The 54694-nt window shown below is 66.9% G+C and carries 62 protein-coding genes and 1 tRNA gene (2 of these 63 cut by a window edge); 38 read left to right on the top strand and 25 right to left on the bottom strand.

The genetic code is table 11. The annotated features are described in order from the left end of the window. Both larE and GT355_RS11215 read left to right on the top strand, forming a co-directional pair. Window positions 1-465: the 3' portion of an ATP-dependent sacrificial sulfur transferase LarE gene (gene larE / locus GT355_RS11220; protein ID WP_120073311.1), read on the top strand. 384 nt of this gene lie to the left of the window's left edge; only the last 465 of its 849 coding nucleotides appear in the window; its start codon lies beyond the left edge, outside the window; the stop codon is at window positions 463-465. 59 nt (window positions 466-524) lie between these two features. Then, entirely contained in the window at window positions 525-1196 is a 672-nt protein-coding gene (locus GT355_RS11215) for an HAD family hydrolase (protein WP_160134713.1), read from the top strand. Between the two features lie 4 nt (window positions 1197-1200). Here the strand turns inward: GT355_RS11215 and GT355_RS11210 are convergent, their stop codons facing one another. After that, window positions 1201-1821, bottom strand: a complete 621-nt coding sequence (locus GT355_RS11210; protein ID WP_160134712.1) for a histidine phosphatase family protein — start codon at window positions 1819-1821, stop codon at window positions 1201-1203. A 391-nt stretch (window positions 1822-2212) separates the two neighbouring features. On the opposite strand from GT355_RS11210, the gene GT355_RS11205 reads away from it, so the two are divergent. The 4 genes from GT355_RS11205 (at window position 2213) to GT355_RS11190 (ending at window position 5810) form a co-directional block, all read left to right on the top strand. Then, the gene (locus GT355_RS11205) at window positions 2213-2458 is read left to right on the top strand and encodes a hypothetical protein (protein ID WP_240145783.1); all 246 of its coding nucleotides are present in this window, start codon (window positions 2213-2215) and stop codon (window positions 2456-2458) included. Next, window positions 2459-3910, top strand: a complete 1452-nt coding sequence (locus GT355_RS11200; RefSeq protein WP_160134711.1) for a sodium:solute symporter family protein — start codon at window positions 2459-2461, stop codon at window positions 3908-3910. 74 nt (window positions 3911-3984) lie between these two features. Beyond that, a complete protein-coding gene (locus GT355_RS11195; RefSeq protein WP_160134710.1) occupies window positions 3985-4374 on the top strand; it encodes a tRNA-binding protein in 390 nt (129 codons plus the stop codon). 110 nt (window positions 4375-4484) lie between these two features. Further along, window positions 4485-5810, top strand: a complete 1326-nt coding sequence (locus GT355_RS11190) for a pentapeptide repeat-containing protein (RefSeq protein WP_160134709.1) — start codon at window positions 4485-4487, stop codon at window positions 5808-5810. A gap of 52 nt (window positions 5811-5862) precedes the next feature. On the opposite strand, the gene GT355_RS11185 is transcribed toward GT355_RS11190, so the two are convergent. After that, window positions 5863-7251, bottom strand: coding sequence for an MFS transporter (locus tag GT355_RS11185; protein ID WP_160134708.1), 1389 nt, complete (start codon window positions 7249-7251; stop codon window positions 5863-5865). A gap of 142 nt (window positions 7252-7393) precedes the next feature. Between GT355_RS11185 and GT355_RS11180 the strand changes: the two genes are divergently transcribed. Beyond that, a complete protein-coding gene (locus GT355_RS11180; RefSeq protein ID WP_160134707.1) occupies window positions 7394-8296 on the top strand; it encodes an HFX_2341 family transcriptional regulator in 903 nt (300 codons plus the stop codon). Window positions 8297-8329: 33 nt separating this feature from the next. On the opposite strand, the gene GT355_RS11175 is transcribed toward GT355_RS11180, so the two are convergent. Both GT355_RS11175 and GT355_RS11170 read right to left on the bottom strand, forming a co-directional pair. After that, the gene (locus GT355_RS11175) at window positions 8330-9604 is read right to left on the bottom strand and encodes a tRNA (N(6)-L-threonylcarbamoyladenosine(37)-C(2))-methylthiotransferase (RefSeq protein WP_160134706.1); all 1275 of its coding nucleotides are present in this window, start codon (window positions 9602-9604) and stop codon (window positions 8330-8332) included. A 53-nt stretch (window positions 9605-9657) separates the two neighbouring features. Then, window positions 9658-10137, bottom strand: coding sequence for a protein-tyrosine phosphatase family protein (locus GT355_RS11170; protein WP_240145782.1), 480 nt, complete (start codon window positions 10135-10137; stop codon window positions 9658-9660). Window positions 10138-10245: 108 nt separating this feature from the next. On the opposite strand from GT355_RS11170, the gene GT355_RS11165 reads away from it, so the two are divergent. Next, window positions 10246-11112: an ArsR/SmtB family transcription factor gene (locus GT355_RS11165; protein ID WP_160134705.1), complete on the top strand. Its 867-nt coding sequence runs from the start codon at window positions 10246-10248 to the stop codon at window positions 11110-11112. Between the two features lie 121 nt (window positions 11113-11233). Continuing rightward, window positions 11234-11518, top strand: coding sequence for a hypothetical protein (locus tag GT355_RS11160; RefSeq protein ID WP_160134704.1), 285 nt, complete (start codon window positions 11234-11236; stop codon window positions 11516-11518). A 1-nt stretch (window position 11519) separates the two neighbouring features. Here the strand turns inward: GT355_RS11160 and deoC are convergent, their stop codons facing one another. Then, complete coding sequence (gene deoC, locus GT355_RS11155) at window positions 11520-12164, bottom strand: deoxyribose-phosphate aldolase (protein ID WP_160134703.1); 645 nt, start codon at window positions 12162-12164, stop codon at window positions 11520-11522. Window positions 12165-12245: 81 nt separating this feature from the next. On the opposite strand from deoC, the gene GT355_RS11150 reads away from it, so the two are divergent. Together GT355_RS11150 and GT355_RS11145 are read left to right on the top strand one after the other, a co-directional pair. Further along, a complete protein-coding gene (locus GT355_RS11150; RefSeq protein ID WP_160134702.1) occupies window positions 12246-13088 on the top strand; it encodes a DUF63 family protein in 843 nt (280 codons plus the stop codon). Window positions 13089-13235: 147 nt separating this feature from the next. Beyond that, a complete protein-coding gene (locus GT355_RS11145) occupies window positions 13236-14078 on the top strand; it encodes an NAD+ synthase (protein ID WP_160134701.1) in 843 nt (280 codons plus the stop codon). 9 nt (window positions 14079-14087) lie between these two features. On the opposite strand, the gene GT355_RS11140 is transcribed toward GT355_RS11145, so the two are convergent. Beyond that, window positions 14088-14771, bottom strand: coding sequence for an enoyl-CoA hydratase/isomerase family protein (locus tag GT355_RS11140; protein WP_160134700.1), 684 nt, complete (start codon window positions 14769-14771; stop codon window positions 14088-14090). A 59-nt stretch (window positions 14772-14830) separates the two neighbouring features. On the opposite strand from GT355_RS11140, the gene GT355_RS11135 reads away from it, so the two are divergent. Beyond that, window positions 14831-15478 (top strand): DUF7114 family protein, encoded by a 648-nt coding sequence (locus tag GT355_RS11135; protein ID WP_160134699.1) that lies wholly within the window; start codon window positions 14831-14833, stop codon window positions 15476-15478. A gap of 42 nt (window positions 15479-15520) precedes the next feature. Further along, window positions 15521-15592, top strand: a tRNA-Thr gene (locus GT355_RS11130). Window positions 15593-15785: 193 nt separating this feature from the next. Here GT355_RS11130 and GT355_RS11125 read toward each other — a convergent pair. The 4 genes from GT355_RS11125 to GT355_RS11110 all read right to left on the bottom strand — a co-directional run bounded on the left by GT355_RS11125 (window position 15786) and on the right by GT355_RS11110 (window position 17724). Beyond that, window positions 15786-15935, bottom strand: a complete 150-nt coding sequence (locus GT355_RS11125) for a hypothetical protein (protein ID WP_158589392.1) — start codon at window positions 15933-15935, stop codon at window positions 15786-15788. 190 nt (window positions 15936-16125) lie between these two features. Beyond that, the gene (locus GT355_RS11120) at window positions 16126-16767 is read right to left on the bottom strand and encodes a hypothetical protein (RefSeq protein WP_160134698.1); all 642 of its coding nucleotides are present in this window, start codon (window positions 16765-16767) and stop codon (window positions 16126-16128) included. A 193-nt stretch (window positions 16768-16960) separates the two neighbouring features. Next, window positions 16961-17170, bottom strand: a complete 210-nt coding sequence (locus tag GT355_RS11115) for a hypothetical protein (protein WP_240145781.1) — start codon at window positions 17168-17170, stop codon at window positions 16961-16963. Window positions 17171-17526: 356 nt separating this feature from the next. Further along, the gene (locus GT355_RS11110) at window positions 17527-17724 is read right to left on the bottom strand and encodes a hypothetical protein (RefSeq protein WP_160134696.1); all 198 of its coding nucleotides are present in this window, start codon (window positions 17722-17724) and stop codon (window positions 17527-17529) included. Between the two features lie 322 nt (window positions 17725-18046). Here GT355_RS11110 and GT355_RS18465 point away from each other — a divergent pair, with 322 nt between their 5' ends. The 5 genes from GT355_RS18465 (at window position 18047) to GT355_RS11090 (ending at window position 20588) form a co-directional block, all read left to right on the top strand. Then, window positions 18047-18175 (top strand): hypothetical protein, encoded by a 129-nt coding sequence (locus GT355_RS18465; protein ID WP_275690150.1) that lies wholly within the window; start codon window positions 18047-18049, stop codon window positions 18173-18175. A 167-nt stretch (window positions 18176-18342) separates the two neighbouring features. Then, window positions 18343-18519, top strand: coding sequence for a ribbon-helix-helix domain-containing protein (locus tag GT355_RS11105; RefSeq protein ID WP_120073274.1), 177 nt, complete (start codon window positions 18343-18345; stop codon window positions 18517-18519). A 53-nt stretch (window positions 18520-18572) separates the two neighbouring features. Further along, entirely contained in the window at window positions 18573-19061 is a 489-nt protein-coding gene (locus GT355_RS11100; RefSeq protein WP_160134695.1) for a 6-pyruvoyl trahydropterin synthase family protein, read from the top strand. A gap of 1 nt (window position 19062) precedes the next feature. Continuing rightward, window positions 19063-19848, top strand: a complete 786-nt coding sequence (locus GT355_RS11095; RefSeq protein WP_160134694.1) for a 7-carboxy-7-deazaguanine synthase QueE — start codon at window positions 19063-19065, stop codon at window positions 19846-19848. A gap of 53 nt (window positions 19849-19901) precedes the next feature. Continuing rightward, window positions 19902-20588, top strand: a complete 687-nt coding sequence (locus GT355_RS11090) for a 7-cyano-7-deazaguanine synthase (protein WP_160134693.1) — start codon at window positions 19902-19904, stop codon at window positions 20586-20588. A 224-nt stretch (window positions 20589-20812) separates the two neighbouring features. Here the strand turns inward: GT355_RS11090 and GT355_RS11085 are convergent, their stop codons facing one another. After that, complete coding sequence (locus GT355_RS11085) at window positions 20813-21277, bottom strand: Hsp20/alpha crystallin family protein (RefSeq protein ID WP_240145780.1); 465 nt, start codon at window positions 21275-21277, stop codon at window positions 20813-20815. Between the two features lie 159 nt (window positions 21278-21436). On the opposite strand from GT355_RS11085, the gene GT355_RS11080 reads away from it, so the two are divergent. Further along, window positions 21437-22249 carry a DUF7839 domain-containing protein gene (locus GT355_RS11080; protein ID WP_160134692.1) on the top strand — a complete coding sequence of 271 codons (813 nt, stop codon included), beginning with the start codon at window positions 21437-21439 and terminating at the stop codon, window positions 22247-22249. Here the strand turns inward: GT355_RS11080 and GT355_RS11075 are convergent. Beyond that, window positions 22222-23472 (bottom strand): glycosyltransferase family 4 protein, encoded by a 1251-nt coding sequence (locus GT355_RS11075; protein WP_160134691.1) that lies wholly within the window; start codon window positions 23470-23472, stop codon window positions 22222-22224. The genes GT355_RS11080 and GT355_RS11075 overlap by 28 nt on opposite strands. 237 nt (window positions 23473-23709) lie before the next feature. After that, window positions 23710-24948, bottom strand: coding sequence for an O-antigen ligase family protein (locus GT355_RS11070; RefSeq protein ID WP_160134690.1), 1239 nt, complete (start codon window positions 24946-24948; stop codon window positions 23710-23712). 209 nt (window positions 24949-25157) lie between these two features. On the opposite strand from GT355_RS11070, the gene GT355_RS11065 reads away from it, so the two are divergent. Further along, window positions 25158-26303, top strand: a complete 1146-nt coding sequence (locus GT355_RS11065) for a glycosyltransferase (protein ID WP_160134689.1) — start codon at window positions 25158-25160, stop codon at window positions 26301-26303. A 44-nt stretch (window positions 26304-26347) separates the two neighbouring features. Beyond that, complete coding sequence (locus GT355_RS11060; RefSeq protein ID WP_160134688.1) at window positions 26348-27814, top strand: sulfatase; 1467 nt, start codon at window positions 26348-26350, stop codon at window positions 27812-27814. A 19-nt stretch (window positions 27815-27833) separates the two neighbouring features. Here the strand turns inward: GT355_RS11060 and GT355_RS11055 are convergent, their stop codons facing one another. Continuing rightward, a complete protein-coding gene (locus tag GT355_RS11055; protein ID WP_160134687.1) occupies window positions 27834-28973 on the bottom strand; it encodes a glycosyltransferase family 4 protein in 1140 nt (379 codons plus the stop codon). 131 nt (window positions 28974-29104) lie between these two features. Here GT355_RS11055 and GT355_RS11050 point away from each other — a divergent pair, with 131 nt between their 5' ends. From GT355_RS11050 to GT355_RS11025, 6 genes are all read left to right on the top strand, one after another. After that, entirely contained in the window at window positions 29105-30088 is a 984-nt protein-coding gene (locus GT355_RS11050) for an NAD-dependent epimerase/dehydratase family protein (RefSeq protein ID WP_160134686.1), read from the top strand. Between the two features lie 56 nt (window positions 30089-30144). After that, window positions 30145-30933, top strand: coding sequence for an HAD-IIA family hydrolase (locus GT355_RS11045; RefSeq protein WP_160134685.1), 789 nt, complete (start codon window positions 30145-30147; stop codon window positions 30931-30933). Between the two features lie 72 nt (window positions 30934-31005). Further along, entirely contained in the window at window positions 31006-31257 is a 252-nt protein-coding gene (locus tag GT355_RS11040; RefSeq protein ID WP_120073892.1) for an MTH865 family protein, read from the top strand. A gap of 65 nt (window positions 31258-31322) precedes the next feature. Continuing rightward, window positions 31323-31475, top strand: a complete 153-nt coding sequence (locus GT355_RS11035; protein ID WP_153300669.1) for a hypothetical protein — start codon at window positions 31323-31325, stop codon at window positions 31473-31475. A 42-nt stretch (window positions 31476-31517) separates the two neighbouring features. Continuing rightward, entirely contained in the window at window positions 31518-32090 is a 573-nt protein-coding gene (locus GT355_RS11030; protein ID WP_160134684.1) for a peroxidase-related enzyme, read from the top strand. Window positions 32091-32223: 133 nt separating this feature from the next. Then, window positions 32224-33060: a fructosamine kinase family protein gene (locus tag GT355_RS11025; protein ID WP_160134683.1), complete on the top strand. Its 837-nt coding sequence runs from the start codon at window positions 32224-32226 to the stop codon at window positions 33058-33060. Window positions 33061-33106: 46 nt separating this feature from the next. Here the strand turns inward: GT355_RS11025 and GT355_RS11020 are convergent, their stop codons facing one another. From GT355_RS11020 to GT355_RS10975, 10 genes are all read right to left on the bottom strand, one after another. After that, complete coding sequence (locus GT355_RS11020) at window positions 33107-33601, bottom strand: PTS fructose transporter subunit IIB (RefSeq protein WP_160134682.1); 495 nt, start codon at window positions 33599-33601, stop codon at window positions 33107-33109. Then, on the bottom strand, window positions 33598-35313 hold the full coding sequence (gene ptsP / locus GT355_RS11015) for a phosphoenolpyruvate--protein phosphotransferase (protein ID WP_160134681.1): 1716 nt from the start codon (window positions 35311-35313) through the stop codon (window positions 33598-33600). The genes GT355_RS11020 and ptsP overlap by 4 nt, the downstream gene beginning before the upstream one ends. Before the next feature lie 10 nt (window positions 35314-35323). Continuing rightward, entirely contained in the window at window positions 35324-35593 is a 270-nt protein-coding gene (gene ptsH1 / locus GT355_RS11010) for a phosphocarrier protein HPr (RefSeq protein ID WP_120073900.1), read from the bottom strand. Further along, complete coding sequence (locus tag GT355_RS11005; protein WP_120073933.1) at window positions 35586-36053, bottom strand: PTS sugar transporter subunit IIA; 468 nt, start codon at window positions 36051-36053, stop codon at window positions 35586-35588. Before GT355_RS11005 ends, ptsH1 begins: the two co-directional genes overlap by 8 nt. Window positions 36054-36104: 51 nt before the next feature. Beyond that, window positions 36105-37277 (bottom strand): PTS fructose transporter subunit IIC, encoded by a 1173-nt coding sequence (locus GT355_RS11000; RefSeq protein WP_160134680.1) that lies wholly within the window; start codon window positions 37275-37277, stop codon window positions 36105-36107. A gap of 120 nt (window positions 37278-37397) precedes the next feature. Further along, window positions 37398-38279, bottom strand: coding sequence for a 1-phosphofructokinase (gene pfkB / locus GT355_RS10995; protein WP_160134679.1), 882 nt, complete (start codon window positions 38277-38279; stop codon window positions 37398-37400). Next, on the bottom strand, window positions 38276-39037 hold the full coding sequence (gene glpR / locus GT355_RS10990; RefSeq protein ID WP_160134678.1) for an HTH-type transcriptional regulator GlpR: 762 nt from the start codon (window positions 39035-39037) through the stop codon (window positions 38276-38278). Before glpR ends, pfkB begins: the two co-directional genes overlap by 4 nt. 199 nt (window positions 39038-39236) lie before the next feature. Beyond that, complete coding sequence (locus tag GT355_RS10985) at window positions 39237-40661, bottom strand: sodium:solute symporter family protein (RefSeq protein WP_160134677.1); 1425 nt, start codon at window positions 40659-40661, stop codon at window positions 39237-39239. After that, a complete protein-coding gene (locus tag GT355_RS10980; protein ID WP_158589406.1) occupies window positions 40662-40814 on the bottom strand; it encodes a hypothetical protein in 153 nt (50 codons plus the stop codon). Window positions 40815-40874: 60 nt separating this feature from the next. Continuing rightward, complete coding sequence (locus GT355_RS10975) at window positions 40875-41543, bottom strand: helix-turn-helix domain-containing protein (protein WP_160134676.1); 669 nt, start codon at window positions 41541-41543, stop codon at window positions 40875-40877. A gap of 126 nt (window positions 41544-41669) precedes the next feature. On the opposite strand from GT355_RS10975, the gene GT355_RS10970 reads away from it, so the two are divergent. Further along, the gene (locus GT355_RS10970) at window positions 41670-43028 is read left to right on the top strand and encodes a cytochrome P450 (protein ID WP_160134675.1); all 1359 of its coding nucleotides are present in this window, start codon (window positions 41670-41672) and stop codon (window positions 43026-43028) included. Here GT355_RS10970 and GT355_RS10965 read toward each other — a convergent pair. Then, window positions 42998-43375, bottom strand: a complete 378-nt coding sequence (locus tag GT355_RS10965; RefSeq protein ID WP_160134674.1) for a metal-dependent transcriptional regulator — start codon at window positions 43373-43375, stop codon at window positions 42998-43000. The two genes, GT355_RS10970 and GT355_RS10965, sit on opposite strands and share 31 nt — an antisense overlap. Before the next feature lie 341 nt (window positions 43376-43716). Between GT355_RS10965 and GT355_RS10960 the strand changes: the two genes are divergently transcribed. From GT355_RS10960 to GT355_RS10915, 10 genes are all read left to right on the top strand, one after another. Then, on the top strand, window positions 43717-44652 hold the full coding sequence (locus GT355_RS10960; RefSeq protein WP_240145779.1) for a DUF2182 domain-containing protein: 936 nt from the start codon (window positions 43717-43719) through the stop codon (window positions 44650-44652). 324 nt (window positions 44653-44976) lie between these two features. Continuing rightward, on the top strand, window positions 44977-45534 hold the full coding sequence (locus GT355_RS10955) for a hypothetical protein (RefSeq protein WP_160134673.1): 558 nt from the start codon (window positions 44977-44979) through the stop codon (window positions 45532-45534). Between the two features lie 115 nt (window positions 45535-45649). Then, window positions 45650-45904, top strand: a complete 255-nt coding sequence (locus GT355_RS10950; RefSeq protein ID WP_120073918.1) for a hypothetical protein — start codon at window positions 45650-45652, stop codon at window positions 45902-45904. Window positions 45905-46337: 433 nt separating this feature from the next. Next, window positions 46338-47414, top strand: coding sequence for a TIGR00341 family protein (locus tag GT355_RS10945; protein ID WP_240145778.1), 1077 nt, complete (start codon window positions 46338-46340; stop codon window positions 47412-47414). Continuing rightward, window positions 47411-48643 (top strand): DUF7972 family membrane protein, encoded by a 1233-nt coding sequence (locus tag GT355_RS10940; protein WP_160134672.1) that lies wholly within the window; start codon window positions 47411-47413, stop codon window positions 48641-48643. Before GT355_RS10945 ends, GT355_RS10940 begins: the two co-directional genes overlap by 4 nt. Continuing rightward, the gene (locus GT355_RS10935; RefSeq protein ID WP_160134671.1) at window positions 48640-49614 is read left to right on the top strand and encodes a hypothetical protein; all 975 of its coding nucleotides are present in this window, start codon (window positions 48640-48642) and stop codon (window positions 49612-49614) included. The genes GT355_RS10940 and GT355_RS10935 overlap by 4 nt, the downstream gene beginning before the upstream one ends. Window positions 49615-49906: 292 nt before the next feature. Continuing rightward, window positions 49907-51358, top strand: coding sequence for a permease (locus GT355_RS10930; protein ID WP_160134670.1), 1452 nt, complete (start codon window positions 49907-49909; stop codon window positions 51356-51358). A gap of 275 nt (window positions 51359-51633) precedes the next feature. Beyond that, window positions 51634-52911, top strand: coding sequence for a transporter (locus GT355_RS10925; protein ID WP_160134669.1), 1278 nt, complete (start codon window positions 51634-51636; stop codon window positions 52909-52911). A 6-nt stretch (window positions 52912-52917) separates the two neighbouring features. Continuing rightward, entirely contained in the window at window positions 52918-54552 is a 1635-nt protein-coding gene (locus GT355_RS10920; protein WP_160134668.1) for a cbb3-type cytochrome c oxidase subunit I, read from the top strand. Window positions 54553-54616: 64 nt separating this feature from the next. Continuing rightward, window positions 54617-54694, top strand: the start of a protein-coding gene (locus tag GT355_RS10915; protein WP_160134667.1) for a PadR family transcriptional regulator. Its footprint extends 306 nt past the window's final position; the window shows 78 of its 384 coding nt (coding positions 1-78); the start codon lies at window positions 54617-54619; its stop codon lies off the right edge, out of view.

Below are 54694 nucleotides of genomic sequence, written 5' to 3'. Positions count from 1 at the left end.
GAAGGTCATCGCCCCGGCCTCCGCGCGGTCGAGGAACTCGACGCCTACTCGCCGCTGCTCGACCACGACATCACCAAAGAAGAGGTCCGTGAGATCGCCCGCAGCTACGGCCTCTCGGTGGCCGACAAACCCTCGATGGCCTGTCTCTCCTCGCGGATCCCAACGGGATTAGAAGTCACCGAGGAGCGCCTCAGCCGGGTCGAACGGGCCGAGACCCTCCTCCGGACGTGGGGGTTCGAGCAGTTCCGGGTTCGCGACCACGACGGCCTCGCGCGGATCGAGGTCGCGCCCGACGAACTGGCGCGCGCGCTCGACCCCGACTTCGCGCAGGCCGCCCGCGACCACCTCACCGACATCGGTTTCGACCACGTGACCCTCGACCTCGGTGGCTACCGGACGGGTAGCGTCAGCCCCGCGAACGACGACCTCGACCTCGACGTCGAGTACCCGACCGCGAACGACTGATCCTACTACGACGACCGGGACCGGAACACCGATTTCCTCGCGGACGTACGATCCGAGTCGTGAGCGAATACGATGCGGTGGTGTTCGACAGCGACGGGATCCTCGTCGCGCCGCCCCGACGCGAGCGCCAGGTCGCGGCGGCGCGGGCGGCGTTCGACGACCTCGGGATAGGTGACGTCGACCGCGAGACGCTCGCGGGGCTCGTCACCGACCCGAACGCCGACCGGATCGGCGAGCTTGCGGCGGCCTACGACGTCGACCCCGAGGCGGTCTGGAACGCCCGCGAGCGCCACGACGAGCGCACCCAGGAGCGCGCCTTCGAGGACGGGTCGCGGACGACCTACGACGACGTGCACGCGATCGGCGACATCGCGGCCACGCGCGGCGTCGTGAGCAACAACCACCACGCGACGATCGCGTTCGTGCTCGACCACTTCGATCTGGATCACCTCTTCGAGACCTACTACGGCCGCGAGAACGGGATCGAGAACCTCGCGCGCCGGAAGCCGAACCCACACTACCTCGAGCGCGCGCTGGCGGACCTCGACGCGGTCGACGACCGGGTGCTCTACGTCGGCGACAGCGAGACCGACGTGATGGCCGCGGACCGGGCGGACGTCGACTCGGCGTTCGTCCGTCGCCCCCACCGCGAGGAACTGTCCCTCTCCGTCTCGCCGACCTACGAGGTCGCGGACCTCCACGCCGTGCGGCGGATCGCGAACGGTCGTTGAGAACTCACCCCCGGTAGCTCGTGTCGTTCGTCCGAACTGCTTCGATCCCGTCGTCCACCGCTCGAAACTCGTTGACGGCGCAGTTGCCCTGTCCGCCCTCGTCGACGGCCGTCACGAAGTCGGTGTCCGTGAGGTGGCTGACGAGGGCGTAGAGCACCCCGCCGTGGGTGACGACCAGTATCGTTTCGTCGGTTCCCGACTCGGCGAGCAGGCGGTCGAACCCCTCGACCACGCGCTCGCGGAGGTCGAGCAGGCCCTCGCCACGTTCGGGGGTGCGCGCGAGCGCGGACTCGCCCGAGCGCCCGACCGCGAACTCGGGATACTCCGTGAACATCTCGTCGTAGGTGAGGCCTTGATAGACCCCGAAATCCCGCTCACGCCACGTCTTCTCGAAGGCAGGTTCGGGACCGACACCCGACTCGTGGAGGATGGTGGCGGTCTCGCGGGTGCGTCGGAGGTCCGAGGCGAGCAGGCGGTCGACGTCGTAGCTCGCGGCGAGGTGGTCGCCCGCCGCGGCGGCCTGCTCGCGGCCGCGGTCGTTCAACGGGGTGGGAGCCCAGCCCTGGAGCCGACGGTCCGCGTTCCAGTCGGTTTCGCCGTGGCGGAGGCAGACGACGGTGGTCATGCGGGGGATGGGACGGCCGGCCGAATGAGGGTTGGTATCGGAGCGAGCGCCCGAGAGGGATGACCTTCCGGATGAGCACTCTGACCACCGGCTCGCACGATACGACCGAGGAACCGCCCCGCAACCGTCCACCACCGCCCCGTGACCGTGGGTTTCCTCCCGAATCGACCGAACCGTGATGGCGGGGCTGGGGCCGGATCACCACGGTGAGCTCGACGGCGGGCTGGCAGGGCGGCTTCGGCCAGCTCCCGTATTCGGTGACGGAGGCCCGGTTCCTCGGCCACGGTCGGTCACCGTTCCCGAGTGCGCGTGACCGACCACTTCGGTGGACGGCCAAAACTATCATTAACGAATCAGAACTTTTTTGGCGAAGATATACGCTACGATCGTCATGGCTGTTACCATACACCTCACCTCGGTTCAGTGGGCAGCACTGGTCGCGCTGCTGGTGGTGACGATGTTCCCGTTCGTCGTCGCTCCGCTGTCGGGGTCGCTCGATGGGTTCCTCCTCGGGCTTCCGGTCTGGTTCTGGGTGTGTTTCGCCGTCGCGCTGGTGATGTACGCCCTCGTCGTCGTCTTCATCACCGCACCTGGAAGCGCCGCCGGTCGGACGACGCGGACGTCGAGAGTGAAGTGAATGGTCGCCATCGTCCAAACGGTCGTCTTCGCGGTCTACATGCTGGGGGTGCTCTGTATCGGGATCTTCGCGTCACGCTACATCGAGGACACACCGAGCTCGTTCTACGTGGCGGACAAGGGCCTCGGCACCGTCATCCTCCTCTTCACGTTGATGTCCTCCATTTTGAGTTCGTTCACCTTCTTCGGGCTCGGCGCACAGGCGAGGGGGACCGGTCTCGGTGTGGCGGCCGTCTTCATCATCAACGTCGTCTTCTGGGGACCGATGTTCGCGTCCTTCGGGACGAAGGTGAAGCGGATCGGCGACCGATTCGACTACATCACGCCCGCCGAATACGTCCGCGCCAGGTTCGACAGCGAAGTCGTGCCCATCGTCTACATCGCGCTGACGACGCTGGCACTGATCGGGTACGCCACGGTCCAGATCATCGGCGGCGGGGTCGCGCTGAACATCCTGATGGACGTCCCGTACGTGTACGCCATCGTCGCGATGGCGGCGTTCATGGCCATCTACATCCACGTCTCCGGGATGCTCGGCGTCGCCTGGACCGACACCGTACAGGGGTCCATGATGTTCCTCAGCCTCATCGGAGCGGTCGTCGCCATCCTGGTCATCGTCGGCCCGGGGGAACTCGTGAGCGGGGTTCAGAACGTGGACGCCGACCTGTTCACGTTCGAGGGACCGGTCGGGTCGTGGACGCCGCTGTTCGTCGTCACGTTCGGTCTGGGGTTCGCGGTCGCCTCGACGAGTCTGCCCCACCTCTTCCAGCGGTTCCTGGCTGCGGACTCGACCCGTTCGATGCGACGGTCGGCGGTACTCCTCCCGATCCTCGGACTCCTCATGTCGCTGGCGGGCATCGTCATCGGTGTCTGGTCGGTCGGTATCGTCCCGGACATCCAGAACCCCGACTACGCGATCGGGGAGGTCTTCCTGGAGATCACGGGGCCGGTCGTGTCCGGGATCATCCTCTCCGCAGCCGTCGCGGCGCTGATGTCCACGACCGACTCGCTGCTGTTGTCGCTGAGTTCCCTCATCGGTCGTGACATCTATCGGCGCCACATCAACCCCGACGCGAGCGAGAAACGGGAGGTCCAAGCGACGCAGGTGATCCTCCTCGCGCTGATCGCCGTCGCCCTCGTTCTGGCGTACATCCGGCCGGCGACCATCTTCCAGCTCGGCGCGCTCGCGGTCGTCATGCACGGCCCGATAGCGCCGACGCTGTACTTCACGCTCTACTGGGACGGGGCCACCGCCGAGGGGAGTATCGCGTCGATGGTGGTCGGCGAGGCCGTCGTGCTGGGCTACTTCCTCGGTTGGATCCCGAGTCAGTACGAGTTCGGTCTCTACTACGGGTTCATCGGCCTCGTCGTCACGCTCGTCGTCTTCGTCGCCGTGAGTAGCGTCACGTCGACCTACGCGAAGGATCTGGCCGAGGAGATCCTCTCGGCGTAGGCGGCGGTCTGCTCTGTCGACGGACCTGGAGAAAGCGCCGCTGGAATCATACATCCCCAGCCCGATGGCGATCCATGGGCATCGACGAACCCGACATCGATCCCGAAACGTTTCTCTCGGATGTCGAGATGCGCGTGGGCGAGATCGTTTCCGTCGAGGACTTCCCCGAGGCGCGAAAGGACCTCTACAAACTCGACGTCGACTTCGGTGGCGAGACCAGACAGTCGGCGGCCGGGCTGACCCGCTACGGGAAGGACGACCTCGTCGGTCGGCAGGTCGTCGCCGTGACGAACCTCGGGACGGTGAACATCGCGGGCTTCGAGAGCCAGTGTCTCGTGACCGGTGTCGACAGCGCGGAACGTAGTTCCGCGAGCAGTCGGGCGCAGCCCGACGACGACGGCGACGGTGGTGTGGTTCATCTCCAACCCGAGAGCGAGGTCGAGAACGGGTCCCGGATCTACTGATCTCGCTTAGAAGTCGGCCTCATAGACAAGCCTCCTCAATTTCGAGTATGTGATTGTTATTACCCATGTTGGTCGTTAGATACTTGTGGAACATTTCTCTCGTATTTACTATGAGTGAGTCCACTCCGGACTCTGTTTGCGGCTATACAGCAGATTGGGGGAGCAAGAGGATGCTTGAAGAGCATGGTGAGCTGATCGGACCAGGAGGGGTCTGTTGTTGGCGCTCTACATGGCAAGATAATGACTTTTGCATCTGGCATACAGAGGAGAAAAGAAAGCCAGCTGATGAGCTTAGAAACGCAAGATCATCTATTCCAGAGCGCTTAGACTATGCTTATCTGCGAGAAGTCGAATTTGAAAGAGACGACGAGATATCTTTTGTTAACTGTAATATCCGCAACTCTAACATGAGAGATTCAAAATTTATAAATATTGATTTCAGTGGTTGCAATCTTGCTATGGCCGAGCTTCACAACAGTAAGTTAAACCACTCGAATTTTTCAGGTGCTAGATTATCTTCAACCAAACTATTAAATTCGAAGCTTATAATGACCGACCTCTCAAACGCAAATGCCCCAGATTGTCAATTTCAAAAATCACACCTGGGAAGTTCTAACCTCTCTAACTCTAATTTCAGAAATACCAACTTCAGCGATTGCTACTTAGCCAACTGCAGTTTCAGATCTACTACACTACGCAATGTAGATTTCACTGATGCTCAGATCTCGAATGCGGTTCTGTGCAAGTCCAACTTAGAAGATGCGATTCTAAAAAGAACTGATATTCGTAGCGCCAATTTCTCTCATTCTAGATTGTTTAACGCCTATTTCTCTGCAGTTAGGATGAATAGCGCCACCGAATTCGGTGGATCAACACCGTACTCTGATATTGATTCACTCGAAGAATGGGATTCTACACCAACAGAGGCCGCAATTTGGACCTATCGTCGCTTACAGTCCCTTCATGAAGAATACGCATTACCAAACCGTGCTCGTAAATTCCACATCCAGAAGGCTGAATCTATAAAAAAGCGGTACTGGGAAGAGGGCCGCCGATTGAGATGGCTCGCTTACGCCATGAATAGTATTCTATCATCCCACGGTGAAAGCCCGTGGCGAGTTGTTCTGGTCTCTCTGGGTACTGTTTGTCTTTGGACTCCGCTATATCTGATATTTGGAGTATTTGCAGTATCGGGACCACCAGTGAATGCGCAGGTTGTGGGGATCGGATTCCTCTCTGGGAGTCAAGTACCACAATGGCTCTCAGAAATCCTACTAGCATTCTATTATTCATCGGTCACGTTCACGACACTAGGATATGGAGATATCCAACCTGTAAACACAGCCGCCCAGTACCTCTCGATAATTGAGTCTTTCGCAGGTGCGTTTCTTATGGCTCTTCTAGTATTTGTGCTGGGGCGACAGACTAGCTGGTAAAATGATTTCCGTCAAGAATATATGATGTATTAACTTGGCTTGACGCTACGGCTCAGGTCAGCGGCTCGCCCATCGTCTCGCGGCCGAAGGCGAGCACCACGACTCCCCCAACGACGAACGCCGCGGCGAGGGGTAGCAGTGCGACCAGATAGCTGCGCGAAACGAGCGCCCCGGCGAGGATCGGGCCGATGACGGCGGCGATCTTCCCCACGCCGCCCGCGAAGCCGTTGCCGGTCGCCCGCGCGTTCGTCGGGAACAACTCTGGTGTGTAGGCGTAGATCGCGCCCCACGCGCCGAGCGTGAAGAAGGAGGCGGCGAGCAATCCACCGAAGAACGGCCAGAAGCCCGAGAGCCCGAGCCCGAGGAAGTCCACCCCCGGCATCGAGGCGGCGAAGACGAAGGTGAACACCCCCGAGAGAACGAGGTACACGCCGAGCGTGGGCTTTCGACCGACCCGCTCGACGAGGTAGGCCGCGCTGAAGTAGCCCGGGATCTGGACCACCCCGATGAGGATGAAGTAGCCGTAGATGCTCCCCACGACCCCCGACGCGCCGACGGTCTGGGGCAACCAGATGAACACCCCGTAGTAGCCGAAGTTGATGGCGAACCACGCGACCGCGATCATCACCGTTCGTTTCCGGAGGTCGGCCTCGAACAGGCGTCCGATCCCGGCGGCGGGGCGGGTCGTGATGGGCCCCTCGATCGGCGTGTGCTCCTCGCCGTTGGTCTCGGCGATCGCCTTGAGTCGGTCGTTCGCGGCCTCCAGATCGCCCGTTCGCGCGAGGAAGTACGGCGTCTCGTGGAGCTGTGACCGGATCACGAACACGAGTAGTGCGGGCAGGGCGGCGCTCACGAACAGCAACCGCCAGCCCTCGACGGCACCGAGCACCGGCAGGGCGACCACGCCGTTGGTGGGGAGCTGGGCGAGGAAGACCCACGCGAGCGCCACGGCGAGCACGTTCCCGATCGGCCAGAAGGCGTCGAGGTAGACCAGATACCGGCCTCTACGGTCCGTCGGGAGGTGTTCTGAGAGATAGGAGGTGTCGACCGCGAGCGCGCCGCCGAGCCCGACGCCCGTGAGGAATCGGAGCCCGAAGCCCGAGTAGAACCCGACCGAGAGCGCCGTCAGCCCGGTGAACACCGAGTAGATCAGCACCGTCCACTGGAAGGCCCCCTTCCGCCCGCGGCGGTCGGCGTACCAACCCCACCACCAGTTGCCGACGATCATCCCCATCAGGCTCGCCGCACCCAACAGCCCCGCCGTGAGCCCAGAGAGTCCCCACGCGCCGATCAGCACCGGCAGGGTGAAGCTGATGATGATGACCTCCATCCCGTCGAACGCCCACGCGCCGCCACAGATCGCGAGCAAGCGGTGGTGAAATCGCCCGACGGGGATTCTGTCGAGCACTTCCGACACGGTGACCGCTTCGTTTCGTGCCATCGTATTCGATCGCCTCTATCGAACTCACGGAGTCTCACTGATTTAGTTGTATGGGTTATCCACAGAAATAGCCGACTTTGAAGACTCGATTTCTTCGAAGTCGCTCGACAACGTTTATTCGTCGTTCACGGGTAGGTCGGGTATGCAGACCCACATCGTCCCCGTGGGGTTCGACTACGACCGGCTCATCGCCCCGCTGGTCCGGGACAAGCTCGACGTCGACCGGGTGATCCTCCTCGAAGGCGCGGTCGGGAGCGCGGCGAACGTCGAGTATTCTCGAAATCTCGCGGCGAAGCTCGAACAGGATTTCAGGAACCTACTGGGGGCCGAAACCGAGCGCTTCGTCGTCGCGGACGTCTACGACTACGACGCGGCGTTCGAGCAGGCCTACGGCCTCATCAACGCCGAACTCGACGCGGGTCGGGACGTCTGGGCCAACGTCAGCGCGATGCCGCGACCCGTGAGTTTCGCCTTCGCCACCGCCGCCCACTCCATCGGGGTCGAGCGCAGCGCGGACCGCGATCGGATCCACACCTACTACACGGTGCCCGAGAAGTACCTCGAAACCGAGCTCGCGGAGGAGCTCCGCCGCCAGACCGACCTGCTAGACGACCTCGGGACGGAGATCGTCGACGACCGGATCGACGAGCGCGTCGCGAGCGCCCGGGACCTCCTCGCGGAGTTCGACGAACGTGGGACCACCATCGGCGCGAAGGCCGTCGAGGGCTCACACATCCTCGAAATTCCCGTGGCCTCCTTCTCGAACGTCAAACCCTTCGAGGAGCTCATCCTGTTCAAGCTCGGCGAGGACGGCCCGTTCGAGAGCGTCTCCGAACTCGCCCACGCCCTCGCGCGCGAACTCTCGGAGGAGTACACCGACAGCTTCCGCTCGAAGGTCATCTACAACGTCGACCGGTTGGGACCGAGCGACAAGGGCTACATCGAACAGGACTCACAGGGCAAATCCCACCGCACGAAGCTCTCGCGGATCGGGGAACTCTGGGTGCGCTCGCACGCCGACGACGCGACGGCCACGGAGGAGTGATCGCGGGACCGCTCGATCGCACCGACCCCGCGCTCACACGGCGGGAGCGGGGTCGGTTTCGGCTCGAACCGGCTCGCCGAACGCGTAGACCGTGTTCTGCGAGGTCACCACGACCTCGACGAAGTCACCGGGCTCGATGCCGTGCTCGTCCGCCTCGCGAATGATAACCTGGCGATAGGCCTCGTCGTAGGCCTTCACCGAATCCCCAGTTCCCTGCTCGACCACCAACACTTCGTGTCGCTCGCCGACCATTGAGCGGTAGGCGTCCTCGACCACGTCCATCTTCAGGTCCGTCATCGCCGACGAACGCTCCTTCTTCAGCGTCCCACCCAATCCCTTCATGTCGGCGGCGTCGGTCCCGGGACGCTTCGAGAAACGCGTGACGTTGATCTTCTCGGGCGTCGTCTCCCGGAGGAGATCCATCGATTGCTCGTGGTCGGCGTCGGTCTCCGTGGGGAAGCCCACGATGAAGTCCGTCGCGAGCGTCCAGTGGTCGAGGTGGTCGTCGAAGGTCTCGACCACCTCGCGGAACTCGCTGACTTGGTGCTGGCGGCGCATCGCGCCGAGCACGTCGTTCGACCCCGACTGGACAGGAATGTGGAGGAAGTCGTAGAGCTTCTCGTTTTCCGCGAAGACCGCGGCGAGCTCCTCACGAATTCCATGCACTCCCTTTGGGTTCGCCATCCCGACCCGAACGCGGAAGTCGCCCTCGATGTCACAGATCCGGTCGAGGAGTTCGTGGAGCACGCGCTCGCCCTTGTCCCAGCCGTAGACGCCGGTGTCCTGGCCAGTAACTCGAATTTCCTTCGCGCCGGCGTGGACCAGCGCGCGGGCCTTCTCGACGTTCTCCTCGATCGGCGGCGAGTCGATCTTGCCGGTGGCGTGCTTCGTGATGCAGTACGAGCAGTTGCTCATGCAGCCCCGCGCGATCGGGAGGATGCCGACCACCCCGTCGAGGATCGGCTCCGCGCCGGGGGCGGTGGTCGGACACTCGCCGTTCCGGACGACCTCGGGGACCTCGTCCCAGCCACAGACCCGGGCGTCGATGTCGCCGAACTGCTCGCCCTGGGCGAGCGCCATACAGCCCGTGACGACGAGGTCGGCGGTCTCGTCCTCCAGTTCGCGCGCCCGCCGGAGCATGTTGGTCTCGGTTTTCTCGACCACGGTACAGGTGTTGAGGATGGCCACGTCGGCTGCTTTCGGGCCGTCCGCGGGGTGGTGGCCCCCGTCGCGAAGCCGGCGCTCGATCTCGCGGCTCTCGCCACGGTTCGCGGTGCAGCCGTAGGTTTCGATGTGATAGCTGGCCATCCGGTCACCGTCGCTCGGGGCCGCGCGGGCAAAAACGCGACGGACTCGCGGCCTCACCCGCGAGACGAGGACTCCGTCCGAGCGGCGAGATAGACGACCGCCAGTTCGCGGAGCGCCGGATGGGAGACGGCGGACGGGCGCGCGTCGAGAACGACGTCGAACGCCTCGGCGAGGCTCGTCCCCTCCTCCGCGGCCAGAGTCGTCGCGAGTACCGTGCTGCTCCGCGAGATCCCCGCAGTGCAGTGGATCAGCAGGGAGCCGTCCCGGCGAAAGAGCCACCGAGCGGTGTCGACCGTGGTTTCGAACGCCGACCAGTCGTTGCCCGGCCCGTCGACGAGCGGCCGGTGGTGGGTCGTCAGCGGCTCTGTATCACTGGCGAGCGTGAGCACGAACTCGAACGTCCGGTCGTGATGGTCAGGGTCGGCCGCGAGCCGATTCCCGAGGAACAGGTCGTGCTCGCCGATGCGGCGGATCACCGGGTGGTCCTCGACGAAGCCGAACGGGCGGCGCTGCGGTCCATCGTTCCGGTCCACGCTCCCGATCGCCCCCGTCCGACCAAACCGACTTCGTTTCGTGCCGTGCGTTTATCCTGCCCCGATTCCACTCACCGCTATGACGACACTCACCCTCGGGAGCGCGGGATGAAACAGGAGACCACGGCGGCGACGGTGCCGACCGACCGCCTCGAGAGCGCGTTTCGAACCCTGGCGAACGAGACTCGGGTCCGAATCCTCTTCGAACTCTACGATTCCCCCGACCGGGCCGTCTCCTTCTCCGACCTCAACGACCGCGTGGGCCTCGGCGACAGCGGCCGCTTCAACTACCACCTCAAACAGCTCACCGGCCGGTTCATCTACCGGACCGACGAGGGTTACTCCCTCCTGTTCAGCGGGCTCGCGGTCTGCCGGTCGATGCTCGCGTCGTTCGCCGACGAACACAGCGTCGAGCCGTTCGCCCTCGACAGCGAGTGCTACGACTGCGGGGCGACCCTCGTGGCGCGCTACGACCACGAGTACGTCGTGATCGGCTGTCCGGACTGCGGGATCGAGTTCCACGACTTCCCGTTCCCACCGGGAACCCTCGCGGGTCGGGACACCGACGACCTCCTCTGGGTCTACGACGGCTGGATGCGTGCCCAGACCGCGCTCGCCGTCGACGGCCTCTGTACGTGGTGTTTCGGCCGCCGGACCTCCGAACTCGTCGCCGGCGAGGACCCCGACGACCCGCCGACGGTCGTCCACACCTGTCAGCGCTGCGGGGCCGACATGCACACCGCCGTCGGCGAGACCTTCCAGTCCTCGCCCGCCGTCATCGCCTTCCTCTACGACCACGGCATCGACGTCCGGCGCACCCCCTCCTGGGAGATCGAGTACCTCTGGGACGACGAGTACGTGGTAGTCGAGAGCACCGACCCCTGGCGGGTGCGCTTCACGATCCCCGCCGACGGCGAGACGTTCTCGCTCACCATCGACGGCGACGTGCGAGTGCTGGACGTGACACGCGAGTAGTTCCGCCGCCCGAACCGCCGAAAATCCCGAAATTTTACATAAATCGCCTTCGGTTGAACGGATTACAGAAATGTATTTCAGATAACACTTATCGGGAACGGTGGACTACGGTGGAATAGAGATGAACCACGACGTATTCGCGCCTACCGGTCGTCGTATCACCCCTACAAACACCCGCTCCGGAACCCACGCTGACCTCGACGACGGCGCGAGCCGGCCCACCGCGCTCGTGGCGCGCTTGCTGGTCGGCCTCGTGCTCGCGCTCGCGGCCGTGTGGCTGGTGGCCTACGCCCTCCCGGCGTTCGGCGGCTTGCTCGCGGCCACGGTCGTTGGATTCGTCGGGCTCTGGGCGGTGCCGTGGCTCGTGGTGAGCGGCGTGGTTCGCGCCATCGAGGCCGGCGAGTAACTCACTCGGTCGCCGCGTCGAACCCCTCGACGATGGCGACGCCGCTCGACGCGCCGATCCGCTCGGCACCCGCTTCGAACATCGCGTTCGCTTCCTCGTAACTCCCGATTCCTCCACTGGCTTTTACGGGTAGAAAGTCGCTCATCAGTTCGACGTCGGCGACGGTCGCGCCGCCGTCGGCGAACCCGGTCGCGGTCTTCACGAAGTCGGCGTCGGCGGCGACGGCGCACTCGCACGCACGGTGTTTCTCGTCGTCGTCCAAGAGAGGGGCTTCGATGATGACTTTCACGGGGACGGGCACACCGGCGACTACCTCGGCGAGTTCGTCGGCCACGGCGTCGTCCTCGCCCGCGCGGAGCCGCCCGACGTTGAGTACGACGTCGAGTTCGTCCGCGCCCGCTTCCCACGCCCGCACCGCCTCGTCGCGTTTGGTCTCAGGGGCGTGCTGGCCGTGCGGGAAGCCGACGACGGTGGCGAGGGTCACGTCGGGACCCGTCGCGCGGGCGACGTCGAGGTAGCACGGCGGGACGCAGGCGTTCATGCCGTACTCGGCGGCTTCGCCGACGACCCGTTCGACGTCCCCTGGGGTGGTTTCGGGACCCAAGACCGTGTGGTCGATGGCGGCGGCGAGCGCGGTGCGGTCCATGCCCGCGTGAGACGGTCGACCCGGATAACTCCGCGGTCGGCCGACCGCAACGCTTTCGCCCGCCCCACTGCCGATTTCGCTATGCAGGTTCTTCAGATCCTCCCCGAGGGGTCGACGCTCCCCCCGTTACCCTATCTCGTCGTGCTCGCGCTCGCGCTCGCCGGCGTGGCGCTCGCACTCCGTCGGCTCGGCCCGCGCGTCACCGACCGGGTGGTGGTCTCGTTCGCGCCGTGGATGGTCGTCGGGTCGTCCTGTTACGTGCTCTATCAGGTCTACGAGACGTCCTCGTTCCTTCTCAAACCCTTTTTCTCCTCGCCCACGGTCTACGTCTCGGTCGCGGTGCTCGCGGGTGCGGTCTGGGCGGCGAGCGCGGCCGCCGGCCTCCCCGTCGACCGCTGGCGGCCCCCATCCGTCCCGAGCGTGGTCGGTCTCTCGGGTGCCGTTCTGGCGATCGTCGTGGTCGGCTGGGCGCTCGTGTGGAGCGCACCCGGTGACCTCCACCCGGTCTGGCCGGCGGTGGCGCTGGCGGTCGCGGTCGTCTGCGCAGTGACGGTCTGGGCAGCCCTCCGACGGCTGGTGCCCGCGACCCGCGTGACCGGCGCGGTCGGTGGGCTCTGCGTCTTCGGCCACGCGCTCGACGGCGTCTCGACCGCCGTCGGGATCGACGTTCTGGGCTTCGGCGAGCGCTCCCCGTTCTCCCGGGCGATCATCGAGTTCGCCGCCACGCTCCCGACCGCTCCCATCTTGGGGGCCGGCTGGCTGTTCGTCGTCGCCAAACTCGCGCTCGCGGCGGCGGTGCTCGTCCTCCTGGCGAGTTACGTTCGCGAGGAGCCCGGCGAGGGCACCCTCCTGCTCGGCGCGGTCGCCGCCGTCGGGCTCGGCCCCGGCGCACACAACCTGCTCCTGTTCACCATCGCGTCCTGACGACCGCCGCTCGATCGATTTTCACGAACTTGGCCCAGAGTACGAGACAGTTCTGGTTTTTAGGATCGTCGTCGGAAGAACCGACCGAACGACCAGACTTGTGGGTGAGGTGGTAGCTATTAGTAACGCGGATTCCTACGACCGGTCATGTCCGACACCGAATCCGCCGTCCGGCCCGACGCACCGCTCGACCTCTCGCTCTCGGACGACGAACTCGACGCCACGCGGGACCGGATCACCGAGTTCATCGCCGACACCGCCGACGACGCTGGGGCCGACGGCGGCGTGCTGGGGCTCTCGGGCGGTATCGACAGCACCCTGACGGCCTACCTCACCGTCGAGGCCCTCGGCACCGACGGCCTCCACGGGCTCGTGATGCCGAGCGAGGTGAACAGTGAGGGGAACATGAGCGACGCCGAGTGCGTCGCCGAGGACCTCGGCATCGAGTACGACGTGCTCGCCATCGAACCCATCGTGGACGCCTTTCTGGATGCCTTCCCCGAACCCATCGAGGACCACGAGGTCGAATCCGACCCGCTCAGGACCGCCGTCGGCAACGTCCGGGTTCGGACCCGTGCGGTGCTCGGTTACTTCGTCGCCAACCACGAGAACCGGATCGTGCTCGGCACCGGCAACCGGAGCGAGGCGCTCGCGGGCTACTACACCAAGTACGGCGACGGTGCGGTCGACTGCCTCCCCATCGGCAACCTCTACAAACAGCAGGTCCGCCAGCTCGCGAGCCACGTCGGCGTCCCCGACGACCTCGTGAACAAAACTCCCACGGCGGGGATGTGGGTCGGGCAGACGGACGAGGAGGAGATGGGGATGAGCTACGACACCCTCGACGCGGTGCTCGCGCTCCACGTCGACGGCCCGCTCTCGAAGAGTGCGACCGCGCGCGAACTCGATATCGACCCCGAACTCATCGAGAACGTCGAGACCCTCGTCGCCCGGAGCGCGCACAAACGCGAGATGCCGCCCGCACCGTAACCCGTCGACTCATTTCTCCGACCCCCGCCGTTCGACGAGCCCCGCGAACGCCTCGGCTTCCCGGTCGTCCTGAACCGCTGCCGACGCGTCGTCGTGCAGGCGCTCCTTCACCGCTCGAAGCGCGGCGGGGTCGTTCTCGGCGAGTGCGGTCACGACCGCCGCCGGATCCGCGACGACCCGCGAGACCAGCCCCATTCGGAGCGCTTCGTCGGCCTCGACGACCCGTCCGGAGAGCGAGAGGTCGAGCGCGTTGCCCGTTCCGACGATAGCCGGGAGGCGGTGCGTGCCGCCCCACGCGCCGAACAGCCCGAGCTTCACACCGGGTTCGGCGAACGTCGCGGCGGGCGTGGCGACCCGGAGGTCACACGCGAGCGCGAGTTCGACCCCGCCGCCGCGCGCCGGACCGTCGACGGCCGCGACGACCACTGACTGGGTCTCCTCGATGGCGTTCGCGACGTGCTGTCCGCGCCGGGCGAACTCGGCCGCGCCCTCGCCGTCGAGGGCCGCGATCGCGTCGAGGTCCGCCCCCGCACAGAAGGCGGGTCCCGCACCGCGAAGGCAGATAACTGGGGTTTCGAGCCGTTCGATCCCGGTTTCGAGGGCGGTCAGCGCGTCGGCGGTGAGCGCGTTCCGTTTCTCCGGGCGGTCGATCGTCAGCGAGCCGACGCGACCGTCGGTTTCGGTGCGTATCATGCCGACGACTGTGTACGGTTTCCAAAGGCCTTTGCCCTCCGCGCGCCTCTTTCAGCGTGATGGATGACGCCTCCCACGTCCGTCGTGCCGCCCGGGAGGCCGTCCGTGACGTCGACCCCGGCGCGTTCCGCGACGCCATCGAGACGGTCGTCGAGAGCGGGTCGATGGCCCCCGGCGTTCTCGTGGTCCTGTCGGCACGCGCCGCCGACGAGCCGGTCGGCTTCGGGACGGTCGCCACCCGCGCCGCGGGCACCCAGCTCATCTACGAGGGGCTCCGATTGACCCGCGCGCTGGCCCACGACGCGCCGTGGGAGGACGAGGACACCGACGCGAACCTCGACGTCCTCGTGGCGGACGTCCTCGTCGCCCGCGGGTTCTACCTCCTCGCGCGAACGGAGGCCGCCGAACGCGCTGTCGAGACCGTTCGGGCCTTCGGTCGGGACCGGACCGCCGCCGCGCCGACGGACGACCCCGTCGGCCCGCTCGAAGCCGACGTTCTCGACCTCGCGCTCGTCGCGGGCCTGACGGCGGTCGATGTCCACCCCTCGGCGGCGTGTCGCGAGTTCGTCGCCGACCTCGCGGGGTCGTTCGACGGGGAACTCCCGCCGGCGGACGACGCGTTCGACCCGACGACTCGCGAGTCGCTCGCCGCCCACGTCGACACCCCGGTCCAACCGGCCGGCGTCGGGTCGGCCACCGATCCGTGAATCGAAACGGATAAACGCGATTCGCCGATAGTCGTGGATGGCGCCTGGGTAGCTTAGCGGTAAAGCGCGTCCTTGGTAAGGACGAGACCCCGGGTTCAAATCCCGGCCTAGGCTTTTCGGGTTTTCACGGTTCTCATCAAGCGATAGCTCAGCTGCTTGGACGCTTGACTCCGGACTCGCGTCGCCGCTCCCGTCACTCATGGTTGGTTTGGCGGATGAAAAGTGCGATCGCGCGCAGTTCGAGTAGGCTACGCCCGAACCAACCGAGGACTACGAGGTGCTGGAGCAGGAACAGTCGCCCGTATCGTCAGCCACTCGTCTCCGTTTCGGGGGCCTGCGCGGAGGGAACCTCGTCGGTGACGATCACCTCGCCGTAGTTCTCACAGCCTTCGTGACTACACCGGAGGTCCATCTCGTCGTCGTAGGCTCCCCGGTAGCCACAGACGGGACAGGTCACGGTCTCATCCCTCGCTCGTCGAGCCTGGTCTGATCGCCCTCATCTTCGATAGATACACGTCAGTGGCACGGTACAAAAGTGGTTCGTCGGCGGCAACGGAGCTGTTGGGTTCCCCGGCCGGCGGTCACACGACCGCCCGGTGACCCCTCACGTGGGCGGCCCGTTCGACGCGAGCGGCCTCCAGGGGTGCTTAGCTCCCACCGGTGCCGGCGACCCCGCCGACGCCGCCCGTGCCGCTGTCGCCCTCGTGACCACCGAACTGGACCTGTTCGTTCGTGACGTCGACGGTGAATTCGGACTCGTTGGTATCGGTGTGCGTCTCACCCGTCGACGTCTCGATCTCGGCCTCGATCCGCACACCGATCGGGCCCACGTCCTCGGACGCACCGTCCTCTTCGGCCTCGAAGCGCTCCTCGCTCCACGACGCCGACTCCGTGATCAGGCTGAGTTTCTCGTCGAACGTGTACTCGCCCTCGCCCGACTGGCCGGCCTCGGAGAGGGGCTTGGTTTCGCTTCCCAGCTCCTCGTACTGGCCGTCGAGACCGCTGCGCTCCGCCGAGAGGGTGAACGTGATCGACTCCGGTGAGGAGTCGAGCGCCGACCACGAGTAGGTCGGCACCGGCTTGAACCAGATGTCGTTGATGGAGCCGTCCCCGGACGTGATGGAGACGTCGTCGGCGGTGAAGGTCCGCTCTTCGAGCGCGAACACCGGCTCCGTCCCGAAATACTGGAGCCCGCCCACACCGACCGCCCCGGCGACGCCGAGTGCCCCGACGCGACGGAGAACCGTTCGTCGACCGATGCCGTTCTGCTTGTCGTCGTCGTTCGTCATGGACGGTCTTTCCGTCGTCCGACCTGTCAATGACCGCTCTAGATGATTAGGTCGACGGTTCCAGCTCTTATGTTTACTCCCACGGACCTTTCGCTAAACGTCGCTGCGTTCGCACCGTATCCACTCGACTGCACGATGCGAGACCGCGCCCTCTTCGAGCGTGTCGAGGGCGTCGCTCGCCGCGCACGGTCGGCTACGCGCTCGCGCTCGGTTCGAACACGTTCACGCGCTCCCAGTTGTGAGGCAGCTCCCCCTCGGGGAGGTCGCCGAGTCGTTCGAGGTCGGCCGCTCGAACCCGCTTCATTCTGCACGAACAGCTGTATTCGAGCGTCGACCGGCTGTCGGGCCGTTCCGTGACGACGGTGAGGGAGACCCCCTCACCACACGATTCACACCGGTACATCGGTGGTCGCATGCCTACCGGTCGTACGGACGACGACCGTATCAGACCCATGCTTTCGATGGCCAGTCGCCGACCGTTTGTATATCCTCGCGACCGTGTATGCCGTCCAGACGTGTACGTCGTCCGCGGCGGGGTCACGGTTCGACAGCAGGGACGAACACTCCCCTCTTCTCGTGGGCGACCGAGCCACCTTTCCCGAACTGTTATAATGAATGGGCCTGCAAGAGCAAGTATGGCGACGCAATCGAGGGACACCCCGCTCGAAGCGTGCGACGAATGTGGCGAGAAGGTTCTCGAAGAGTATCTCGAGGACGGCGCTTGTCCCGAGTGCCGTTCGGCGTCGGACTGAACGCGGATTATTCGAGCAGTCCGGACGGGTAGTTCCCGGTCGAGTCCGGGAGGTCGGCCCGTCGAGCACTGGGTGCGGTGTCCGTGGACTTACACCGGGGACAAGCCAACGTCGTTCCCTCAGCCAGAGGTTGTTCGACCTCGACGAGGTCGTACGTTGCCTTCCCGCACGAGTTGCAGTACACCAGTTCTGCGTCGTCTTCCATGGCGAATATCTGTATCGATCGTGATCGGCCGTTCGTCTTAGTCGTTCGGACGGCGGCTCTCGGGGGCCGACACGGTTTCCGTGATCCGCTTTCGTTCCGGCTCTCGAAACAGGAGGCTGGAACGGCACCCGGCACTCCCGACTCGAACGCCAAGCGGGCACACTCCGTCCTCGTGAAATAACTCATTCCTGGGCACGATCTCTCATTGTTCGATAAAAAGACGTAGAAAATCCAATGTGGCTACTGTTCGGAGACGATTTGAAGTAGAAATAGACGAGTAGAAAACTCTACTACCTCTCGTGTGTGTGTGTGTTGTACACACATGAGTGACGATACCAGTACCACTCCTCGACAGGCCCTCGACGACCGTCTCTTTCGCTGTCCGGAGTGCAACACCCCGTTTCTGGAGGAACGGGCGATGAAGAGCCACCGAACGGAGAGCCACCGCTGAATCGCGGACGAACTGGAGGGATGATGCCCAGATCGATGCTATCGCACCGGTTCCGCCTGCTATCCGAAAATACTGCCTCCCCCTGCACAACCGGCCCTCCGACAGTGACGGAGGCCGCGCCCGGATCAGCGAAGCGACTTTAGTATATTCGCTGGCTATTATCGAGCATGCCGAAGATAAGCGTCGACGTCCCCCAAGAGCTCCTCGACGACCTCGACAGCCACGTCGGTGAACACGGCAAGTTCGTGAACCGGAGCGAAGCGATCCGGGCCTCGATGCGGAAGACCCTCGATCTGCTCGACGATATCGACGACCGCCACGGCCGACTCGACAACGAGGAGTAGGCTCGTCTCGCTCGTTTGACCATCCTTATACTGCTGTGGAGTAATAGCCAGCTATGCCCCGAATCGCCTCGAACGAACATCGAACCGATTCGTCGTCGACCGTCGGCGACTCGTCGTCGGCCATCGGCGACGAACGGACGCTCTCGATCGGCCACGAACGGCCGATCCGTATCAGTACGGGCCACCGACTGCGTCGGCACGACGGCAAGTGTAGCCGTCCACACGGCCACAACTACGAGGTCAGCGTTGAGGTCACCGGCACGCTACGGGAGGAAGGCTGGGTCGTCGACAAGGGGACGGTGACGGCCGTCATCGACGAGTGGGACCACCGATTCCTGCTCGAACACGGCGACCCCCTCGTCGAGGCCTTCGAGGACGCTGGCGACGGCGACGCGCTGGTCGTGCTCGACGCGCCCCCGACGGCCGAGGTGATGAGCATCGTGCTCGAACGGCGATTGGTCGAGCGGCTGCCGTCGGCGGTCACCGACGTGGCCGTCTCGGTCGCCGAAACGAGCGAACTCCGGACGGAAGCCCCAAGATAGCATGCCGGTCAACGCCGAGGCCGAACCCGGTGAGGACGCGCGAACCGAAGTCGACCCCGACGCAGCGGGGCTGCCGGTCAACGAGCTCTTCTGCTCGCTCCAGGGCGAGGGAAAACTCGCCGGCGTTCCCTCGGTCTTCGTTCGAACCAGCGGCTGTAACCTGCGCTGCTGGTTCTGCGATTCGTACCACACCTCGTGGGAACCGACCCACGCCTGGATGGGGATCGAAGCGATCGTCGACGAGGTGACGAGCCACGACCGGGCGGAACACGTCGTGATAACCGGCGGCGAGCCGCTGATCCACGAGGATGTCGTCACCCTCGTCGACACGCTCGGGGACCAGGGCTACCACGTCACCGTCGAGACCAACGGGACCGTCCACCGCGACGCCGCGATCGACCTCGCGAGCATCAGCCCGAAGCTCGCCAGCAGCACCCCTACGCCGGCACGGGACCCGAAGGGCGACGGCGAGTGGCGCGAGCGCCACGAAGCGCGCCGTATCGACCTCGACGCGCTGGCGCGACTCGTCGAGGACTACCCCACACAGCTCAAGTTCGTCGTCACCGATCCCTCGGATCTCGACGAGATAACCGACCTCGTCGACCGGGTTCGCGAACGAACGAGCGCTCGGATACGGAACGGGGACGTGCTCTTGATGCCCGAGGGACGAACCGAAGCCGAAATCACCGGGAACCGTGGGACCGTCGCGGACCTCGCGATGGAGCACGGCTACCGGTACACCCCGCGCCTCCACGTCAACCTCTGGAACGACGAGGCGGGGCGATAGCCGATGCAACCATCCCTGCGAACCGACGTCGATACCCTATACCATCTTCCACCATGACTGACGAAACCGACACGACTTCGACGGCGTTCGTGCTCCTCTCGGGCGGTATCGACTCGGCGGTCTGCCTGCAGCGGGCGCTCCGCGACCACGACCAGGTCGAGGCGATCCACATCGACTACGGCCAGCAGACCGAGGCGATCGAGCGGGCCAACGCCGAAGCCCAAGCCGATCGACACGACATCCCGCTTCACGACTGTGACTATCGGACCGTGTTTGCGGGGTTCGCCGAGGGAACCATCGAGGACAAGGCGTACGACCGGGACCTCACCACCGACGAGCGCCACAGCGTCGGCTACGTCCCCCAGCGAAACCTCCACTTCCTCACCACGGCCGCCGCGCTCGCCGAGCACCACACCGACGCCGGCGAGCCCATCACGCTCTACCACGGGGCCCAGCGAAACGACGAGACCGACTATCCCGACTGCCGACCGAGCTTCATCGAGGCCGCCCAGAGCGCGGTCGACCGCTCGACCGACCAGCACTCGATCCGGATCCGGACGCCGATCATCGACCGCTCGAAAGCGGACGTCCTCCACCTCGGTGAACGTCTCGGGGTCGACTGGGAACTCACCTTCAGTTGCTACAACGACGTGGACGGAGAGCCCTGTGGGGAGTGTCCGGCGTGTATCGAGCGCGAGGAAGCGTTCGAGGCGGCCGGACTCACCGACCCGGTCTCCTAAGGACGGAGGCTCCAGCTTTCGCCCGACCTCCGAAAACGCACCGTCGGTAGATCCATCGTCCCGTAAATCGACTGTCGATATACGAAACACCGACAAAGCGGTGCCGTCAGAGACACGACGGATCCGTAAACGCACTTGCCGTCTCCGCTCACACGCTCGTTCCGTCCTAAAATAACAGTGTTCAGAACAGATCCTGAAAGTATAAGAAAAAGAGTATTCGAGGCTCAGTCCTCGATCTCGATCCGACGGCCCTCGTCGATGACCTCGGGCGTGTCCTCGGTGGGCACCCGGATTTCGAGCATCCCGTTGCGGTAGTGGGCGGTGATCTCGTCTTCGAGGACGTCGCCGTCGAGGCTGACCTCGCGGCTGAACCGGCGGCTGTGGAAGCCCTCGTGGTCGTCTTCGTGCGCGCCGTCGATGTGGAGGGTCCCGTCGTGGAACCGGACGTCGAGTTCGTCGCGTTCGAAGCCGGGGGTGTCGGCGAGCACCGTGAACCCCTCCGCATCGCGCTCGACGTTCAGGGTGGTGTCCCACTCGCTGTGGTCCCAGCGGCCGTCGGAACCGCTCTCCAGCGCGGGCATTCGCCAGTCCGCGTCCTGCCAATCACCCCAGTTCATCGTGGCGAAGCGGCGGTTCATCTCGTCCATCATCCGGTCCATGCGTTCGAAGGGAGTGTCTTTGTAGCTCATGTGAATCTCCACCCCTATATACGACTTCTGACTATATAAAATGGCTGAGATGTGTGGTAGCAATCGGCCGCTTCGGCGGCGCGTGGTGTCTTCCAGTGGCCGGTGGGTGCCGGTCGGTGGACGCCAAACTACTTGCTGGATGGGTGTCGAGGGGCAGGTATGCCGACGAACGCGGACGAGGCCAGTCGTGCGGGCGTTCTCGAGAGCAAGCGAAACGCCACGCGCTATCAGATCCTGGTCGAGGTCGCCGACCGCCAGCCCGCGGTGAGCCAGCGCGAGATCGCCGACGCCATCGGCGTCACCGCTCAGGCCGTGAGCGAGTACCTCGGGGGGCTCGCCGAGGAGGGCTACGTCGCGAAGCACGGTCGCGGCCGGTACGAGGTCACGAAGGAGGGCGTCGACTGGCTCCTGAGCCAGACCGACGACCTCCGGGGGTTCATCCGGCACGTCACCGAGGACGTCGTCGGTCGCGTCGAGGTCGAGACCGCGGTCGCAACCACCGAGATCGCCGCGGACGAGACGGTCTCGCTCGCGATGCGTGACGGGGTGCTGTCGGCGACGGCGGGCGAGGCCGGGAGCGCCACCGCGGTCGCCATCACCGACGCCGAGCCCGGCCAGGACGTCGGTGTCACGGAGTTCGAGGGGCTCGTCGAACACGAGGTCGGGTCGGTGACCGCGGTCTCGGTCCCCGGCGTCCAGCGCGGCGGCAGTTCGGCGGTCGACCCGACGACCGTGACCGACCTCGCCGAGGACCACGACCTCGTGGCGACCGCCGGTACCGAGGCCCTCGCGACCGCTCGTGCGGCGGGGGTCGACGTCGACATCCGGTTCGCCACCGCGCCCGCGGTTCGCGAGGCGGCCACGAAGGGGCTCGACGTGCTGGTGCTCGCGACGGCGGACCTGCTCTCGGCCCACACCGACGAGCTCCGTCAGGGCGGCATCGGCTACGAGGTCGTCGACGTCGGGTCCTGACCCGACCCGTCGATCGACCGTTCGTAGAGCGCCACGAACCGCGGTACGACCGTCTCGGCCCGGTACTCCTCGACCTTCTCCCTCGCGGCCTCGGAGACGGTCCGAAGCTCGCCAGCGCGGACGAGGTCCAGTATCGCGTCGACGAACCCATCCGGCGTTCCATCGGTGATTCGGCCGCCGTCGCCGACGATGTCGCCGACGCTCCCGACGTCGCTGGCGACGGTCGGGGTGCCGGTCGCGAGGGCTTCGAGGAAGACCCGTCCGAACGGTTCGTCCCACCGCCCCGGATAGCAAAAGACGTCGTGGGCGGCGTAGGTTTCGGGGAGGTCGTCGTTCGGGACTCGGCCGGCGAACGTGACGGCCGATTCCAGTCCGTGGGATCGCGTCTGGGCTTCGAGCTCGGAGCGGAGCCCACCGTCCCCGACGACCGTCAACCGGAACGCGTCCGCCGACCGGCGATTCAGGCGGGCGAGGATCGGGACGAGCTGGTCGACCCCCTTGTGCTCGTCGAGTGATCCCACGTAGAGGAGGTCGTAGGGGGGCTCGAAGTCGCTCCCGTGCGGGCGGCAGAACCGTTCGTCGAGGACGTTCGGTATCGTCGTGATCCGCTCCTCGGGGAAGCCGAAGTCGGCGTAGGTCGACTCGACGTGGGGGGAGAGGGCGTGGTAGCCGTCGATGTCGTGGCTCTTGCGCTCGCCCTCGCGGACCAGTTTCAGGTCGCCCAGCCGGCTCACCGCGCGGTAGGCGGTGCCGAACTCGTCGTGGCCGGGGCTGGTGGCGAGCGAGCACACCGTACACTTCGCGAGACCGTTGCTGGTACACGGCTCCCGGTCGAGATAGCGGAGGTCGTTCTTCGGGCAGACCCCGCCGTAGGCGTTGAGGGTGACCACCGTCGCGCTCGACGTCTCGGTCGCGATATCCCCCATCGCCGGGATCGCTCCCATGAGGTAGCTGTGGGTGAGGTCGTAGGTGTCGAACTCCTCCATCCGGTCGCGGAGCGCGCGGTTCAGCTGGTGGCCCGAATGGTACGGATAGCCGGAGAGGTCGAGGGAAACGAGTTCCATTCCGTCGGGGACGTCGAGCCCCGACGGCGGTCGTTCGGTACAGTAGACGGTGACGTCGTGACCACGCTCGACCAGCCCGGTGACGATCCGGGAGGCGCTGTGGGCGGCCCCGGTTCCCTCGCCACGCGGGTAGCTCGGGTGGACGAACGCAGTGTTCATGGTCGATCTGCCCGAACGATGGCCCGTGAATCCGGTCGACTCATACTCGTTGGGTGAACCGACCCGGCCTTTGGGGTGTCGATCGTCGATTCGTCACTCGCGGTGACCTCGCGCCACGGGCCGTTCTCGTGGATCAGCCACGCTACCGCCACGAGTTCGTCCTTGAGTCCGCAGGACGGGACACCTCCGAAGCAGCGAGCTTCACGGGAACCGTTCCCCCGGTCCCGTGAAAATACACTAACCGGTCTCCTCGTCGCGTGTTCGTTCGCTTATCCACGTGGTGACCCGTTCTGCACGCAAGGGGAGGCGTTTCCCCTGCTGGCTATACCCGAAGACGAGCGCGCCGTAGACCGAAACGAAGCTCAGACCGAATATCGGGGAGTTGCCGAACAGTTCGATGACGAGGACGACCCCGAGCAGCGGGAGAAACACGTGTGCGGTGTCGAGAGCCGTACTGCGAGCCATCGCCTCCAAGGACCGCACGAGAGCAGCGAGACAGACGAGAAGGTACAGGACACCCCCGATGACCCCGGTCATCAGGAACATCCGGAGGTAGCTGTTGTGTACGCTGTACACGTTCCCGGCGGGTGTCGGTCCCCCATGGGCAGCGAGGATCGGGCCATCGTCGACCAACCCGTATCCGAGCGCCGGCCGGTCGAGTATCGCCCGGATTGCCGCGCTCCACAGTCCACCACGGGTGTTGAACGCCTCACCCACACTCCGTGTGGCCTCGATCCCGCCGATCGGTCCCAGCGCGAGTCGAAACAGCACGGCAGCGCCTGCGATGCCGATGACGGTCACGCCAACGACCGCGCGCGTTCCAAACAATCGATACACGCCGAGGAGTACGACCGCACCGACCACACCGAGGGCCGCAGCCCGACCTTGTGAGACCGCGAGCCCGACGAGGCAGCAACCCCCGCCGACGACCGCCACCCACTTTCGACGCCTTGAGCGGGCAACGCCGAACATCGCGACGAACCCGAACGCCGACAACGCCGAGAGTTTGTTGGGGTTCGTGAGAACCGAATCGAGATACTTGGAGCTATGCCACACCCCAAGCAGACCGCCGTTGTACATCACGTCGAACCAGACGAGCGGCAACGCGATCCCAGCGACTACCGCCGAAACCACCGCGAGTGCGTCGATGAACGCCTCGCGTGGGAACGTTGCGGGGACGACGAACAGGTTCAGCGCCGAGAACACGATGTACGTGCCGGTCCGAAGCGTGGTGCCATCCGGATGAAGCCAGTATTCGACGAGGAAGACCGCCCAGAGAGCAACGACCGGGACGAGCACGACCCGGTCGAACCGAACGGCGAGTCTCCCTCGAACGAACGAGATCGCGAGGACCACGGCGTACGTGCCGGTCGCGAGGAGGTATCCGATTCGTTGGGGAACCGGCGTCGCGGCCGACAGAACAGCGGCCAAAAGACAGAGGAGAAGTATCACATCGAGTGCGGCGCTGCGATCCATCGTGTGAAGAAACTACGACGAGTCCAATAGATTCGTCGGTGTTGGTCCGCGGTCATTGACTTGGGGTACTTCTTGGTTTCTATGGACGGCTAAATCCCTCTGGCTGGTCGCTCGTCTATCCAACCGAACCGGCTCCCGGATCCAAAAACACCGGTCTCATCGAATGGTTTTTCAGCCGCTGCACTCGTCCTCCGGTTGCATAGACTCCAATGAACGTCTGTTTTCTGATCAACCAGCTCGCTCCTGGCGGCGCGCCGACGCTACTGCTCGATATCGTGCGGCACACCGATTCAGCGGCTGATGTCGAGTACACGGTCTGTTTCATCGAAGGCGACGATACGCTGGTTCCGGCGTTCGAAACCGCCGGGGCGCGGGTCGTGGATTTCGGTGCCGAGTTCAAGTTCGACCCGCGCGCGCTCGCTCGGATGGCCCGGTTCTTCCGACGCGAGGAGTTCGACGTGCTCCACGCCCACCTCCCGTACTCCCAGACGGTGGGTCGTGTGCTCGGGCGACTCGGCGGTCTCGACGCCGTCGTGAGTACCCAGCACAGCGCTCCGAACAACTACCACCCGGTCACGCGCTTCCTCGAACGGCTCACACGACCGCTCGATTCGCGTACGGTCGCCGTCTCGAAAGCCGTCGAGCGACTGTTCACGGGTGCGGCCCGTGCGTACGAACCGGGACAGACACGACAGTGGTGTACGATCTACAACGGCCTCGACACGGCGGCGTTCGGCGCGACCGTCCGGGCGGCCGAGACAGATCCTCTCCGACGGAAGTGGGACCTCGGTGATGGCCCGATTCTGTTGAACGTCGGGCGGTATTTCGCGGGGAAATCACAGCACACGCTCATCGAAGCCATGCCTCACGTCGTCGATACCGTCCCCGACGCTCAGTTGCTCATCGTCGGCTGGGGCGAACTGGAGGACGACCTCCGCGATGCGGTTCGGAAACACGGCCTCGACGGAACCGTCCACGTCACCGGTCGTGGATCGCCGATCCACCCCTACTACCGGCTCTCGGACGCGTTCGTGCTCTCGTCGGTCCGGGAATCGTTCGGTATCGTGCTCCTGGAGGCGATGGCAGCGAAACTGCCAGTCGTGGCGACCGACGTACAGGGGATCCCGGAGGTCGTCGACCACGGCCGGACCGGTCTACTGGTACCGCCGAACGACCCCAAGCGCCTCGCCGAGGCGGTCGTCGAAGCCCTGCGGACGGACGAACCGTTCGGGGAGAACGGCTACGAACGTGCGGCGACCGAATTCGACATCCGGACTACGACCACCTCGTACATCGAGCTCTACCGGGAACTGTGTGGCATCACCCCGGAACCGAGTGAGGTTCGGCGCGACTGAAAATCTATTTAGGCCGGCGCGTCCCGCTTTGTTCTATCCGATCGATGGTCTCCCGCCCCAACGTCGTGCTCGTCGTGATGGACACCGCGCGCGCACGGGACGTCGTCCGGTCCGCGCACCGTGAGACACGGCTTCCGGCCATCGACCGCCTCGCGAGCGAGGGCACCGAGTACACCAACGCGTTCGCCAGCGCGCCGTGGACGCTGCCCTCCCACGCCGGGCTGTTCACCGGGACCTACTCCTCGAAACACGGCGCACACGCGGGACACAAACACCTCGACGACGACCTTCCGACGCTCGCCGAGGCCTTTCAATCGAACGGTTACGAGACGGTGGCCGTCTCGAACAACACCTGGATCTCGGAGGAGTTCGGGTTCGCGCGCGGGTTCGAAACGCTCTACAAGACCTGGCAGTACGTCCAGACCGACACCGACCTCGGCGAGGTGGCACGAACGAAACGCGGGAAGGAGATGGTTCGAGCGCTCGCCGCACGGCTGCTCGACGGTAATCCGGCCATCAACGCCGCGAACGCGGTCTACGGCCAGTTCTTCAGGAAACGAACCGACGATGGCGCGAGGCGAACCAACGAGTGGCTTCGGGGCTGGCTCGCCGACCGCACTACGGAAAGACCGTTCTTCACGTTCGTCAACTACCTCGAACCCCACCTCGAATATCGCCCGCCACGTGCCCTCGCCGAACAGTACCTCCCGAACGGCGTGACCTACGACGAGGCGATGACGGTCTCGCAGGACGCGTGGGCCTACATCACGGGTCACGAATCGCACACCGAGGCGGAGTTCGAGGTCCTCCACGGGCTCTACAACGCCGAGATAGCTTACCTCGACCGTCGTATCGGCGACCTCCGTGGCCATCTCGAAGCCACCGGCGAGTGGGAGGACACGATCCTCGTGGTGACGGGCGACCACGGTGAGAACGTCGGCGATCACGACCTGATGGACCACCAGTACTGCCTCTACGACAGCCTCCTCCACGTCCCGCTCGTCGTGGCCGGTGGCGCGTTCGACGGCGGTGGGACGGTCGACGACCTCGTCCAGCTCACCGACCTCGCGCCGACGCTGCTCGACGCGGCCGACATCGACGCACCAGCGATGCGCGAGTCCATCCAGGGTCGGTCGTTCCACCCAGCCACGACCACCGAGCCTCGAACCCACGCCATCGCCGAGTACATGGCCCCACAACCCTCGATGGACGCGCTCCGCGAGCAGGTCGGTCCCCTGCCCGACGGGTTCCCGTTCGACCGGTCGCTCCGAGCGGTTCGGACCGCCGACGACAAACTGATCCGCGGGTCGGACGGCAGCCGAGAACGCTACGCGGTCGATGCCGACCCGGAGGAATCGACCGACCTCGCCGCCGAGACTCCCGACCGGGTGGACGAACTCGAAACCGTTCTCGACGACTGGTTGGATTCGTTCGAGCACAGCGACGCCTCGGGGTCGGTGTCGATGACCGACGCGGCACAGGACCGCCTCGAAGACCTCGGCTATCTCTAAAATTCTACGACGAGCACGTTCAACGCGAGTTCGGCTCGCCGGTTCGCGGGTCAGCGTCGCAGAGCGCTGCCAGATGCTCCGTCGTCTTCCTCGCGGTCGCCGACCACGAGTACTCCTCGGCGATCCGCTCGCGACCCTGCTCGCTGTAGCGTGCGTACCGCTCCTCGTCGCCCGCGAGGTCGGCGATCGCGCTCGCGAAGCCCTCTTGGTCCCCGACGGGGACGGTGACGCCGGCACCGTCGACCACGGACCGTATCTGGGTGAGGTCGCTCGTCACGACCGGCGTACCCGTCGAGAGCGCTTCGAGCACCGTCCGCGGGAGTCCCTCGGCGCGGCTGGGGAGCACGAAGAGATCGGCGGCGCGGTAGACCGCCGGCATCGCCTCGTAGTCGACCTCGCCGAGGAACCCCACCGCCTCGTCGAGTCCACGCTCGGCGACACGGTCCTCGAGATCCGCCCGGAGCGGCCCGGTCCCGACGAACCAGAGCCGCGCGTTCGGGTGCGTCTCGCGGACGTGCTCGATGGCCGCCAGCGCGTCGCCGGGTCGTTTCCCCTCGACGAGGCGACCGACGAACACCACCGCGGGGTCGCCGCCGATCCCCGAGCGCGCCGGGCCGTCCGGCGAGAACCGCGTCTCGTCGATGCCGTTCGAAACCACGTTGATGTCGGTCCGGACGCCGACCTCCCGGAGGCGCGAGGCGTCCTCGACGGTGTAACAGAACGCCGCGTCGGCGGTGTTGAACGTCGCCCGGCCGAGGCTCCGGAGGTACAGCCGGAACACCCACTCGGGGGCGGACTGGGAGTAGAGGCCGTGGTTCGTGATCGCGAGCGGGGTCGTGTCGAGTCGGCGTTTCAGCGCCGCGAGGTTCGTCGAGAAGTAGAGGTGTGAGTGGGCGTGGACGACGTCGTAGTTGTCGGCCTGCCGGAGGAACCGTGCGACCCCGACCGAGATGTCGTTGCCGAGGAGTTCGGCGGTCGCCGGCCGACGGACCACGGTGTAGCCGTCGCGCTCCTCGCGGCGCGGGCCGTCCTCGCCGATCGTGAGCACCGTCACGTCGTGGCCCATCGCGGCCTGGTCGCGGCTGAGCGCGTGGACGTGGTAGGGGCCGCCGCCGACGACGTCCGGATAGACTTTCTGTGCGACTCGGAGGATTCGCATCGGTCGTTCGAAACGCAGGCGGGGCAAAAACGGTTCGATACGTGGCCGGTGCGTGTGGCGATGACGGTCCCCGAGGTCCGGCCGAGCGACATTCGGTAGGTTTTATGCGCCTGGCTTTCTCCCATCCGAAAATGATCCTAGTCACGGGCGGCGCGGGGTTCATCGGCGGTCACCTCGCCGAGACGTTCGCCCGCGAGGGCCACGACGTGGTCGCGCTCGACAACCTCGAACCGTTCTACGACGTCGGCATCAAACGACGGACCATCGACGCCGCGCGCACCGCGGCCGAGGAGGGTGGCGGGAGCTACGAGTTCGTCGAGGGCGACGTCCGTGACGCCGAGACGGTCCACGACCTCGTCGTGGACGCCGAGTACGTGTTCCACCAGGCCGCACAGGCGGGGGTCCGTACGAGCGTCGAGAACCCCCGGAAGGTCGACGACATCAACGTCGAAGGGACGCTCAACGTGCTCGACGCGGCCCGCGAGTCGGGGGTCGAGCGTCTGGTGTTCGCGAGTTCGTCGTCGGTGTACGGTAAACCTGTCTCCTTGCCCTACCAGGAGGACCAGCCGACGACGCCGGTGAGTCCCTACGGGGTCTCGAAGCTCGCCGCCGAGAACTACGTCCGGGTCTACGGCGACCTCTACGACATCCCGACCGTCGCACTCCGCTACTTCACGGTCTACGGCCCGCGAATGCGACCCAACATGGCCATCTCGAACTTCGTCTCGCGGTGTACGAACGACGAACCACCCGTCGTCTACGGGGACGGCTCTCAGACACGGGACTTCACCTACGTCGCGGACATCGTCCGCGCGAACGCGAAACTGCTCGAAACGGATGCCGCCGATGGCGAGACCATGAACATCGGGAGCACCGACAACGTCTCGATCGAGACGCTCGCGACGACCGTCCGGGATGCCATCGCGCCCGAGCTCGAGATCGAGTACGGCGAGCGACAGGCCGGCGACGCCGAACACACCCACGCCGACGTCTCGAAGGCCGGGGAACTGATCGGCTACGAACCGACCGAGGACATCCGGAGCGGCGTCGAGCGGTTCATCGACTGGTACCAGGACAACCGGGAGTGGTACGAACCGCTCGTTCGCTCGTCGTGAGTCCGTTGTCGGGCTGAAACGCCAGGATTTAGCCGCTTCGCCCCCCAAGCGTTCCCATGACCACCCGTGGCGCGATAATCGACCTCGACGGCACGGTCTACCGGGGCGAGACGCCGGTTCCGGGGGCGCGGCGCGGCATCGACGCCCTCCGGGACGCCGGCTACACCCCCTGTTTCTTCTCGAACAACCCGACCAGATCGGCCGCGGGGTTCGCCGACCGGCTCGCGGGGATGGGCTTCGATGTCGATCCCGAACGCATCCGGTCGGCCGCCACGGTGACGACCGACTACCTCACGCGCGAACACGCCGACGAGCGGGTCTTCCTCATCGGTTCGTCGGGGCTCCGCTCCCTGTTCGAGGAGGCGGGGCTGGCGCTGGTCGAGGCCCCCGAGACCTGTGACGTGCTGGTGGCCTCCTACGACCGGGGGTTCACCTACGACGACATGACCGCGGGGCTCCGGGCGCTCGAAGCCGGCGCGGCGTTCGTCGGTACCGACCCCGACGTCACGATCCCCACCGCTGATGGGAAGTCGGTGCCGGGGTCGGGGGCCATCATCAACGCGGTGGCGGGCGTCGCCGAACGCGAGCCCGACATCGTGGTCGGCAAACCCTCCCAAGAGGCGCTCGACGCGGCGCTCGCGGCTCTCTCTCACCCCGAGGAGTGCCTCGTGGTCGGCGACCGGCTCGACACCGACATCGCGCTCGGCGAGCGCGGCGGGCTGACGACCGTCCTGGTTCGCTCGGGCGTCACCGACGGGACCACGCTCGCCACGACCTCGGTCGAGCCCGACCACGTGATCGAGAATCTTGGGGAGATCGGTTCGGTGCTCGACGCGCTCCGGTAGCCCGACAATTCCGACCAACGGACTCGGGGTTCCCGAACGTTTTTACTGACACTCGGCAAACCCGTGGGTGCTATGGCAGACGAAGACGAACTCAGATCCCAGATGATCGACGCGTTCGAAGGTGCCGACTACCCGATCTCGAGCCCGATGGACCTCGTGCCGGCGCTCCCGAACGGGCCGTCGACGAAGTTCGAGTCGGGCGACTTCTCGATGACCGCGATGGAGCTCAACACCAAGCTCTCCGGTGGGAACTTCCCCTACGAGAGCCCCGAGAACTTCGTCGACGACGTCATCGAGCAGCTCAAGGCCCAGGACGAGCTCTGAATCGGGGTTCGAGGTTCGTCGCGTCGGAGTCAAAGAGTTAAGCCCGCGGCTGCCGAGACCCGACTATGACGGGGTTGGCGATGGCGTTCGAGACGGTCGTCGATACGCTGTTCCGGACGTTCGGGCCGTTCGTCATCCCCGCGACGGTGTTCGTTCTCGGGTTGATCGGCTACGGCGTGCTGTTCGTGCTCAGCCGGTGGCTGGATTCGTACCGCTGAGCCCCGAAGCTTGAAGCCCACACCGACCGTCGTCGGTCGGATATGGAACCAATGGGCGAGTTTCCCGTTCCCGATCCTGAGACACTTCCGGACGACGTCCGCGAGCGCATCGAGCGCGAGACCGAGGACGCGGGGTTCACGCCGAACGTCTTCTCGGCGTTCGCCTACCGTCCCTCGCACTTCCGGGCCTTCTTCGCCTACCACGACGCGCTGGTCGAACACACCGCGCTCGAACGCGAGGAGATCGAGATGATAATCGTGGCAGTCAGCGGCGCGAACGACTGCTATTACTGTGTCGTCGCCCACGGCGCACTCCTCCGGATCTACGGCGACGACCCGCTGCTCGCCGACCAGCTCGCCGCCAACCACCGCTCCGCCGACCTCGCCGAACCCCATCGCACGATGCTCGACGTGGCGGTGAAACTCCCCGACTCACCGGGCAAAGTCGACTCGGCGGACGTCCAGCGCCTCCGCGAGGCGGGCTTTTCGGAGAAGGCGGTCTGGGACATCGCGAGCGTCACCGCCTTCTTCAACCTCTCGAACCGGATGTCGACGTTCGCCGACATCCGCCCGAACGAGGCGTTCCACACCCTCGGCCGCGACCCGTCCAGCTGATCCGGGTTCGCGGATCACCTTACCGAGCCGTGTCGCCGAACCCACTCGCGTCACAATCCACGCGACGACGCGCCGTCCGACCGGCGACCGCGATGGACCACGTTCATCCCTACACGGACCGGACTCCCCTCGGATGACGACTCCCCCCGAAGCCGAAGTCGACGCGGCCCTCGGCTCGGCTCCCGTCTCGTTCACGGCGCTCTCGGGCGGACAGATCGGCACGGTCTATCGCGCGCGCCTCGCCGACGGTCGACGGGTCGTCGCGAAGGTCGGCGAAACGCCGCTCGACCTCGAAGGCCGGATGCTTCGATTCCTCGCCAGCCACAGCGACCTGCCGGTTCCCGCCGTCCACCACGCCTCGTCGGACCTGCTGGTCATCGAGTACGTCGAGGGCGAAACGAGCCACGACGCGGCCGTCGCGAGGGACGCGGCCGACCACCTCGCCGCGCTCCACGACCGGCAGGCTTCGAGCTACGGCTTCGAACGCGACACGGTCGTCGGGCCGGTTCACCAGCCGAACCCGTGGACCGATTCCTGGGTGGAGTTCTACTGCGACCACCGCCTCCGCCAGGTCCTCTCGGCTCGGTCGTTCGCCCCGGAGATCGGCGAACGGGTCGAGTCCGTCTGTGCCGACCTCGACGACCTCCTCGCCGAACCGGACTCCCCATCCCTGATCCACGGCGACGTCTGGACCACGAACGTCCTCTCGCGCGACGGCCGCGTCACCGCGTTCCTCGACCCCGCGGTCTACTACGCCCACCCCGAGGTCGAACTCGCGTATATCGACTGGACCGGCACCTTCGGCGAGGCGTTCTTCGAGCGCTATCGGGAACATCGCGGGATCGAGCCCGAATTCTTCGAGCGCCGGCGCTACGTCTACCGGCTCTACCCGCTCCTGATTCACGTCTCGCTGTTCGGCGGCCGCTATCACGACGCGCTCGACCGGACCCTCGACCGACTCGGCTACTAAGGCGTCACCTCGCCTTCGTCGGTCGGAAACACTCCGACTGTCGTCGCTACGAGAACCGACGTTTCATCCGGGCGAACAGCCCCTTCCGCGGGTCGCCGCCGATCTGGTCCGGGCTGAGGTCGTCGTAGCCCGTCTGCGCGCTCGCGTCGGCCTCGTCGTTCTCGTCCACGCTCGACTCGGCGGGTTCGGTCTCCGTCGTTTCCGTCTCGGCCGTGTCGCTCGCTTTCGCTCCCCCGCCGGTCTCCTCGGCGCGCTCGAACAGCGACTCGGTGTCGTTGATCGCGGCCTTCACGGTGGCCTTGACGACGGGGACGGCCGCGGCCTCGAACCGGTCGCGCGAGACCGCGGTGTCGGCGGCGATGATCGCCGCGTCCGCGTCGGCGATCGTTGCCTTGTCGAGTTCGTTCTCGGCCCCCATCGCCCCCTGGATCTCGACCTGAATCTCGTGACCCAGCCGGTCCGCGGTCTGTTCGAGGCTCTCGGCGGCCATCTGACTGTGTGCGATACCGGTCGGACAGGACGTGACTGCGACGAGTTTCATTGGTCTCGGTCTCCGTTGGCTTCTGTGAGCAGTTCGTACACTTCTCCTTTCGTGCTCGCGTCGAGCGCGCGCTCGGCGAGGCGTTCGGCCTCGGTCGAATCGATCGCCTCGATCCGGGTTTTGACCTCGGGGAGGGTGACGGCGCTCATGCTCAGCTCGTCGAACCCGAGGCCGACGAGGAGCTCGGTCAGCGCGGGGTCGCCCGCCATCTCGCCGCACATCCCGACCCACGTGTCGGTACCCTCGGTGGCCGCGACGACCTGCCGGAGCGCGCGCACCACGGCGGGCTGACAGGGATCGTGGAGGTCGGCGACGCGCTCGTTCCCCCGGTCGGCGGCCATCACGTACTGCGTGAGGTCGTTCGTGCCGACCGAGAGGAAGTCCGCACGGGCGGCGAGGTCGGGTGCCAGAAACGCCGTCGCCGGCGTCTCTATCATCGTCCCGATCTCGGATCGTGCGACGGGCTCGCCCGCCGATTCGAGCTCCGCGACCACTTCCTCGACCCGCTCGCGCCCGGCCTCGAACTCCTCGACCGTGGCGACCAGCGGGAACATGATGGCCAAATCCCCTTCAGCCTCGCCCGCGGCACGGACCAGCGCCCGGAGCTGGGTCTCGAACAGTTCATCATCGACGCCGAGCGACCGCCGGATCCCGCGCTCGCCGAGGAACGGGTTCTCCTCCGCAGGCAAATTGAGGTAGGGGATCGGCTTGTCGCCCCCGATGTCGAGGGTGCGGACCACCACGCGACCGTCGGGGAACGCCGCGAGCGCCTCGCGGTAGGCCTCGTACTGCTCCTCTTCATTGGGAGGTTCCTCTCGATCGAGGAAGAGGAATTCCGTCCGATACAGCCCCACGCCGTCGGCCCCGCGTTCGGTCGCGCCCTCGATCTCGACCGGCTGGCCGACGTTCGCGGCCACCTCGATCGCCTTCCCATCCGCCGTCGTCACCGGCTCGTGGCGGACCTCGGCACGGTCGGTCTCGGCCGCCCGCTTGCGGGTTCCCTCGTTTGGTTCGACGACCACCTCGCCCGCCTCACCGTCCACGACTACTGTGGTATCGTCCTCGATCCCGAGGAGGTCGTCACCGACGCCGACGACGGCGGGCAGCGCGAGCGACCGCGCGAAGATCGCGGCGTGAGAGGTCCGCCCGCCCGTGGCGGTGACGAACCCCGCCACCGAATCGGGATCCAACTGGGCGGTGTCGCTCGGGGTGAGCCGCTCGGCGAATACAACCGTTCCGTCGGGCAGCCCCGAGAGGTCCAGCCGCTCCGCGCCGACGAGGAGCCGCACGAAGCGGTCGCGGACGTCCCGGAGGTCGTCGGCGCGTTCGGCCATCCGGCCCTCCATTCCCTCGAACTGCTCGATACCGCTCGCGAACCCCTCCTTGACGGCGTGTTCGGCCGGCAGCCCGCTATCGATCCCGTTCTCGACCTCACCCTCGATCTGCGGGTCGTCGAGAAACTGGATGTGGGCGTCGAACACCGCGGCCTCGTCGCTCCCGACGCGCTCGGCCGCCCGGTCGCGTTCGGTCTCCAACTCCTCTCGCGCCCGCTCCCGCGCCGACTCGAACCGTTCGCGCTCCGTATCCGAGTCGACCGTCTCGCTTGCCGGCGGGTCCGGGAGGTCGACGGCCTCGTCGGGCTGATACCAGACGACGCTACCGACGGCCGAGAGCGGTGTCGCACCGATACCACGCAGGGTTCGTTCGGTCATGGGACGGTGATTACTCCTCGCCCTCCGGCGTCGAGAGCACGGTTTCGAGTGCGTCGAGCGCGGCCTCCTCGTCCTCGCCCTCGGCAACCAATCGTACCTCCTCGTCGTGGCCGACGCCGAGGCTCGTGACGGCGAGCATGCTCCGCGCGTCCACGAGGTCGCCGTCGACGGGTCCGACCTCGATGTCACAGTCGTACTCGTTCGCGGTCTGGACGAACTCGGAGGCGGGCCGGGCGTGGAGGCCGGCCTCGGGGACCACCGTCACCGTGCGTTCAGTCATCGTCTATCGCCGCCTCCATCGTGGCCTGCACGTCCTCGGCGGTCTCCGCTTCGTAGAGCGACTCGCGAACGTCGTCGTGCATCAGCGAGCGCGAGAGCGACGCGAGGATCCCGAGGTGTTCGTCGCTGCCGCCCTCGGGGACCAGGATCATGAAGACCAGGTGGGCGGGTTCGTCGTCCATCGAGTCGAAGTCGAGGCCCGCCGACGACCGGCAGAAGGCCACCGAAGCCTGGTCGATGGCGTCCGTCTGCGCGTGGGGGATCGCGATCCCCTTGCCGACGCCGGTGGTGGTCTCCTCTTCGCGTTCGAGGAGCGCCGCGAGCGCCGCCTCGCGGTCGTCGACGCGCCCGGCGTCGACCACCACGTCGAGGAGGGACTCGATCGCGGCCTCCTTCTCGGCGGGTGGCTCGTCGAGCGTGATCAGGTCGGTCGGCATCAGTTGGTCGATGTCGTAGAGCATTGCATGTTCCATCTCGTGGCTATATGATGTGTGTTGTGTTCGATCGTGGCGTTAGTCGTCCGCCGACCGCGGTGTCTCCGCCGCCCCGGTCGTCCCGCTCCCGCGTTCGAGGTCCGCGACGGTGACCTCGAAGTCGGGCTTGAGGAGCGTCGCGATCACGGCCGTCACGAGCGTTCCGAGGACGATACACCCGAGGAAGGCGAACGGCTGGTTCGAGAGCGGGACCACGAAGATCCCGCCGTGCGGGGCCGGCATCGTGACCCCGAGCCCCATCGACGTCGCGCCGCCGACCGCGCTCCCGGCGACGATCGCGGGGATGACGCGGAGCGGGTCGGCCGCGCCGTAGGGGATCGCCCCCTCGGTGATGAACGAGAGCCCGAGCGGGACGGCGCTCTTGGCGTTCTCGTACATCTCCGCGGTGTACTTCTGCGGCGCGACGAAGTTCGAGAGCGCGAGCCCCAGCGGGGGGATCATCCCGCCGATCATCACCGCCGCCATCGGCGCGTAGATCTGCTCGGTGATGAGGCCCACCGAGAAGACGTAGGCGACCTTGTTGATCGGCCCACCCATGTCGAGCGCCATCATCCCGCCGAGGATCGCACCGACGAGGAGCGCCTGGCTCCCCTGCATCCCACTCAGGAAGCTCGTGAGCCCGGCGTTCGCGATGGCCACCGGCACGCCGAGTACGAAGATCACGATCGGCGAGAGGATCACCATCGTCAGGACCGGGACGATCAGCACGGGCATCATCGGCTTGATGAATTCGGGGACCGAGCGCCGCTTGAACCAGCGCGCGACGTAGCCCGCGAGCAGCCCGGCGACGAGCGCGCCGAGGTAGCCCGCCCCCGCCTCACCGCCCGAGAGCCCGACGACGTCGCCGGCCGCCTTGAGCACCTCACCCTGCTGGATGATGTACGACAGGAGGAACCCGGGGGCGAGCCCGGGTCTGTCGGCGATCGCGTACGCGATGTAAGCCCCGAGGATCGGGACCATGATCGTCAACCCCGCGTTGCCGACCTGCGCGAGGAACCAGCCGAGGGTCCCCGTCGCGTCGAACACCGACCTGACGTCGCCGAAGACCGACGCCGACGCGTAGGCCAGCGCGAGGAAGATCCCGCCGATCGTGACGAACGGGATCATGTGCGATACGCCGGTCATCAGGTCCTCCTTCACCGACGTGAGATACGACCTGATCGCCGCCTCCATCGAATCGCTGGTGGCCATGGAACTCTCCTCGACGATCGTCCTATATCGCCTAAATACTACCGAACGTGATCGTTTCCGATCGAGATCCCGCGAACGACGGGAAACCGTGCAAACGGTCGATCCGTCCCGGTCCCGGGCTCAGCCCACGTCACCGACGGACGACCGAGCGGGGATCGTGGTGCCGGGGACGCCGACGACGCGGGACGCGACGGTGACCCCGCGCCGGAGCGCGTCCTCGCCGGTCTCCCCGTTGGCGAGCGCCGCCAGCACGCCCGCGAGCAGCGCGTCGCCCGCCCCGACCGTATCGACCACCTCGGTTTCGGGGGCCGGAACGTGGACGGTCCCGGACCGCGTGGCGACGAGCGCGCCGTCAGCACCCAGCGAGGCGACGACCCGCTCGAAGCCGGTCGCCCGAAGCGTCTCCGCGGCCCGGGCGCACTCCTCGACGGTCGCGGTCGGCGCGCCCGTCGCCGCCGCCAGCTCCGCCCGGTTCGGTTTGCAGAGCGTGTAGCTCCCCGTGAGCCGGTCGAGCTGCTCGCCGCCGACGTCGACGACCGTCTCCCGGTCCGTCGAGGCCGCGATCCGGTCGATGGCCTCGATCCCGAGGCTCGGGGGCAGGCTCCCCGCCACGACGACCGTCTCGGGGTCGTGCGCCTCGATCCGGTCGATCACCCTGTCGACGACCGCCCCATCGACCGACGGGCCGCGGTGGTTGACCTTGTACTCCGTGTCGGTGAGGACGGTGGTGTTCAGCCGGGTTCGGCCGTCGGTCTCGACGAAATCGTGTGGGATCCCGTCGGCCGTCAGCCGCCTCGCCACGAACTCCCCGAGGAAGCCACCCAAAACTCCTGTAGCCAGCGTCTCGGCACCGAGCCCGTCGAGGTACTTCGCGACGTTGATCCCCTTCCCACCGGCGTCGAACCGCGCCTCGCTCGCGCGCTGGACGCGTCCGGCTTCCAGGGCTTCGTCGAGGCGAACCGTGTGGTCGACGGCGGGGTTCAACGTCACCGTCAGGATCACGATTCACCCACCAGCATTCGGACGTCGGCGTTCTCGAGCGACTTGCGTTCGGTCTCGCCGGGCGGTCGGTCCGTGACGAACGTGTCGATGGCCGCGAGGTCGGCGAACCGGACCACGCTGCGTTCGCCGAGTTTGGTGTGGTCGGCGACCAGTACGACCCGCTTCGAGCGCTCGATCATGAGCTCCTTCATCCGGGCCTCCGCCTCGTTCGGCGTCATCAGCCCGTCGGCGTCGACCGCGTTCGTCCCGAGCACGAGGAGGTCGAAGCGCATCCGTTCCATGAACCCCTCGGCGGTCGGGCCCACCAGGGCCCGCGTTCTGCCGCGCAGCGTTCCGCCGGTGAGCTTCACGTCGCGGTCCTCGGCGGCGAGTTCGAGCGCGACCAGCGGCGAGTTCGTGACCGCCAGGGCGGCCTCGTCGGTCGATAGCCGCTTCGCGACCTCCATCGTGGTCGTCCCCGCGTCGAAGAACACCACCTGCTCGCCGACCATCTCCGCGGCCGCGCGCTCGGCGATCGTCGCCTTCTCGGTGAGGTTCCGGATCCCCTTTTGCTGGTGGCTCCGTTCGCGGCCCACGCTCGTCACCGGCACCGCGCCGCCGTGGGTGCGTTCGACCAGGCCCTCGTCCGCGAGCGCGCCGAGGTCGCGACGAACGGTCGCCTTCGAGACCTCGAGTTCCGTGGCGAGCTCGTTCACCGAACAGCCCCCGTTCTCGGACACCAGCTCGATGACCGTCCGTCTCCGCGTGGCGGGTAGCATGAATGGTCGTCGGCTACCGTTTTCGTTTCTGCAATCTTAGTCGTTTTCCCGTTCGTTTCCGATCGAAATATAGCGTACGAACGTCGTTCTCGCGTCGCCGACCGTCGCCAGTCTCTTCGACAGCTCTTCCCGCGCCTTCGGTCGCGTCCTCCCGGGGGCGGAGTGGCCAATCACGAGCGGTCAGCTGCGTTCGCGTGCGTCAGGACGTCGACTGTGACGTCGGGACCTGATAGAGCACTACGCGACCGACCAGGAGGACGAGCGCACCGACGCCGACACCGAGCAGCGTCGCGGGCACGCCGAACAGGGCTCCGCCCGCGAGCGCGGTGCCGACGCCGACCACCCCGCCGAGCACCATCGAGGCGAGGATGACCCGGCCGTCGAACCCGCGCCAGTAGAGCGCGACGTAGACGGGTAGAAGAAGGCCAGTGGTGAGCAACACCGCCCGGAAGCTGTAGAGGTCGAAGATCGTTCCCGGCGGGTTCGCGCTGATGGCGGTCGCGAGCAGCCCGAAGACCACCGTGGCGTACCGCGAGACCTTGAGTTGGTGTTCGTCCGAGGTGTTCGGCCGGAAGTAGTCGTAGATGTCCCGGCTCACCGTCACCCCGAGCGCGTGGAGACGGGTGTCGGTGGTCGAGAGGATGGCGCTCATGATCCCGAGGATGACCACCGTCCCGATCAGCGTCGGCATGTACTCGGTGATCAGTATCGGGAACGCCCGGTCGGTGTTGGTGACCGTGACCCCCGCGTTGTCGAGCGTGACACCCGTTGCAGCACCCAAAACTGTTGTGACGACGAGGAAGCTCCCGATGATCACCCCGCCGGCCGCGAGGTGGAACTTCGTGGTCTCGACGTCCTTCGTGGCGTTGATCCGGATGATGACGTTCTGTCCAGTAAAAATCGTCCCGAAGAAGCCGAGGATCGAACTCACGATCGTGATCAGGGTGTACTGGCCGCCGAGCGGGGTGACGTTCTGTGGGTCGATGGCGGCGAACTGGGTGTTCGTCGCGGTGAATCCACCCAAGTCGACGACGAGGTAGGCTGCTGTGAGGGTCATCAGCGCCACCATCACCGTCCCCTGGAGCAGGTCGGTCCAGGCCACGCTCACGAGCCCGCCGAGCACCGTGTAGGCGATGAAGACGATCCCGATGACCCAGACCATGTACTCGTAGGGAACCCCCGTGATGGCGGTGACGAGCACGCTCGCGCCGACGAGCTGGATGATGAGGTAGACCCAGGCGTTGCCGAACAGGATCGCGCCGGTCACGGGACGGGCGTACTCCCGGCCCGTCACGTTGGCGACGATATCCGAGAGGGTGACCTTGTCGAGCGCTCTGACCTTGTGGGAGACGAAGTACAGTCCACTAATACCGAGCGCCAGCCCGAAGTTGACGCCGACGAGGATCGCGTAGCCCACCTGCGAGGTCTCGCCGATGACGCCAATGGCGGCGACGGCGCTGAAGAAGTTCGCCACCAGCGACCACGTCGCGAGCCACTTCCCGAGATTTCTGCCGTAGACCCAGAAGTCGTCCTTGGTCTTCGTCCTGGTGTAGCCCCACAGCCCGATCCCGAGCACGAGGAGGAGGTAGACGATGAACGCGCCGAGGTAGACCTGATTGACCATCTATTCGGCGGCCTCCTCGCCGGGGAACGGCTTGCCCATGATGGTGTGGACCACCACGTAGTGGATCGCGCCGAGGCTTCCCGCGAGAACCGTCGCGACCGCCATCACGAAGGTCGTCGTCGGGAGTCCGAACACGTCGAGTATCGGTATCACGCCACAACCCATCCCCGACTCCCGTAATAAATCCACCGGCCGGGGTTCCTTTCTCCTCCCTCAGAACCCGTCGGCGGCGTAGGCGGTCATGACCCGGCGTTCGACCCGTTGGAGCCGGTCGCTCACGGTGCCCGGCGCGAGGTCGAGCCGCTCGGCGAGCGCGCGGTGGGTCGTCCCGCGCGGCACCTCGTAGTACCCCTCCCGGACCGCCAGGTCGAGCAGCGCCGCCTGGCGCTCGGTGAGGAGGGCGTCGTCTCCAGCCGGATCGAACTGCCCCACCCGCTCGACCGACAGCGAGACCCGCTCGGGCAGTGCCGCCACCGCCCGCCGGATGCCGATGGCGGTGCCGACCACCGTGAGCTGGGTCCGCGGTTCGTCGGCGGGTCGGTGGTCGATCGGCCAGTCGACCACGATGTCGTTCCGATACAGGATCGAGAGCAGGTCGCCGATGAGGCCCGCGCTCCGGTAGTGGGCGTAGACGATGCCGTGCTCGCCGGTGCCGGCGACGTCGTAGCGTTCGACCCGGTCGCTCGCCGCGAGGAGTTCCCGCGCGACGTCGAGGTCGCCCCGGAGGTCGGAGAGCCCGACGTACCGCCCGTCGTCGACCGGCCCGAGGTACCGGGTCGATTCGATCGACACCGTCTCCGACCGGTCGAACCGGGCGACGACGGGGTCCGCTGCCATCCCGGTCAACGACACCGTCGCGGAACGGAGGGTCTCGGCGGCCATGCCACCGCTTCGGGACCCACCCCGGTAGCTCCTCGGCTTCGGGTCGCGCCGGTTCGGTGATCGTATAATGGGTTCCATCATGCTAGGGGGAACTCCCAACCCTGCCGCCCGTGTAGGGGGATCTGTATGAGTAACGATACAGCGGACGTCGAGTACCCGCCCGGCCCGTCGGGGCTTCCCGTGGTCGGGTCGATGCCCAGGTCGGTCCTCGAAGGGCTGGCGTTCAGGGAGCGGATGGCGAACGAGTACGGCGACGTCGTCCACTGGGAGAGCCCACAGGGACCGGTCTACCAGCTCAACCACCCGGACGACATCGAGCACGTGCTGGTCCACAACAACACCAACTACGTGAAGGGCCAGCAGTTCCAGCGCGTGCTCGGTCCGCTCACCGGCAACGGCATCCTCAACAGCGAGGGCGAGGCGTGGCGTCGCAACCGCCACCTCGTCCAGCCGTCCTTCCACCCGAAGCGGATCCAGGTCTACGCCGACATGATGACCGAGTTCACCGATACGATGCTCGCGGACTGGCAGGACGGCGAGACGCGCGCGATCCACGAGGACATGATGGAACTCACCCTCCGGATCGTCTCACAGGCGCTGTTCGGCGTCGACATCGACCGGTACGTCGACGACATCGAACGCGCCGTCAACGCCTTCCTGCCGGCGACCTCGAGCCTCCCGAACCTCCTGCTCCCGGAGGCGGTTCCCCTGCCCTCCCGCCGAAAGATGGCTCGCGCCCGCGAGACCCTCGACGGCGTGGTGGACGAGATCATCCGTGAGAAGCGCGCCGACCCCGGCGAACACGACGTGATCTCGATGCTGCTCGCCGCCCGCGACGACGACGGTGACCCCCTCTCGGACGAACAGATCCGCGACGAGGCGATCACCCTCATCACGGCGGGCCACGAGACGACGGCGGTTTCACTCACGTACACCACCTACCTCCTCGCCCAGCACCCGGAGGCCGAGACGAAACTCGTCGCGGAGCTCGACTCGGTCCTCGACGGCGAGCGCCCGACGATGGCCGACCTCCCCGACCTCACCTACACCGAACGGGTCGTGAAGGAGTCCATGCGGCTCTTCCCGCCCGTCCCCGGGATCGTCCGGGAGGCCGAGGCGGCCGACGAACTCGGCGGCTACCCGGTCCCGGCCGGCGCGAAGGTTTTCATGAATCAGTGGGTGGTTCATCGCGACGCCCGCTGGTACGACGACCCGCTTGCGTTCGACCCCGACCGCTGGACGCGGGCGTTCGAGAAGTCGCTGCCACACCTCGCGTACTTCCCGTTCTCGGCCGGCCCGCGCCGGTGTATCGGCGACCGGTTCGCGATGCTCGAAGCCCGCCTGCTGCTGGCGACGGTCTACCAGGACTACCACCTCGAACTCGCCTCCGACCGGAACCTCGAGGTGGTCCCGACGGTGACCTCCCGACCGAAGGAACCCGTCTCGATGGTGGTTCACGAACGGTCCGCGACCGGGTCGTCGTAGGGGAGCGTCGCCGCGAGCCGCCTCGCGACCGACGGACTCACCAGTCCGGCCATCTCCATCGCCTCCGCCTCGTGTTCGTCGAGTTCGAGGACGCTCCGGAAGAACCACGAGACGGTGACGTAGGTCTCGTGGAGCGTCGCCGCGCGTTCGCGGCCCGATTCCGTCAGCGTCGCTCCGTGATACGGCTCGTAGGTCACCGACCCCTCGCTTTCGAGCCGCTGGAGCATCTCGGTGACCGTCGCCGGCGACTTCCCGAGGAGGTCGCCGATGGCACCCGGCGCGACCGGTGGCTCCCCCCGCTGTGCGAGGATGTAGACCGCCAGCAGGTACTGCGCCGTTCCGCTCATCGGCGTTCGACGGGTCGGCGCTCGCTCGTCCCCGGACCCCCTCCCGAACCGATCGGAGGGGTTCGCGAACCGTCGATGCACGGCCGGGTCCCGCCGAGCTCGGTCACGGGACTGCCCCCCGCCGTGACCTCGCTGGTTTCGTGCCGTCGCGCGACATATCTTTAGGCAAACCTAAAAACTGTTAACCGTTCCGGTTCCCCGGTCACGGCGAACTCGACGGTGCCGACTCCCGACCACTCGCTCGAACGGAGCATTTCACAACAGTATGTTTACACTTTAATCCGGGATCGAGCGCGTTCACGAACGGAGATGGGAACGAAGCCCCTCGCGGACCGTGCGAGATGGACCGAAAACGATCGCTCAGTCTCGCGTTCCGGCCGACACGACGAACGCGAACCGACTGGCGGTGGACGACCGCCCGAGCGGCCGGTGGGTGGCCGATGACGGACCAGGGTACCGGGTCGTGGCTCGCCGCCCGGTTCGACGTCTCGTTCGACCGGACGACCGCGGCCGTGGCGGCGATGGTCCTCCTCGACGTGGTCTGGTGGCTGCTGGTGGCCGACGGCCACCTCCCGATGCCGGGGATGATGTGGCTGATGGAGGCGGGAATCCCGATGGCCGCACCGGGGGCGATGGAACGCGGGGTGTTCCACGTCGGCACGCTCGGCGCGGTCGCGGGCTACCTCGTGATGTGGGGGGTGATGATGTGGGCGATGATGCAGCCCGCGATGACCCGGTTCGTCCGGGAGTACGCCGCCGCCCACGAGGGGTCGGCGCTCGCGGTCACGACCGCCGTCACGGGTTTTCTCGGTGGCTACTCCCTCGTCTGGCTGGGCTCCGGCGTGCTCCCGCTCGGGCTCGACGCGGCGTTGCCGGGTGGTATCTACGGGGTCACGCGTGCCCACACCGCCCTCGTCGTCGGTGGTGCCCTCGTCTGCTGTGGGCTCTACCAGCTCTCGTCGTTCAAGCAGTCCCGGCTGCGGACGTGCTGTGCGTCCGTCGACGCCCACACCAACGGCCTCGGTGCCGGCTTCGCCAACGGGCTGGTCCACGGGGGCAGCTGTGTGCTGGTCTGCTTCGGGCCCTTCTTCCTCCTCATGCCGTTCTTCGGCGAGATGAACCTCGTCTGGATGGTGGTTCTGACCGGCGTGGTCGCGCTCGAACGCCTCCCCGACTGGGGCCGCGAGGTCGCGACCGCGACGGGACTCGCGGCGTTCCTCGCCGGCCTCGCGGTACTCCTCGTCCAGCCTCCGCTCCCGATCGCCTTCGGGATGTAGGCTCCGCGTCGGCCACCGCTTTCCCACAATAGCCCATCGTTCTATACCGACGAAACGTTTTTTACGAAAGGATTGAATTTGGTTTATCACAGGATCGGACCGGATGACGCGCACTCCTGCGCGGATGACGTCCCATGGCCCAGTGCAGCGGTCGTGCCGCCGATCGGGAGTGGCCACCACCGACCGGCGACTTCTCTCGCCACTCCCCCGAGGGGGGCCATCCCCCGCGGCATCGACCGGACGGGTGACCAGTCCCCGCGCTGCCACGGCTCCTCTCGCCGGGCCGTGGAACGGCTCCGGACATCCCGACCGGGAGGACGAACAATGATAGGAGAAGACGCTTTCTGTCCCAAGACGGGTGCATCGCTTTCCGACGAACGATACTACGACGAGACCGGGCGACCGAAGCGGGTCGTCACCGCGGACGAGCGCTCGCTCGCGGCCCAGGCCGCGGGCGAGTTCACGACCGGCGCGGTCCGGTCCTCGAAGGCCGCGCTGTTCAACCGGTTCCGTGACTGCCACGACCGTCACCGGCCCGCCGACGACCGGCTCTACCGAAAGGCGGCGCTGGCGCTCGCACGCCTCAAACGGGTGGGCGAGGGGGCCGAGTCCTGGGACGTCCACGTCTGGTACGCGCTCCGACGCCGGCTCGCGACCGCCGGCTACGACGTCGACTGGATGCACGCCCACGTCGAGCCCCGGTGTCCGCGGTGTCACGGGCGGCTTCGGTACGAACAGTACGAGACCGGCATCACCGCCCGGTGCGTGAGAGGCTGCGACGACGGGGCCGACCAGCTCCCCGCCATCCGCGAGACGGTCGCCGCCCTCTACGGCCGCGCGTTCGACGACGCGGTCGACCCGGACGCGTTCGTCCAGTTCTGAGCCGCGTCCCTCTCACCGGACGACGACCGGGCCGTTGCTCCCCGATACGGTGTCGATAGTTGCACTGCCGATGCCATAAAACCGAAGTCGTCGGGATTCGTGCGTAAAATCGACCATGAACCCACCCGAGACGCCGCCGGAGCGGCTGTCCGAGCGCGAGCTGTTCACGGAGCTGGTCGACCTGCTCGACGAACCCGACGACCCCGAAGGCTACACCGAGGCCCGCTTTCGCGCGCGCCGCGCAGCTCTCCTCGCCGAGGTGGGCGACCGCCTCGAAACCCTCGAAGCCGTGAAGTCGCTGCTCGAACCCGTCGAGCCCGCTTCCGACGGCGTCACGGAGATCGAGATGGAGTCCGACCGGGAGCCCTGAGAGCCCGCGACCTCGCACGAGAACCGGTGTTCCGTCCGGCGGGACTGACTGTCGCGGCGGACGGCCGACGGTGTTTTTCAGCCCCCGCCGTCGATGGGCGTTACGGACCGGGCCGACGCAGCGGCTGCGGATGACCGCCCGGGTGACCCACCGACCGGTGACGCATTTCGACCGATGGTGAGCCTGTTACTCGCACTCTACCTGCTGTATCGACGACGAACGACCGACGGATCGGAGCTCGACGGCTCCGACCCGGACGACGCCGACGACCCGGACGCCACGCCCGCCCGATGACGGCGGGCGCGGCACGATGTTCTCCCCGATGCATGCATACATCACTACAACGACAAGTCACGACGATCGAAACGAATCACGCGACACGACGGCCGTGCGCCCCCGACCGACGGGCGCGCGGCCGGGGGGTGTGAGCCCGGTGGCGCGCAAGGACATGCGGCTCGTCGAGGTGATCACGATGTCGCGCTCGACCCGCGAGACCGTGATGGAGGTACTCGACGACAACGACCTGGACTACACCGTCTCCGACCGAACCGACGACCCGGAGACCTCCGCGACGGTCTCGTTTCCGGTGCCGGCGAACGCCGTCGAACCGATCCAGACCGAACTCGCGAACCTCGACCTCGGTGCGGACATGTACACGGTGGTCGTCGAACCCGAGACCGTCACCTCAGAGCGACTTGGGCCCTCGGACGACCGCTTCGAGCAGGTCGAGGGGCTGGGCCACCAGGGGATCTCGCGCGGCGAACTCCACTCGAAGGCCGCCGACCTGATCCCCGACCCGGCGATCTACTCGCTTCTGACGGCGGTGAGCGCGGTGGTCGCCACGGGCGGCGTGATGCTCGAATCGGTCTCCGTGCTCGTCGGCGCGATGGTGATCGCGCCGCTGATCGGCCCGCCGATGGCGACCTCCGTGGCGACCGTGATCGACGACCAGAAGCTCTTCGTCCGGAGCCTGAAGTTCCAGGCGCTCGGCGCGGCCGTCGCGGTCGCGAGCGCGGTCGGGTTCGCGCTGGTCGTCAGAACCACGCATCTCGTCCCCACCGGCATCGACCTCGAAGCGGTGCTCGGCCTCAGCAACTACACCGCGTCGAGCTTCCTGCTCGTCGTGGTGGCGCTGAGCGCGGGCTTCGCGGGCGCGATCAGCCTCTCGACCTCCGCCAACATCGGGCTGGTCGGCGTGATGATCGCCGCCGCGATGATCCCGCCGCTCGGCGTGGTCGGCGTCGGTATCGCGTGGGGTCGACCCACCGCCGTCGTCGGCTCCATGGCGGTGGTCCTCCTGAACGTGCTCTCGATCAACCTCGCGGCGATCATCTGTCTCTGGTATCTCGGCTACCACCCACGGAGCTGGTCCGAACTCCGGAAGGCCCGGAGCACGATGCTGCGCCGCGCGGTCGTGCTCGCGGCGGCGGTGGTGGCGCTGGTGACCTTCCTCGCCCACCTCGCGACCGGCAGCCTCGCGGACCTCATCGCGATAGTTCCCTACCTATGACCGACGACATCCAACCAGCGGACTCGACGAACGGGACGAGTTCGACCGGACCGACCGAACCGACGCACAGCGACGCGAACGACACGACCGACACCGACGAACCGAACCGCTTCACTTTCGAATCGCTCTACCCCGTCGTTCGGGTGGTCACGACGCTCCTCGTCGAGCTCCTCTGGCTTGCGGGGCGACTAGTGATAATAGGCGGGCGGCTCGCGGTCTCGTTCCTCACCGAACGCGAGCGACGGATCCGTGCTCAGCGGTGGTTCCTGCTCGAAGGCAGACGCTGGACGATCGTCGGCGGGCTGGTTGGCGGCATCGTGGTCGTCGCGTTCGGGCTGAGCCTCACGGGGGTGTTCGGGATCGACCGGAGCGACTTCGTGACGAGCATCTTCACCACCGTGATCGCGGGGCTGTTCTCGTTCGTCCCGATCATCATCGCGGTCAACCAGCTCACGATTTCCCAGCTCTTCGGGACGCCCGACGACCTCCGCGAACAGATCCACGGCATCGCGGCCTTTCGCGCCACCATCGAGGACCGCCTCCCCGGCACCGCGGTGAGCCCCACCGACCCCGGGCGATTCGCGGCGCTCGCCAACGGCGTGCTCTCGAAGCGGGCCGCCGAACTCGAACGCGCCTGCACGGATATCGGCGACGAGGCGCTCGAAATCCGTATCGAGCGCTACGCCCGGCGGGTCATCACCGCGACCACGCGGCTCGAAGGCCGCCTCGACGGCGACCGCCTCCGGCTGATGGAGGTCCTGTTGCCGATGATGGGCGACGGCTACTCCGAGAACGTCAACGAGGCGCGCCGGATCCAGACCGAGTACGAGCTCCCCGAGCGCGCCGACGACCTCCTCGCCGACCTCCGCGACCTCTTCGTCTCGATGGACGTCATCCGGCAGTACTTCAAGGCGCTCTACATCAAACAGGAGCTCGCGCGGCTCTCGCGGCTGATCGCGTACACGGGAATGGCCGCGTTCCTCGTCTCGCTGTTCCTGGTCCTGCTGTTCGCCAACGGGGTTCCGGCGGGCGGCTACGGCACCGGGATGCTGTTCGTCGTGAGTGCCGCGCTCGGGGTGGCCTCGCTCCCCTTCGCGGTCTTCTTCGCCTTCATCGTCCGGATCGCCACCATCGCGAAACGCACCGCCGCGCCGGGCGCGTTCACGCCGCGCGGCGAGACCCCGGACTACATCGAGGCCCTCCGGGACTCCTCGCGGGAGCGCCCATGAGTCCCGACACCGCTCACGGCTACACGCGCCGGGCGGCGCTCGCGCTCGCGGGCGGCGTCACGGTCGGTCTCGCGGGCTGTCTGGGCGGTTCGACCACCACCCACGGCTGGCAACGGGTCTCCTCCCCGACGAGGAAAGCGCTCCGCGACGTGGTGTTCACCGGCCGCGGCCCGGTCGCGGCCGGCGAGGGCGGTCGCGTGCTCGCCCGCACCGACGACGACTGGGAGACGGTCGTCGAGCGCGGACCCGGGAACGCGAGCAACGGCCTCACCGGCGCGGCTACGACGGGCGACGGCGAGCGGGTCTGGGTCTGCGGCGACAGCGGTGCGGTCGGGCGCTACGACGTCCGGAGCAAGGCGATCACCGACCACTCCGCCCCGAAGGGGAAGACGAGTTCGTGGGCGGACGTCGCGGTCGTCGGCCGCGCGGGCGACGAGCGCGTTCTCCTCCTCAACGGCTCCGGCGAGCTCCTCCCCGGCCGCGTCTCCGGGGAGTCCGTTCGGTGGGGCACCGTCACGAAACCCTCCGGCGGGGACAGCGCCGACGCCATCGCCGCCCGCCCGCGGGCGAGCTACCTCTGTGACTCGACCGGGAGCGTCTACCGCGGCTCCGCGAACGGCCAGTGGCGGTCGGTGGGCATCGACGACGTGAGCACGACCCTGCACGACGTCGCCATGCTCGACGCGGAGACGGTCACGACCGTCGGCGACGACGGCTCGGTGTTCGTTTACGATGGGTACGACTGGCTCGCGGTCGCCTCGGTCGGGAACGCGCTCCACGCGGTCGACCGCCGTGGCGGTCGCGGCGTCGCCGTCGGCCCCGGTGGCACGGTCGTGGCGGCCGACGGCACCGAGTGGACGACGTCCGAGACACCGGTCTCGACGACACTCCACGGCGTCGCGCTCGGGACCGTCGAGTACGCCGACGTCGCCGTCGGTGCCGATGGAACCGTTCTGGAGAACTTCGCGTGAGGACGGCCCGCGCCGACGTGACGAAAATATCGACGATCGCAACGTTTTATTACACCCGAGAATCTACGCAACGATGCACGCCCACCCGAGACGACGCGTTCGAGCCGCCGAACGCGGATGACTCGCGGGCCGCTATCCAGCGATTTCTGCGATCCCGATTCGATCGGAAGTCCCGCGACCGCGGACCCCGTTCGACGCGAACCGATGGGCGTGGATCGCGAGACAGCTACCGAACCGATTCGAAACCGACGACTCGCCCCGGGCGGGTCGACCTATTCCCCGAGCGCCACTGATGTCAGTCACTGCCACCGTCGTCGACGCGTTGAGTCGCATCGCCGGGATGACCTGGGAGACGTGGTGGGCGCTCGTGCTCGGGTTCACCATCTCCGGGGTCGTCGAGGTGTTCGTGAGCGAGCAGCGGATGACCGAGCTCCTCGGCGGCGACGGCCGACGCGAGGTCGCGCTGGGTTCGCTGTTCGGCGCGGCCTCCTCGAGCTGTTCGTACTCCGCGGTCGGCACCGCGAAGTCGCTGTTCAAGAAGGGCGCGTCCGGAACCGCGAGCCTCGGCGCGTTCATGTTCGCGAGCACCGACCTCGTGATCGAACTCGGGTTAGTCCTCTGGGTGCTGCTCGGCTGGCAGTTCGTCGTCGGGGAGTACCTCGGCGGGATCATCGCCATCGCGGTCCTCGTCACGCTCTTTCGGCACGTCGTCCCGGCGAGCTGGTTCGAGGCCGCGCGCGAACACCTCCACGAGGTGGAGGAGACGACCTGTGCGGCCTGCGGGATGGCGGCCGACCCTACCGACGACGACACCGCGACCCTCGAAACCACCGGCGGAACGAGGTACTTCTGCTGTGGCGGCTGCCGGCGGGCCTACGAGAGCCAGCACGACGACGTCGACGGCGACGACGTCCCCTGGAGCCGGAAGCTCCTCACCATCGACGGCTGGGACGCCGCGTGCGCGAAGACCGTCAAGGAGTGGGAGATGCTCTGGACGGACATCGCGCTCGGGTTCGTCCTCGCGGGGGTCATCGGCGCGTTCGTTCCGAGCGCGTGGTGGGGCACGCTGTTCGGGGCCGAGCACGGTTTCGCGTCCGTCGTGGTCGCGACGCTGCTCGCGGTGGGGATCGGCGTGGTGACGTTCATGTGCTCGGTCGGGAACGTCCCCTTCGCGCTGGTGCTCTGGACCAACGGCCTCCCGTTCGGGAGCGTGCTCTCGTTCATCTACGCCGACCTCATCATCCCGCCGCTGGCGAGGACCTACCGGCGCTACTACGGAACCCGGATGGCGGTGGTGCTGTTCGGGTCGCTGGCGCTCGCGGCGGTCGTGGCGGGTATCGCGGTCCACTACCTGATGGGCGGGCTCGGATTGATCCCTACTCAGTCCGCCGTCGGCGGCACGCTGTCGGGCGAGTACACCACCATCCTGAACCTCGTGTTCACGCCGGTGTTCGTCTGGCAGCTCTACATGACCTACGGCCCCGAGCGACTGGAGGCGGCGGTGCGGTCGCTGCCGTTCGCCGTGTGGCGGGCGGGCGAGACCGCGCTCGACGCCGGGGGCCTCCTCGCCCGGATCAGCCGCGCGTTCGGTGCCGACCTCGCGACCGCGGGCCGTACCTTCGGGGACGGCGCGCGGTCGGTCGGCGGCGGCGTCGCGACCATCGCCGGCGCGGTTCGGTTGGCGCTCGTCGCCGTCTACGACGCCTGCGCCGCGCTCTACACGGCCGGGCGGGAGCTCCGGTAGCTGCCCGCGGCCGTCGTCGACCCGACGACGACCGAGTATCGACCGGAAACCGACCGAGAATCGAATCGCTGACCGACTGACGAGAATCCGACGACTCCTGAACCCATGCAAGAGAACCCACTTCGTTCGACGGCTGCACAGCTCCGTGAGACCATCACCGACGCGGTCGAGCGCTGCAAGCGCGCGCTCGACCGGACCGACTGACCCTCGGTCCGGTATCGCCGCTCGCCGAACCGTTTCCGACCGACACGACGACGCCGTTTTGACCTCACTCGATGACACCCGACAGCACCCGCCGCCGCACCGATCCCGACCACCTCGATATCGTGACCGGTCGCACTGCGGCCGCGGCGGCGGTCGTCGGCTTCGACGTCGCGGTCTTCGCGGCGCTCCGGTACGCCCCGGAGTACCTCCGGCTGCTCGGCAACGGCCCGCTGTTCATCGGTCTCTTCGGCAGCCTCGCGGCCCTGGCCGGGCTGGTGTACCCCGCGCTCGATGCGGGACTGGACCGGCTCGGTTCGCTGGCCGGTCCGGTGCTCGCGGGGCTCGCCTCGTTCGGCCTGGTCTGCTGGCTCCTCGTCCCACAGGTCGGGGCGGGCCGACCCACGACACTGGTGTTCGTTGGGCTGTTCCTCGTCGGGCTGTGGCCCGCCTTCGACCTCGGTATCGGCCTCGACGCGGTCGTGCCACGGCACGTCGCCGAACGCGTTCCGCACGCGTTGCGACACGACCGGGCCTCGCGGTACGCCGCCATCCTGCTCGGCCTCCTGGCCCTGGTCTGGGTGCTGGTCGAGGTCTCGCCGGCGCGCGCCGCGATCCAGGTCGTGCTCGGGCTCGCGGCCGGGCTCGGGCTGACGACCGCCGTGTTCCTCGCGGTCCGTGACGACTCCACGACCGGGGTGCTGTCCAGCACGTCCGGCGAGCCGTCGACCGCTCGCCGCAGGCGGCTCCGTGGGGCGCTCGCCGCGTTCCGCTCGCTGCCGCGCGCGTCGCGCCAGCTCGCCCTCGGCGAGACCCTGGTCGCGCTCGCGGTCGGGATGGTGTCGGTGTTCCTCGTCATCACCGTGACGAGCGTGCTCCGGATCGACATCGTACTGCTCGGCTTTCGGTTCCGGCCCGACGCGTTCTTCGGGCTCTGCCTGCTGGCCGAGACCCTGGTCGCGCTCGTCGCCCCCCGCCCGCTCGACCACCTCGCCGACCGGCTCGGCCGTGAGCGCGTCGCGACGGCACTGCTCCTCGTCGCGGCGCTGTTCCCGGTCGCACTGGTCGCCGCGCCCGCGAACCCCGCGGTCGTCGCGGCGCTGTTCGCGGCGTTCGGCCTCTACCACGCCGGGCTCCCGCTCGGTCGGCGCGCCGTCGAATCGACCCTCGACGCCGACGATGTCGACCGCTACCGACTGCTCCGGGCGGCGGTTCGCGTTCCAACCGCCCTGATCGGCGGGGTGGTCTACGCCGCGAGCCCGACGCTCGCGTTCGGCCTCGCGACCGTGGTCGGCGCGGTCGGGGTGCGCGAGTTCCTCGTGGGGGCCACCTGGCCCGTGGAGTCGACCTGACGACCGATGACCCGCGAAGAATCGCCGACCGACGTGGACCGTCGCACGCTTCCCGGCGCGTTCGGGTGGCTCACCACCCTCGACCACCGGGACATCGGCGTGCTGTACGTCGTCTTCGGGGTCGCGGCGGGGCTGCTCGGCGGCCTCGACGCGCTCCTGCTCCGGACCGGGCTGCTCACCCCGGCCGCCGACGTCTGGGAGGCGGGAACCTACGACGAGCTGTTCACCACCCACGGCCTGACGATGCTGTTCCTGTTCGTCACGCCGGTGACGTTCGGGCTGGCGAACCGAGTGGTGCCATCGCTGGTCGGGGCCCGCGAGATGGCCTTCCCACGGCTCAACGCCGTCGCATTCTGGCTCCTCCCGCCGGCCTTCCTCCTGGTGCGTGCCGGGACGGTCGCCGACGTGTTCGGGGTCGGTTCGATCACCCCGCCGGCGACCGGCTGGACGTTCTACCCGCCGCTCTCGACGGTCTCGACCAACGTCGGCCTCGATTGCACGCTGCTCGGGCTCCACCTGAGCGGGGTCGCCACGATGCTCGGCGCGGCGAACCTCGCCGTCACGGTCGTCGCCGAACGCGAGGTCGGCTGGCACCGCCTCGACGTCTTCTCGTGGACGATGCTCGCCACGAGCGGCCTCGTGCTCGTCGCCTTCCCCGTGCTCGGAACTGCCTTGGTCTGCCTGCTCGCCGACCGGAACCTGGGAACCACCTTCTTCGCCGTCGAGGGCGGCGGGCCGCTGCTCTGGCAGCACCTCTTCTGGTTCTTCGGCCACCCCGAGGTCTACATCCTCGCGCTCCCGCCGATGGGGATCCTGAGCCACCTGATCCCGAAGTTCAGCGGGAGAGAGCTGTTCGGCTACGAGTACATCGTCTACTCGACGCTCGCGATCGCGGTGCTCTCCTTCGGGGTCTGGGCCCACCACATGTTCACGACGGGCATCGACCCCCGGATCCGGGCGAGTTTCATGGCCGTCACGCTCGCGATCGCGCTCCCGAGCGCGGTCAAGGTCTTCAACTGGCTCGCCACGATGTGGGGCGGGAACATCAGGCTCACCGTCCCGATGCTGTTCTGCGTCGGGGCGATCGGTAACTTCGTTCTCGGCGGCGTCACCGGCGTCTTCCTCGCGGCGGTTCCGGTGGACCTCGTCTACCACGGCACCTACTACGTCGTGGGCCACTTTCACCTCGTTCTCGTCGGGATGGTGGTGTTCGCGCTGTTCGCGGCGTGTTACTTCTGGTTCCCGCTCTTCACCGGGCGGCTGTTCGATCCGACCCTCGCACGGGCGCACTTCTGGCTGACGACGGTCGGCGTCGCGGTCACCTTCCTCACGATGCTGGCGCTCGGGGCGGCGGGGCTCCCGCGCCGGATGGCGACCTATCCCGTCCGCTTCGCCGGCTTCCACCAGGTGATCACCCTCGGCGCGTTCCTCATCGGCTTCGCGCAGGTGCTCTGGGTCTGGAACGTGGTCGCCTCGTGGCGTGCGGGTCCCGTCGTCGAGTCGGCCGACGTCTGGGACCTCCGCGAGAACGGCGGGCTGACACGCGAGTGGCGGGCGTTCGAGCGACGATTGGCGGCCGAGGCCCCCGACACCGACGCCGAGGACGACCCCGCCGACCGCCCCACCCACCGCGACCGGTAACCAGGCCGGCGACCGGGTTCGAGCCCCGGGCGCGCCGTCGACGGCACCAGCCGTCGTGACCACTATGTCAGTGAACGACTACGGCGACACCGGCGACGAATCGATGCTCGACACCCCGGACGGCCCGCGGCCGCTCGTCGAT

Source organism: Halococcus salsus, assembly GCF_009900715.1.
In the GTDB taxonomy this organism is placed as follows: domain Archaea; phylum Halobacteriota; class Halobacteria; order Halobacteriales; family Halococcaceae; genus Halococcus; species Halococcus salsus.
This window is presented reverse-complemented; position numbering and strand designations above follow the sequence as displayed.

Excerpts from the sequence above, each read along its gene's own strand:
- GT355_RS10985 (WP_160134677.1), bottom strand. The coding sequence starts at position 40,661 with ATGGTCAATCAGGTCTACCTCGGCGCGTTCATCGTCTACCTCCTCCTC.
- GT355_RS10925 (WP_160134669.1), top strand. The coding sequence starts at position 51,634 with ATGACACCCGACAGCACCCGCCGCCGCACCGATCCCGACCACCTCGAT.
- GT355_RS11030 (WP_160134684.1), top strand. The coding sequence starts at position 31,518 with ATGGAACCAATGGGCGAGTTTCCCGTTCCCGATCCTGAGACACTTCCG.
- GT355_RS11095 (WP_160134694.1), top strand. The coding sequence starts at position 19,063 with ATGCCGGTCAACGCCGAGGCCGAACCCGGTGAGGACGCGCGAACCGAA.
- GT355_RS11210 (WP_160134712.1), bottom strand. The coding sequence starts at position 1,821 with ATGACCACCGTCGTCTGCCTCCGCCACGGCGAAACCGACTGGAACGCG.
- ptsP (WP_160134681.1), bottom strand. The coding sequence starts at position 35,313 with ATGACCGAACGAACCCTGCGTGGTATCGGTGCGACACCGCTCTCGGCC.
- GT355_RS11085 (WP_240145780.1), bottom strand. The coding sequence starts at position 21,277 with ATGAGCTACAAAGACACTCCCTTCGAACGCATGGACCGGATGATGGAC.
- GT355_RS10930 (WP_160134670.1), top strand. The coding sequence starts at position 49,907 with ATGTCAGTCACTGCCACCGTCGTCGACGCGTTGAGTCGCATCGCCGGG.
- GT355_RS10935 (WP_160134671.1), top strand. The coding sequence starts at position 48,640 with ATGAGTCCCGACACCGCTCACGGCTACACGCGCCGGGCGGCGCTCGCG.
- GT355_RS11150 (WP_160134702.1), top strand. The coding sequence starts at position 12,246 with ATGCAGGTTCTTCAGATCCTCCCCGAGGGGTCGACGCTCCCCCCGTTA.
- GT355_RS10960 (WP_240145779.1), top strand. The coding sequence starts at position 43,717 with ATGGACCGAAAACGATCGCTCAGTCTCGCGTTCCGGCCGACACGACGA.
- GT355_RS11205 (WP_240145783.1), top strand. The coding sequence starts at position 2,213 with ATGGCTGTTACCATACACCTCACCTCGGTTCAGTGGGCAGCACTGGTC.
- GT355_RS11035 (WP_153300669.1), top strand. The coding sequence starts at position 31,323 with ATGACGGGGTTGGCGATGGCGTTCGAGACGGTCGTCGATACGCTGTTC.
- GT355_RS18465 (WP_275690150.1), top strand. The coding sequence starts at position 18,047 with ATGAGTGACGATACCAGTACCACTCCTCGACAGGCCCTCGACGACCGT.
- GT355_RS11005 (WP_120073933.1), bottom strand. The coding sequence starts at position 36,053 with ATGCTCTACGACATCGACCAACTGATGCCGACCGACCTGATCACGCTC.
- GT355_RS11065 (WP_160134689.1), top strand. The coding sequence starts at position 25,158 with ATGAACGTCTGTTTTCTGATCAACCAGCTCGCTCCTGGCGGCGCGCCG.
- GT355_RS11140 (WP_160134700.1), bottom strand. The coding sequence starts at position 14,771 with ATGATACGCACCGAAACCGACGGTCGCGTCGGCTCGCTGACGATCGAC.
- GT355_RS11135 (WP_160134699.1), top strand. The coding sequence starts at position 14,831 with ATGGATGACGCCTCCCACGTCCGTCGTGCCGCCCGGGAGGCCGTCCGT.
- GT355_RS11115 (WP_240145781.1), bottom strand. The coding sequence starts at position 17,170 with ATGTACCGGTGTGAATCGTGTGGTGAGGGGGTCTCCCTCACCGTCGTC.
- GT355_RS11190 (WP_160134709.1), top strand. The coding sequence starts at position 4,485 with ATGAGTGAGTCCACTCCGGACTCTGTTTGCGGCTATACAGCAGATTGG.
- GT355_RS11145 (WP_160134701.1), top strand. The coding sequence starts at position 13,236 with ATGTCCGACACCGAATCCGCCGTCCGGCCCGACGCACCGCTCGACCTC.
- GT355_RS11180 (WP_160134707.1), top strand. The coding sequence starts at position 7,394 with ATGCAGACCCACATCGTCCCCGTGGGGTTCGACTACGACCGGCTCATC.
- GT355_RS11165 (WP_160134705.1), top strand. The coding sequence starts at position 10,246 with ATGAAACAGGAGACCACGGCGGCGACGGTGCCGACCGACCGCCTCGAG.
- GT355_RS11070 (WP_160134690.1), bottom strand. The coding sequence starts at position 24,948 with ATGGATCGCAGCGCCGCACTCGATGTGATACTTCTCCTCTGTCTTTTG.
- GT355_RS11080 (WP_160134692.1), top strand. The coding sequence starts at position 21,437 with ATGCCGACGAACGCGGACGAGGCCAGTCGTGCGGGCGTTCTCGAGAGC.
- GT355_RS10975 (WP_160134676.1), bottom strand. The coding sequence starts at position 41,543 with ATGGCCGCCGAGACCCTCCGTTCCGCGACGGTGTCGTTGACCGGGATG.
- GT355_RS11045 (WP_160134685.1), top strand. The coding sequence starts at position 30,145 with ATGACCACCCGTGGCGCGATAATCGACCTCGACGGCACGGTCTACCGG.
- GT355_RS11055 (WP_160134687.1), bottom strand. The coding sequence starts at position 28,973 with ATGCGAATCCTCCGAGTCGCACAGAAAGTCTATCCGGACGTCGTCGGC.
- GT355_RS11020 (WP_160134682.1), bottom strand. The coding sequence starts at position 33,601 with ATGAAACTCGTCGCAGTCACGTCCTGTCCGACCGGTATCGCACACAGT.
- GT355_RS11050 (WP_160134686.1), top strand. The coding sequence starts at position 29,105 with ATGATCCTAGTCACGGGCGGCGCGGGGTTCATCGGCGGTCACCTCGCC.
- GT355_RS10950 (WP_120073918.1), top strand. The coding sequence starts at position 45,650 with ATGAACCCACCCGAGACGCCGCCGGAGCGGCTGTCCGAGCGCGAGCTG.
- deoC (WP_160134703.1), bottom strand. The coding sequence starts at position 12,164 with ATGGACCGCACCGCGCTCGCCGCCGCCATCGACCACACGGTCTTGGGT.
- GT355_RS10920 (WP_160134668.1), top strand. The coding sequence starts at position 52,918 with ATGACCCGCGAAGAATCGCCGACCGACGTGGACCGTCGCACGCTTCCC.
- ptsH1 (WP_120073900.1), bottom strand. The coding sequence starts at position 35,593 with ATGACTGAACGCACGGTGACGGTGGTCCCCGAGGCCGGCCTCCACGCC.
- GT355_RS10940 (WP_160134672.1), top strand. The coding sequence starts at position 47,411 with ATGACCGACGACATCCAACCAGCGGACTCGACGAACGGGACGAGTTCG.
- GT355_RS11100 (WP_160134695.1), top strand. The coding sequence starts at position 18,573 with ATGCCCCGAATCGCCTCGAACGAACATCGAACCGATTCGTCGTCGACC.
- GT355_RS11040 (WP_120073892.1), top strand. The coding sequence starts at position 31,006 with ATGGCAGACGAAGACGAACTCAGATCCCAGATGATCGACGCGTTCGAA.
- GT355_RS10955 (WP_160134673.1), top strand. The coding sequence starts at position 44,977 with ATGATAGGAGAAGACGCTTTCTGTCCCAAGACGGGTGCATCGCTTTCC.
- GT355_RS11160 (WP_160134704.1), top strand. The coding sequence starts at position 11,234 with ATGAACCACGACGTATTCGCGCCTACCGGTCGTCGTATCACCCCTACA.
- GT355_RS11175 (WP_160134706.1), bottom strand. The coding sequence starts at position 9,604 with ATGGCCAGCTATCACATCGAAACCTACGGCTGCACCGCGAACCGTGGC.
- GT355_RS11075 (WP_160134691.1), bottom strand. The coding sequence starts at position 23,472 with ATGAACACTGCGTTCGTCCACCCGAGCTACCCGCGTGGCGAGGGAACC.
- GT355_RS11195 (WP_160134710.1), top strand. The coding sequence starts at position 3,985 with ATGGGCATCGACGAACCCGACATCGATCCCGAAACGTTTCTCTCGGAT.
- GT355_RS11120 (WP_160134698.1), bottom strand. The coding sequence starts at position 16,767 with ATGACGAACGACGACGACAAGCAGAACGGCATCGGTCGACGAACGGTT.
- GT355_RS11105 (WP_120073274.1), top strand. The coding sequence starts at position 18,343 with ATGCCGAAGATAAGCGTCGACGTCCCCCAAGAGCTCCTCGACGACCTC.
- glpR (WP_160134678.1), bottom strand. The coding sequence starts at position 39,037 with ATGCTACCCGCCACGCGGAGACGGACGGTCATCGAGCTGGTGTCCGAG.
- GT355_RS11090 (WP_160134693.1), top strand. The coding sequence starts at position 19,902 with ATGACTGACGAAACCGACACGACTTCGACGGCGTTCGTGCTCCTCTCG.
- GT355_RS11060 (WP_160134688.1), top strand. The coding sequence starts at position 26,348 with ATGGTCTCCCGCCCCAACGTCGTGCTCGTCGTGATGGACACCGCGCGC.
- GT355_RS11110 (WP_160134696.1), bottom strand. The coding sequence starts at position 17,724 with ATGGAAGACGACGCAGAACTGGTGTACTGCAACTCGTGCGGGAAGGCA.
- GT355_RS11185 (WP_160134708.1), bottom strand. The coding sequence starts at position 7,251 with ATGGCACGAAACGAAGCGGTCACCGTGTCGGAAGTGCTCGACAGAATC.
- GT355_RS11000 (WP_160134680.1), bottom strand. The coding sequence starts at position 37,277 with ATGGCCACCAGCGATTCGATGGAGGCGGCGATCAGGTCGTATCTCACG.
- GT355_RS10970 (WP_160134675.1), top strand. The coding sequence starts at position 41,670 with ATGAGTAACGATACAGCGGACGTCGAGTACCCGCCCGGCCCGTCGGGG.
- GT355_RS11200 (WP_160134711.1), top strand. The coding sequence starts at position 2,459 with ATGGTCGCCATCGTCCAAACGGTCGTCTTCGCGGTCTACATGCTGGGG.
- GT355_RS10965 (WP_160134674.1), bottom strand. The coding sequence starts at position 43,375 with ATGAGCGGAACGGCGCAGTACCTGCTGGCGGTCTACATCCTCGCACAG.
- GT355_RS11025 (WP_160134683.1), top strand. The coding sequence starts at position 32,224 with ATGACGACTCCCCCCGAAGCCGAAGTCGACGCGGCCCTCGGCTCGGCT.